A 55,750-nucleotide genomic window follows, 5' to 3' on the forward strand; every position below is an offset into this window, starting at 1 on the left:
ACACCAAGCCCGCCTCAGCCACTACAAACGCCGCGGCTACCCACTTCCTTAACTGCCGTTGCAGTACTAGTACCAGGCACCGCGCTTGCCTCCGGCCACACGGCCGGACCACCCCACCCGCACGGCACCGCCCGCGTCCGCGCGGGCCGTGATGACGGCAGCCCGCCGTCCGAGGAGATCATCATGAACAGCACCGGCAACACCGATTTGTCGTCGCGCTCTACGTCGATCCGGCCAGCCGGCAGGTCCGAGTTTCGATCGATCTCGACGATACCGAGTCGTGGCTGCTGCGCAACGACAGGGACAGCACGGTTCCACTGCGCATCTGCGTCCAGGGCGACGTCACGTTCGGGGGCTGACAAACCGATCGCGCGAGCGTCGGCCCGCGCTCGCGCCATTCGCGCATCGTCGAACGATTCCACTGCTCGTCCAATCAGGACACTCATCGCGTCACGTTGATGAAGAGGTTATTCATGAACTCGTAAACCACCGAAATGCCGGACCTTACTGGTAATCACCGGAATCACGACTTGCCGAATGCCTGAGCTGAAGTAGATGGCCAGCAGGCCTAATCGCCCGCCTCTGCCGCAACTTTCCCCCGTCCTGGACGTCCGGTTCGGCGCGTGCAATGCGCTCCGAGGTGGCGCGCCACGTAGGCCGACACGTGCAGAAGTTGCGCGACCCATGGCCACCCCTGCTGGTGAGTGAGGCGCAATGTTCTCAGTTGCCAGCCGTCGGAAGCATCGTGGACGCTTGCGCGTCCGTGCGGCGGTGGCGGTGCATGAGGATGCCCTTGGCCGTGGCGATCACGTCGCGGGTCCCGAGCGCGGTGCGTAGCTGGGCCTGTTCCTGGGAGCCGATCAGGGCGACGGCGGCGTGAGCGGCGAACAGTTCACCGATGTGCTCGGCATCGGCATCGAACGCGTCGCGCTGTGAGGAGTACAGGTTCAGCGCGCCCAGGGTGGTGCTGGTGGCGAACAATCGGAACCCCAGCACGGACGCCACACCGAGGCTGGCCGCGGTGTCGGCGAACTTGGGCCAGCGGGAGTCGTCGGCGAGGTTGCCGGTGCGGTAGGTGTGGTGCTCGGCGATGGCATCCACGCATGGGCCTTCGCCCAGCTCATGCTGCAACTCGTCCAAGCGGGCCACGAGATCGTCAGACGGCGCGACGGTGCGCAGCTGCCCGGCCTCCAGCAGCGACACCCCGGCGTACTCCGCGCCAGGGATCGTTGCCACCGCGGCAGTCACGATCCCTTTCATGGTCTGGTGCAGATCCGGTTCCGCGGTCAGTGACCGGGCCACCTCGCTGAGAGCGTGCGCTACCTGCCCCAGCGCCTCACTGTTGGCAGCCTGCCGGGATGATCGTTCATCGCCCACCTGCCCCATTCTGTCCGGATATAGACGTCACGGCCAGATGCGGCGCGGTCGGGAGTCGGGGCCGTGGTAGTTAACCGCCACGCTCCCAAGCTCGTGTCCACCGGCGTATCAGGGGTTCAGGCGAGGGCGAGGAACAACTTCTCGAGTTCGGCCTCGGTCAGGGGTTCCTGGTTGTTGTCATCGTTGCCGGTGAGGCATTGGCGCATGCCGGTGGCTACGATCTTGAATCCGGCACGGTCGAGGGCGCGTGAGACGGCGGCGAGCTGAGTGACGACGTCTTTGCAGCCTCGGCCAGCTTCGATCATGGTAATTACACCCGCGAGTTGCCCTTGCGCACGGCGGAGCCGATTGAGTACCTGCGTGATGGTTTCTTCGTCCCCAGTCATACGAACCCTCCTAAAGTAATCCCGACCTGGCACCAGTATACCCCGTGAGGTATCGCCAGTGGGGGGAGTTCGCTTCGCTTCCTGACGGCGCCGGTGGAGTCTCGGGCTGAGGCGACAGGCGGCGGCTGCCTGGTGGACGAAATTCGGCGATTCGTACTGTCGATCGTGTGCGTGGACCAGTGTGGCCGAGGCTGGCCCGCAACGAGACCTGTGAGACGTGCGTACCGCACCACCGGGCCAACTCGTACGAAAATCCAGCAACCTGCACTTGTTGGTCAACAGTTTCGGCTATGGGCAGCAGGCCGAACTCGTGATCGACAGGTTGGGCGTCGATCATTCGATGACGCGCCCGAAAGCGTGCACAGTCCGAGGTGAAGAAGGCTGGTGGGCGTAGGGCCCGCGTGAGAGCGGTGCCTTGACTTGTCGCGCTCTGCCTAGCGGCTGTAGGTGTCCTCGCGGGGCGGTGGTCCGACGTCGGAGTGGCGGCCGGGCAGGATCGCGGCGTGTCGTTGCCCGGGGCCCGGCCGGTGCGACTCGACCTGCTGCATCCTTGGGCGCCAGCGGCCGCGGCGGTCTCTGCCGGTGTGCGCTGTTGGGTGTGGCGGTGATGGCCGCGCTCGATGAGATCGTCTTTCACCAGATCCTGGCCTGGCACCACTTCTACGACCGCTCCACGCGTGCCGTCGGGTTGCTCTCGGACGGTCTGTTGCATACCGCCGAACTGCTTGGGCTGGTCGCCGGCTTCGTGTTGTATGCGGATTTGCGGCGCCACCACACTCTGGCCCCGCCGCAGGCCTGGGCCGGGCTGTTCCTCGGGTTAGGCGCGTTCCAGCTCTTCGACGGCATCGTCGACCACAAGCTGCTGCGCATCCATCAGGTCCGCTACGGCGTCGACATCCTGCCCTACGACCTCGCCTGGAACGGCGCCGGACTCGTCCTGCTGACCGTCGGCGCGGCCCTGGCCGTTCGCGCAGACGCACAGCGTCCGCGGTGCTGTTCCCGCTGTCCGGCGGGCCGTTCACCGCCCACATGGCCCAGCACCTCGTCGTCGCCATGATCGCCCCGTTGCTGCTGGTCCTCGCCCGTCCCCTCACTCTGGCCCAGCGCGCCCTGCCTCCTCAGAGTGCGCGGCGAGTGTTGCTGGCCCTGGCGCACTCCCGGCCCGTCACGTGGCTTGTCTTCCCGCCCCTGGCCGCACTGCTGGACATCGGCGGCCTGTGGCTGCTCTACCGCACCCCATTGCTGGCCGCGACACATCACCAGCCGCTGATACACGCCGCAGTCCAGGTCCACGTCGTGCTGGCCGGATTGCTGTTCACCTTCGCCATCTGCCAGCTCGACCCGCTACGCCACCGCTGGAACCTCGCCTGGCGGGGCCTCACCCTGCTGGCCGCCGGTGCCGGCCACGCCATCCTTGCCAAGACCCTGTACGTCGCCCGCCCGCCCGCCACCACCTACAGTGCGGTCGACCTGCACACGGGTGCGCAGCTGATGTACTACGGCGGCGACCTGGTGGAGATCGCTCTCGCGGCCGTCCTCGCTGTCCAGTGGTACCTCGCCACCGGTCGCGCCCACGCCCGACTCCAGCGCCGCCAGCGGCGACCACCGCTGACAGCTGACTCGCCCCCACACACCTCGCGCGACTTCTGAACCTTCCTTGGCACCCGTCGGCGGGCGGGATAACGAGCGACAGTGGCCGGGGGAGAGACGATGACGGCCCCATTTTTGATTGGCTGATACCCCCTGGGGTATTATAGTAAACCTGGTCGCCATAGGAGGTTCAACGATGTGTCAACGTGCTGTGTGTTCGACCTGCGGGAAGGCCACCTACACCGGGTGTGGGCGCCATGTCGAGCAGGTGCTCGCCGGTGTGCCCGCGTCACGGCGGTGTCAGTGTCAACCAGAGCAGGGCGGATCCGAGCGGAAGTGGTGGAAAATGTTCGGCCGCCGTTGATCACTGCGGCCACAGGGAGCCGGGCGCCACACCGAGGTGCTCGGCTCGCTGTCGAACAGGACCCTCGAACGGTACGAGTTGCACGTTCGTCACCGATGTTTAAGGACCCGCGACACCCTGTCAGGATCTGCGTCGACGCTGATCCTGCCCTTCACTCGCCCTGACTCCAATGGACCGGAAAGCGTGAGAGGGGCGCATTCCTTGAGCCTATGTGTGTCCGTGATGGTTGAAACGGAATAGTCATTGCCGCAACACGGTAAAGTGAATGTCCCCCGGCCCATGGGTCAAAGAACGGCTGTCATGGAGCCCTGAGCGCGGGGGTACTGGAGGAGTCGGCTGTCCGCGTAGAGCGCGGGCGGTGTCATGTCGTGTCTTTGCGAATCGTGGCTTTCTGGTCTATGTCGTGTGTCGGCTCTATGTCGTGTTTCGGCGGTTTCGTGTCGAAGTTGCCGAGGTGCCAGGTCAGCAGTGCGAGGGCGAAGACGAGGATGAACAGTCCAACAAGTGCGAATCCGACGTAGTTGAGGTCGAATTCGGCGATGGTGGTGATGGGGCCGGAATCGGGGTGGAGTGTGTCGGTGAGTAGTGATGCCAGTTGCACCGTGCCGATGAGGAACGCGCTGCCGACGGACAGTGTCGTGACGATGATGTTGTAGAACATTCGGCGAAGGGGTTTGGTGAGGGCCCAGTTGTAGGCGACGTTCATGAGGACACCCTCGGCTGTGTCGAACATGGTCATGCCTGCTGTAAAGAGGGCGGGTAGTACCAGGATGGCGTACCAGGGCAGGGACAGTGCGGCTCCGCCGGCGAGTATGAGTAGACCGATTTCAGTAGCGGTGTCGAATCCGAGGCCGAAGAGCACTCCGACTGGGTAGATGTGCCAGGGTTTGCGGACTGCCTTGGTGGTGCTTTTGAGGAGTCGGTTGAGGAACCCGCGGTTGTTGAGTTGGTTGTCCAGATCTGCTTCTGTGGCCGCCCGGTGGCGCATCTGCCGATACACCTTGATGATCCCGGCCAGCGCGACAAGGTTCATGATCGCGATGGCGTAGAGGAAGGTGCCTGATACCGCCGAGCCGAGGGCACTAGCCGTGTGACGCAGTGCCGATTCCTCGTCCCGGACTGCACCGGCCAGTGCCCGCACGCCCATCGCTAACGCTATGGAGAGCGCGAACACAACTGTGGAGTGGCCGAGGGAGAACCAGAATCCCACGGAGAGTGGGCGTTGTCCCTGAGCGAGCAGGTTGCGCGTGGTGTTGTCGATGGCGGCGATGTGGTCGGCGTCGAAGGCGTGACGGACGCCGAGTGTAAACGCGGTGATACCCAGCCCGATGCCGAACACCTGTGAGCTGTTGAGGGTGTGGTGCTGTGGTATGACAACGAAAAGGAGCATTCCCCAGCCGAGCGCGTTGAGGGCCAGGATGAAACCGGCCATCCCGGCGATCGAGCGTCGTGCCTGTGACGTCGGGATTGCGGCTGCCCGGGCTGGCGGGGGTGTGGTCATGGCTTGATCTTCTCCTCTCGTCGTCGACGATGCGGCCTGTGACCCACACCAGCGCCACACGCGCGGAGCCATCTCACCGAGTCCCACGGGTGATGTGTTTCGGGTCCGAGGGGTGGTCGCGACAGCAGTGGTCACGACCACCCCTCGGGACGTGTCAGTGGGAGAACGTGATGGTCGGCAGTGCTTTACGGAGCCAGCGCGGTGACCACCAGGCGGAGTGGCCGGTGATGCGAAGCAGGACCGGCAGGAGCACGAGCCGGATGAGGGCGGCGTCGAGCAGGACCGCGACGCCGAGGATGATGCCCATTTCCTTCGGGGGTAGCGGGTCGGCGAGGGCGAAGGTGAAGAACACGGCGACCATCACGGCGGCGGCGGCGAAGATCACGCGTCCGGAGTGGGCCAGGCCATCGATCAGGGCGCGCCGCGGGCTGCCGGTGAGTTCGTAGTGTTCTTTGGCGCTGGCGAGCAGGAACACGGTGTAGTCCATGGCGATGGCGAAGATCATCGCGAAGAAGAACACCGGCCCCCAGCCGTCGAGGAACCCCTGTGGAGTGAAGCCGAGGAGCCCGGCGAGGTGACCGTCCTGGAAGATCAGCTTCGCCACGCCGAACGCGGCGCCGGTGGAGAGCAGGCTGACGACGGTACCCAGCAGCGCGATGACCGGGGCTTGCAGGGCGACCAGGAGTAGGACGAACCCGAGGGCCAGGATCACCCCGACGACCAACGGCAGGTAGTCGTTCAGTGCGGTCTGCAGGTCCAGGTTCTCCGCCGGCGCGCCACCGACGAGTGCGCCGTCGGGCAGGGTGTCGCGCAGCCGGTCGAGTGTGTCGCCCAGTTGGGGCGAGGACGGATCGACGGTCGGCATGGCTTGGACCAGGGCGTAGTCGGAGCCGTCGGAGGCGGGTTGCGGCGGGGTGACCAGCGCGATGCCGTCGGTGTCCTCGGCCTGGGCGGCGGTGGCCTGGGCGTCGGCGGCGGGGGTGATGATCTGCAGCATGCCGGGGGCGCCGTCGCCGAAGCTGTCTTGAACGGCTTCGTAGCCCTGCCGGACCGGGGCATCGTTCGGGACGACCTGGATGGAGGGCATCGCGACCTTGAGCCCGAACACCGGCAGGGACAGGGCGATCAACACCAGCAGCGCGCCGAGGGCGAAGGGCCAGGGTTTACGGCTCAGCAACTGCCCCCAGCGGGAGAACCGTGGCGAGTGGGCCTCGGTGCGCTTGGCCCAGGGCAGGGCGAGGGAGTTGACCCGGCCGCCGAGCTTGCCCAGCACGGCCGGGAGCAGGGTGAGGGTGGCGGCGAGGACGAAGACGACGGCGAGCATGATGCCCACGGCCATGGTCCGCACCGCCGGTGCGGGGACGAGCAGCACGGCGGAGAGGCTGACCAGCACGGTGATGCCGGACAACAGGACGGCCTTGCCGGCGGTGTCCATGGTTTCGGCCACCGCGGCCCGCGCGTCCGCCAGCTTGCGCAGAGCGTCGCGGAAGCGAACGACGAGGAAGAGCGCGTAGTCGATGCCCAGGGCGAGGGCGAACATCATGGCGAAGTTCATCGCCCACACCGAGATCGGGGTGATCTCGTTGAGCAGCACCAGCGCACCGGCGGAGGCGCCGAGCCCGGCCAGGGTCAGCAGCAACGGCAGCCCTGCGGCCACGAGCGAGCCGAACGCGAGCACCATGATCGCCAGGGTGACCGGCCACGACACCATTTCGGCCTGAATCATCGCGTCGTGGTTGGCTTCGTTGAAGTCGCTCCACAGTGCCGAGGCCCCGGTCGGGTAGACGTGCACCGACGACGTGGACAGCCCAGTCAAGTCGGCCTTGAGATCATCGACCGCGCGGACCATGTCATCGGTGTTCGCGTTGGCTCCGGCGAGCAGAATGCCGGTGCGGCCGTCCGGGCTGATCGTCATCCCCGGTTTCGGCGGCACGAGCTGCCCAATGCGGTTGTCCTGGGCGAGCACATCCGCCGCCTGGCCGAGGATTTGTTGCACGGCTGGATCACTGATCGGCGCGTCGTCGGACTGCACGACGACCTGGATGGCCGAGGATGCGTTCCCGCCGAAGTGCTGCTGGGCGAGTTCACGGACCTGCACCGACTCGGATCCGTTGGCCTGCCACCCGGCGCCGGCCAGGGAGGTGAACACTGTCGGAGCGAGGGAACCCAGCGCGCCGACGACGAGCACCCACGCCGCGACCACCCACCACGCCCGGGCGGCCATCCGCGTGCCGAGTCTGCCCAACGGGCCGCTTCGCTGCAGGGACAACGCCGCGGTGTCCGGCGGGTGGCTGTCGGTACGGGTTGACGCGGTCATCCGGTTTCCTCCAGATATGGACTAGGGGTATGTCGTCGGGCATGTGCCACCGCGGCCCCGTGCCGGGGACGCTCGATCAGGTGGCGCCTGGAGTGCCAGGTTCTGCTGCGCCGTCGCAACAACGTCGGCGCCGTCGAGGAAGCGGATCCCCGAGCCGCCGGATCTTCCGCATGTGGGTATCTCCTCGAACGACACTACCAAAAAATACCCCATGGGGTATCGTCGTGCGGGCGTGGGTGAAGGGGAGGGCCTGCGCTTGCGTGTCAGACCGCTGCCCGAGCTGCGGTTCGCCAGTAGCGGCAGGGGCGCGTTGCAGCAGTAGGTGAGCGGTGTTTCGCCGGATACCCCCACGGGTAGTCGGGCAGGATGAAGGGAGGACGTGGATGCAGCCGCCCGTCGGAACAGCTGGAGCACGTGTTCCGGTCGCTGGTGGGCTCGGGTGATCCTCGCGGCGGGTTTCGGGCTTGTGATCGGCGTGACGCTGGGTCTGCTCGGCGCGGGTGGGTCCATTTTGGCGGTGCCCGCCCTGGTCTACGGGATGGGCGAGCCGGTGCGCCAGGCGATCCCGGCGTCGTTGGTGATGGTGGGGCTTTCGGCGATGGGTGGGGTCGTCCCCCGGTTACGTCAGGGCATTGTGCGGTGGCCGATTGCGGGGGTGTTCGGTGCGGCAGGCGCGGGAGCGGCCTTCGGTGGAGCAGCCGTGGGCCGGCTGGTGTCCGCGCAGGTGCTGCTGCTGGCGTTTGCCGTCGTGATGGTGGCCGCGGCGGTGCGGATGCTGCTCGGGCCGACCGAACCGCGCGGGGCGTGCACCGTCTCTGGTGGGAGGGTGAACTGGCGCTCGTGTCTGCCCCGGGCACTGGGTGTGGGTGCGGCCGTCGGATTCTTGACCGGCCTGTTCGGCGTCGGCGGCGGCTTCCTCGTAGTGCCCGCCCTGGTCCTGATGCTCGGGCTGGACATGCCGGCCGCGGTTGCCACCTCCCTGCTCATCGTGACGATCAACTCGATCGCCGGACTGGCGGCTCACTGGGACGCGGTGACCGAACTGGACTATCCCGTGGTCGCGGCCTTCACGATCGCCGCCCTCGCGGCGTCGGTGGCCTCGGGCAGGCTTGCCGGCCGCGTGGACGCCGACCGTTTGCGCCGCTGGTTCGCCTACCTGGTGATCGCGGTCGCGGTGTTCGTCGCGGTTCAGGCCCTGATCAACACCAGCGCGCTGACATGAGAAATCAGACGGAAAGAAAGGAGTGGATGATGCAGGTCGAGGAGCTCTACCGGCGACGAAACGAGGTACAGCTGGTGGACGTGCGCGAGCCCGAGGAATGGCAGGCCGGCCGCATCGAGAGCGCCCGGCACATTCCGATGGCCGAGGTGCCCACCCGGCTCACCGAGCTCGACACCACGCGGCCCGTGGTGACCGTGTGCCGCAGCGGTCACCGCAGTGGACAGGCAGCCGAATTCCTGCGGCAACAGGGTTATTCCGCGGAGAACACCGACGGTGGGATGCAGGCATGGCAGGAGGCCGCACTCCCCTTCACCACCCCTGACGGCAAGCCGGGAAGGGTGGCGTGAACCATGTGGTTCCAGCAGTTCTACCTCAACAGTCTCGGACACGCCTCCTACCTGATCGGGGACGAGAAGACCGGTCAGGCGCTGGTGTTCGACCCCCGCCGCGATGTGGAGGTCTATCGACAGACGGCTCGCGACCGGGGGTTTCGAATCACCTACGCGTGTGACTCCCACGGGCACAACGACTACCTGTCCGGGTTAGGCGAACTGGCCGGATCCGCGCACCCGCCGCAGGTATGGGGTTCAGCCGCCGGCGAGCTGAGTTACGCACACCGGCCGATCGCCGACGGCGAGCAGATCGAATTCGGCGACGTCGGCATCGAAGTGATGCACACGCCCGGGCACACCCCCGAGCACATCAGCCTGCTCGTCTACGATCGCTCCGCCAGCGCCGATACCCCGGCATTGTTGCTCTCCGGCGGGGCGCTGCTTGTCGGTGACCTCGCCCGCCCCGACCTGCTCGGTGGCCAGGAGCAGGCCCGCCGCCACGCCGAGGTCTACTGCGACACGATCCAGACCAAGCTGCTCACGCTGCCCGACCACGTCGAAGTGTTCCCCACACACGTGGCCGGATCACTGTGCGGCGGCAACATCGGGTCCCGCCTGTCGACCACACTCGGATACGAGAAACGCACGAACGCGACCCTGGCCGAGGTCGCCGAGAAAGACGAATTCGTGCGGCAATGCATCCGGCTGGACAACCTCCCCGCCGTGCCCCCGTACTGGCGGCGTATGCGCACCCAGAACATGGCCGGCGTCGACCCCCTCGGCGTACTCACCGAGCCGCCGCCGTTACCACCCGATGACGTCGCCGCTGCCCTCGACGGTGGCGCCGTCGTGCTCGACACCCGCTCGTCGGAAGCCTTCGGCGGTGGCCACATCCCCGGCGCCGTCAACGTGGGCCTCGGCTCGTCCTTCGCCACCTGGGCCGGCACCGTGCTCCCCGCCGACGCGGAGATCCTGCTCGTGCTCGACCGCCCTGGGGATCTGTGGGAGACGGTCTGGCAGCTACTTCGGATCGGCTACCGCATGCCCGTCGGGTGGCTGGCCGGGGGCATGAGCGCTTGGCGCACCTCGGCACGGTCGCTCGACCGCACCCCGCAGATCACGGTGGACGAGCTGAAACGCAGGCTTGACGAGGACGCGATCACCCTGCTCGACGTGCGTCAGCCCGCCGAGTGGGCCGCCGGCCACGTCACCGGCGCCACGTTCATCACCGGCGCCGAACTACCCGACCGGCTCGACGAGGTCCCCGCGGACAAACCTGTCGCCGTCACGTGCGGCAGCGGCTACCGCTCGTCGGTCGCCGCCAGCCTGCTCGCGCGAGAACGCGACATCCCGGTGATCAACGTCGCCGGCGGTATGACCGCGTGGCAGCGTGCGAGCTACCCGACCACAACCTGACACAAGCGCTCTCTCATGGAGGACTGCGATGGATTACGCCCGTACTATTACCCTTGACCTGCCGTATGAGCAGGCCGTGCCGACGGTGAAGGAAGCCTTTCAGGAGCAGGGGTTCGGCACGCTCACCGAGATCGACGTGCAGGCCACCCTGAAGAACAAGCTCGACGCGGACATGGAGCAGTACGTCATCCTCGGTGCGTGCAATCCCCAGCTCGCGCACCGCGCCCTCGACATCGACCGGCAAATCGGACTGCTGCTGCCCTGCAACGTCGTGGTCCGCGCCGCTGGCGACAACCAGACCCTGGTGCAGGCCCTCGACCCTCAGGTCATGGTCACCGTGCCCGAACTCGACGAGCTCCAGTCCATCGCCGACGACGCCGGACAACGCATCCACGCCGCCCTGCAGGCACTCGCTGCCTGACCGTAGCGCAGGGGCGCCGGGAAGGACGCGACAGTTGTCCACAAGAGAGGGAACACGATGACGAGTGCGGAGAGGCAGGCTCCCGTAGGCGCGGCGCCGGCAGGCCTCCAACTGCCGGGCATCGTGCTGGGCGTGGGGCTCGGCGGGTTCGTCGACGGCATCCTGTTGCACCAGCTGCTGCAATGGCATCATATGCTGACCAGCACGAACACCGACAATATCGGAGTAGAGTACTACGATCCCGAAACGGTGTCGGGCCTGGAGATGAACACCGTCTGGGATGGCGTCTTCCACACCGTGTGCTGGCTCGCCGTCCTGCTGGGCTTGGCTATCCTGTACTCCCGGGTCACCCACAACCGCCGCCAGGTGTGGACTTCCCGCGTGCTGTGGGGCTGGATCCTGGCGGGCTGGGGCATCTTCAATCTCGTCGAAGGTGTCCTGGACCACCACATCCTGGGGATCCATCACGTTCACGGCGGCCCTCATCAGCTGTGGTGGGACCTCGGCTTCCTCGTCATGGGCGCGTTCCTGCTCGTCGGCGGCTACCTGCTCCAGCGCAGTGGCCGACCCGTCGACCCCCACGCTGTCAGCGGTGGGCAGGCAGGACGACATGACTGATGGGCCACGACCCGCATCCACCTGATTATGGCGCAACCAGCAGTGCCATCCAGCTGCTGCTGGTCACGCTCACGCTCCTCGTCTGTGCCGGGGTCTATCTTTACCTGGCACGGCGTGCCCGCGTGAGCAACCCGGTGCAGGGCTGGAGCCGGTGGCGCACGGCCAGTTTCCTCACCGGGCTCTTCCTGCTGGCCGTGGCGCTGCTGCCGCCGGTCGCGGCATGGGCCCACACTGACTTCCGTGGCCACATGGCGCAGCACCTGCTCATTGGAATGTATGCCCCACTCGCCCTGGTGCTTGGTGCACCTGTCACCGTGCTGCTGCGGGCCCTGCCCACGCTCCGCGGACGCCAACTGACCGCCATCCTGCACAGCCGCCCGGCCCATCTCCTGGCCCACCCGGCAACCGCCCTGATGTTGTCCACCGGCAGCCTCGCGGTGCTGTACTTCACGCCGCTCTACACCGCGATGACGAGTCAGCCGACCGGTCACTGGCTGCTGCACGCCCACTTCCTCTTCGCTGGCTACCTGTTCGCCTACGCCATCGCCGGCCCCGACCCCGCGCCCGCGCGGCCCGGTGTCCGCACCCGGCTGGTCTACCTCGGCTGCGCCATCGCGCTGCACGCCGTGATCTCGCAGTTGATGTACGGGGGCTTCTGGATCAACATTCACGCCCCGATCGTCGAGGTCCGGGGAGGCGCCGAGATCATGTACTACGGCGGCGACATCGCCGAACTCCTCCTCGCCGCTGCCCTCGTCGCCACCTGGCGCCCCGAACGGCACCCCGCCCCACCGCGGACAGGCCCAGGCCGCTTGGTCACCAGCCTGAGTCGTGGCCTCAGTGGTCGTCCGCGCGAGCGCGCGGGGCCGGCCGGTGTGGGCGGAGCAGGCGGAGGTGTTCGGTGTCACCGAGCAGGTCCAGGCGCCGGTGCAGGAGTGGATTGTCGGTGGACTGGCTACGGTGGCAGGCGATGGCTTGATGGTGGCGTGTCCGGGAGACGGGCAGGGTGAGGTCGACCAAGTCAGGCGGTGAGCCAACCAGGGGGCTGCCGAACTCCGGGTTGAGCTGGTCGGCGACCTGGGCCGGTAACGTCCAGCCGAGGACGGGCAGACCCAGATGGTCGGCGGTGGCCAGGGCAGCTTCGGTGGCACGGACGTGGTCGGGGTGGGACGTCACGCCGGTGGTGTCGAACGCCAGCAGGTAGGTCGGTCTCACCTCGGCGGCCAGCGACTCGACGTGACCGGCGAGTTCGTCCACGGACACGTCGGTCAGGCCTCCGTCGGGGTAGTCCAGCAGGACGCTGCGCTTGACACCGAGTACTGTGGCCGCCGCGTCCAGCTCGTCGGCCCGTAATGCGCCCAGATCGGCGTGCTCTCCGCCCAGGGTGGAGGCCTCACCGTGGGTGAAACACAGCACCGTCACCGACGTTCCCGCAGTGGCCAAGTGGTCGAGCACCGCGCCAAGTCCGAACGATTCGTCGTCCGGGTGCGCGACCACCGCGAGCACGGTGTCTGCCGCGTCGAGCAGGTCACGGGCCTGCTCTTCCCTGCTTCTTGCTTGCGCATCCTGTCCCATACCACCGTTGTACGCCCGGGGGTATGTCGCCGCCAGCTGAACGACCGCGCGGTCGATACGTGGAATGCCAGCCACTGCGAGACTGTTATAATACCCAGGGGGGTATGAGAAGGAGGTGCATGATGGCAACAATCGAGCTGGCTAATGACACTTTTGACGAGGTCATCAGCGCGGATGGCATGGTGCTGGTGGATTTCTGGGCGGCGTGGTGCGGGCCGTGCCGACAGTTCGCGCCGGTGTTCGAGCGCGCATCCGAGCGTCACGAGGATGTCCGGTTCGGCAAAGTGGACACTGAGGCGCAGCCGGAACTGGCGGCGCGGTTCGGTATCTCCTCGATTCCCACCTTGATAGTCGCGCGTGATGGCGTGGTGCTGTATGCGCAGCCCGGTGCGCTGCCGGAGAGTGCGCTCGAGGACCTGATCGGGAAGGCCCGCGAGGTCGATATGGGCCAGGTTCGGCAAGAACTCGCCGAACAGTGACCGTGATGATCCGATCGCGATCGTCAGCGCGGACGCCGAGTACCCGAATCCCGTGGAGCGGGGCCTGCGACCAGACAACGTCTGAGCTGAAGATTGTGAGACGAGGAGAAGCAAGATGGTAGACATCATCGCACTCGACACGCCCACGCTGGGCGACCGTAGCTACCTAGTCACCGATGGCGACGTGGCGTTCGTGGTGGACCCGCAGCGCGACATCGACCGATTCCTCACGCTCGCCCAGCAGCGGGGTGTGTGTGTCACCGACGTGTTCGAAACGCACATTCACAACGACTACGTGACCGGAGGGTTGGCACTGGCGCAGGCCACCGGAGCGGCCTACCACGTCAACGCGGCTGACACCGTGTCCTTCGATCGCCAGCCGATCAGTGACGGCGACGAGGTACAGATCGGCCCGGCGATGCGGGTACGCGCCTTGACCACCCCAGGCCATACCTTCACGCATCTGTCCTATGTGCTGGAAACCCCCGGCCGCCCACCGGCGGTGTTCACCGGCGGCTCGCTGCTCTACGGCTCGACCGGGCGGCCGGATCTGCTGGGGACCGTGCACACCGAAGAACTCGCGCACGCGCAGTACGGCTCGGCACGGAGGTTGGCCACCGAACTCCCCGACGATGCGGAAATCTACCCCACCCACGGGTTCGGCAGCTTCTGCTCGGCCACTCAGGCACAGGGCGAGCAATCCACCATCGGCCAGGAAAAGCAGACCAACCCCGCCCTGACACAGGACGAGCAGGACTACGTCCACTCCCTGCTGCAGGGCCTGGACGACTACCCGGCCTACTACACCCACATGATGCCGCTCAACACTGCTGGGCCACAGGCGCCGGATCTGTCCCCGCCGGAGCAGGCCGACGCCCCCGAGTTGCGCCGACGCCTCGAGTCCGGTGAATGGGTGGTGGACCTGCGCACCCGGACCGCGTTCGCGGCCGGCCACGTTCCCGGCACCCTCAACTTCGGCGCCGACGGCAACTTCGTCACCTACCTCGGCTGGCTGATCCCCTGGGGCACCCCGTTGACACTGTTGGGCGACACCGCCGAGCAGGTCGCCGAGGCGCAGCGTGAACTGGTGCGCATCGGCCTCGACCGCATCGAAGCCGCGGCCACCGGCGACCCGCACGAGTGGTCCGGCGACACGCCCCTGGAGTCGTTGGCTGTCGCGGACTTCGCCGACCTGGCCACAGTGCTCCACCACCGTCCGGTCGTGGTCCTCGACGTGCGCCGCAACCAGGAATGGGCCACCGGTCACCTGGACGGCGCCGTCCACATCCCGCTGCACGACCTACTCGACCGGCTTACCGACGTCCCCCCCGGCGAGGTATGGGTGCACTGCCGCTCCGGCTACCGTGCCTCCATCGCCGCCTCCATCCTGGCCGCCGCCGGCCGCCATGTCGTCGTGATTGACGACGACATTGACCAGGCTGCCGCAACCGGCGCCCCTTTCCGTGCCGCTGCCCAGCACAGTGCGGTGACGCGCTAACGGCGTTAGCCACTGGCATTGGCCGTGACCAGCGCGACCGAGTACAGCATGACACCGTTAAAGCAACCCACACGTCAAGGAAGATCATCATGGATTACGCCCGGACGATCACGCTCGATCTACCGTATGAACAGGCCGTGCCGACGGTGAAGGAGGCGTTTCAGGAGCAGGGGTTCGGTATGCTCACCGAGATCGATGTGCAGGCCACGCTGAAGACCAAGCTCGACGCCGATATGGAGCCGTACGTCATCCTCGGCGCGTGCAATCCCCAACTCGCGCACCGCGCCCTCGACATCGACCGGCAAATCGGACTGCTGCTGCCCTGCAACGTCGTGGTCCGCGCCGACGGGGACAACCAGACCGTGGTCCAGGCCCTCGATCCCCAGGTCATGGTCACCGTGCCCGAACTCGACCAACTTCAGCCCATCGCCGACGAAGCCGGACAACGCATCAACACCGCCCTCGACGCTCTGACCCACCGCAGCGTTTAGCGGTGCCTCGGACCGTGAAACCCGCAGAGGCGACGCAAGCACGGGCGACTGGAGTGTGACGACCATGATGGACGGTTCCATGATGGGCTGGTTCTGGCTCTGGCCAGTACTCCTGCTGATCGGACTAGCCCTGCTGGCCTACCTGATCTACCGGCTCATGCAGGACCGACACGGCGGTGCCCAAGAGGGCACCTCCTCCGCGCACCGGATCCTCGACGAGCGATATGCCCGCGGCGAGATCGACGAGCAGGAGTACCGCAGCCGACGAACCGACCTGAACTGAGCCAATCAATCAACCGACACCAGCCATTGTGCTGCCGTCAAGGACAGCCGGAACGTGGAGTATGACCATGAAACCTCCCAGATTTCCGTTGATGCCACTACTGCCCATGGGGATGATTGCTGCCCTCGTCGTCCCCAACGTGCTAGTACTTCGGAGGCTTCGCGCTCTCGAAATCCGCTTGCCCGATCTGGCGCAGTAGCGGTACCGAAACCCAGGCACCCTGTGCTTGTTAACCCGGCGTCACCGTAGCCAAAACCCCGGGCTGAATTACATTGGCTCGCACGCCGTGTCTTGCAGACGACGCTGATGTCCACGAATTACGGCGGCCGGTGTCTCGGACCGGGACCTCCCCCGTCAGCTCGCGCTACGATTGATGGTCGGAACGCCCCAGCAGTGAGGCGCCTACTCGTGCCATCCCTCGTTCGAGCAAGCCGAGTACGGCAATGGTTTGAGCAGGCCTGCGAAGGGAAACCCGGTGGACCAGCAATCAGTAGGCGATAGAGGAGACGTCATGATGCCCCGCACGCTGCGCTCAGCTGCTCTGTCGATCGGCGCCACCGCCCTCGCTGCCGCTCTCACCATAGGGAGTGTCTCCCCAGCAGCCGCTGCGTCGGAGAACCGTGGTGCAGGTGCTGACCGCTGCCCACCGGGATTGGCCCAGGCAATGCAGGAGATGATGGACAGCTCAGCCATGCAGCAGCTCATGCAGAATGCCAAGGACAACCCTGCCTTGGCGCAGGCGATGCGGCAAATGATGAACTCTCCCGGTATGGCGCAGCTCATGCGGGATTGCGGAATGCGCCCCATGTGACCCGCCTGCTGCTGTGCACCGAGACATCCAAGGAGAGGTTGGACCGCCTGCGGTGCGATCGCGATCGCCTTACCAGAAACCGGCTCTCCTGCTGTCGGGCCAGTTCCCCAGCATGGTCTTCGAACACTTGCGGGTCGGACCACGAAGTTCATGCCCGAATCCAGCATCAGATGCGCCACGTCCGGTAGCTCGACCTGTCGCGCGACAACTCCCGTTGCATCTCGAAGCCATCGGCGGGGCCGGGTCAACCGCAACAATTCATCTTCGATGCCGAGGTCGAGTTCGAGTTCGAGCAAGAACGCGATCGGGTAGCCGTCTTCGTGCCGACGCGCCGTAAGCATCGGGGCGGACCATGCCGCCGAAGAGCCGGCCGCAGCGCAGCTCGGACCACCACGCGGTCAGTCGTCCGCGGGCGGCGCCGGGCTGTCGGCTGAGTGCGACGAACCGCTGGAAGCGGTCGACGACGCGCCCCTTGAACAGGTCGAGCAGGCGGTGGTTGGCCGCACGCATGGTCGGGTGGCAGAGCTCGACGACCTGCTGCACGTTGACAAGTAGGAGGTGGACCAGCGCTCACCCCCGGTGCGGGCGAGCCGGCCACGCCGGAAATTCCGTTCGCGTTACGGACCCTGACGGGTTGTGCGGCGGGCTAGGTCGGCGGCGTAGGCGGCGCCAGACCTATTGGCCTGGTGGGCCCAGTATGTGGCGGTGTTGATGTGGATGCCGAGCAGCTTGCTGAGCACGACTGGTGGCAGCTGGCTGGCGAGGTCCATGAGGACAGTGCTGCGTGCGGAGCCGGGCCCCGGATACCCAGTGGGTGAAGTCTGGTCATGAGGCGGGCGGCGCTGATCGGCCGTCCCGGAGCGCCTCCGGGAAACAGCCAACGGATGGTTGGTCGGTGTGGCCGAGGACGGCGTGCCCGCGCCGGTCGTCGGCGAATTGGCACACGAGACCGTCCAGCGGACTGGGCAAGTCCACTGGCTCGGCGCCCAGCACGATCCGAGTTTCGCCATCCTCATGGACGATCTGGTCACGTCTCAGTCGGGCTAGTTTGGACAATGGCTGCCCGAACAGAAGCAGAAGCAGGCCAGGCCCGAAGCGATCTTGCACGGCGACGCTGTTCTCGTGCAAGAGGCGGCGGACCAGAGCCACTTCAGTAGCACCGACCCCATCGCGACGTCGAGCAGGAGGACGGCGAGCCGCCAGACTACGTCGCAACGGTGACCGACCGCACGCTGCATCCGATCGCCGTGCTGTGCCTGCTGGAATGCTACGAGTACCAGGCCAGCGGCACGATCGTCGGGCACCAAGCGAGGCGCACGATTGGACACGTCGCTTACGCGAGACGGTGCTGACCCGGCTGCCCGCCGAGGCCAAAGCGACCGTACGCCATGGCACCGACTATGTCCCGGCCTACCGGCTTCTAGCTGCCTACACCGAGACACCCTGGGGCATCGCGGAACTCGACCAGATCCCCGAAGTCGGCGACGGCGTCATCGAGGTCCCGGTGATCCAGAAAGGACTGCGCGCGGAGGTCCTGACCGGCCCGATCCACTGCCCCAACAAGGGCCTGTCCTACCGCGTCCGCCACGTCACCATCCTCGGTGTTGGGGAAGACCGGACGCTGCCAGCCTTCGCCCCGATCTCCGAACCCTCCGACGACGCGCCGAGCGTCTACCTGTTGTTCCAGTACGGCCGCTACGTCGTGCGCCCGGCAGACGCTCCGCCCGGCAAGTGGTTCATGGCCTCCGGCGCTCACCTCCACACGGGTGATGGGCGCTGGCGCGAGCTGATCGGGCACTGACTGCCCATCCCGCTGCACGACCGCACCGAGCCCTAGCCGGACCAGCGCCAACCGCAGCTGTGGAGTCCACCGACCCGAGCAAGCCCTGCCCATCGAGGAGTTGAACCATGCCTTCACACGACGAACTGCACGCCCGGCTGTTCCTTCTGCGCGCGGCCGAACCACCCGCGCCCGCCCTTCACCACTACGTCGCCGTCCACGGGCCGGTCGACGCCGTCGCGCAGATTCGGCGCGGCACCGCCCCCGCCGCCGTGCTCAGCGAGGTCACCCGGCCTGACGCTCGGATCGACGACGACCTGCGGGCACTCGACAACTGCACGGCCCGCCTGCTCAAGCCCGAAGACGGCGACTGGCCGCTCGGAAGGCGGATCGGCCTAGCCGGCCTCGGCGTTCCGCTCGCGCTTTGGGTGCGCGGCAGCGGTTCGTTGGCCGAGCTCACCAGCCTCGCCGTCACCATCACGGGCGCCCGCGCGTCGACGGAGTGCGGAAACACAGTCGCGGGGGACGTCAGTTACAAACTCGCCCGTGCCGGGGTGACCGTCCTCAGCGGCGGCAGCCTCGGCGTTGACGAAGCAGCGCACCGCGGCGCACTGGCCGCAGACGGCAGGACGGTCGTCGTGCTCGCCAACGGGGTTGACCGGACCCATCCGCACCAGCACGCCCGGCTCTACCAGGCGGTGATCGAGCAGGGCGGGTTGCTGGTCAGCGAGTACCCGATCGGCACACGACCGACCCGCATCCGGTTCCACGCGCGGTGCCGGCTGTTGGCTGCTCTCGCCGCGGCGACCGTCATCGTCGAGGCAGGACAGCGCAGCGGTGCCCTCGCCGTGGCCCGTGCCGCTGGAGAACTCGGCCGCCGGGTCTACGGCGTGCCGGGCTCGATCCACTTCGTGACGTCGAAGGGCGTGAACGAGTTGCTGCGCACCGGCGCCGCCACCGTGGCCAGTTCGGTCGAGCACATCAACTACCAGGAGGGAGTGCGATGACCGGCCCGGACGCCTTCCTGACCGCACTGACCGCCCTCGACCTGCCGCCCGAGTGGCAGGTCGAGGTGGCCATCCGTCCACGACGGCGCAAGACCGGCATTCAGGTCAATCCGGAGGCGGCGCCGTGCTGATCCCACCGACGGCCACCCCGGAGCAGGTTGCGCGGTTTGTCGGCAGCCATCGTCGATGGATCCGCCGAGAAGGTCGAGAGAGCCACGCGGTTGGCCCCGGATCACGCGGTAAAGGAGCTCGTCGACGGCGAGGAGTTCGACCTGCTCGGCCAGCGTTACCGGCTCCAGCTCGTCGACGCCTCGCCCGCGGGCACCGCACAGCTGCCTCTGACCACGTCCGACGGCGTCTTGTCCGCGCGGAGGCAGCGGCCAGAGCTGGTCCGCCGGGCAGTGATCGGGCTGTACCAGCAGGTCGGGCTCGCTTGGTTGCGCCGCGAAGGGCGCCACTACGAACTGGACGGCCACATCGCCGGCCTGAGCTACGCCGTGCGCGACCTCGGACGGCGCCCGTTAGGGCATCTACGAGGGGCCGCCGAAGCAAACGACGACGCTGCACTGGGCCGTGTTCGGCCTGCCGATGCGGCTCATCGAGTACGTGCTCGTCCACGAACAGGCGCACGCCACCCAGCCAAACGGACGCGCGCCCACGGCCGCGCATGACAACGGCGGATGTACCTCTGGATGCCGGACTGGCAGCAGCGCCGAACGGAACTCGCCGAGGTCGGCCGTCACGCTTGGCTCGGCGATTGAAACCGCAGGGCAAGAGGGGCGCATTGGCACAATCTGGTGGGTCCCGCGCCGGACGCAGTGCGAACAGCCAGGTCCGGCGCGAAACCCACCAGATGTCGAACTGGAGTGTTGTCCTCTACAGCGTGATACAACATGGAGTGCGGGTCGACACGATCTGCACCACGAGCGACCTGGAAGGAGGCAGGAAGTGGACAAGGAACAGCACTTCGAGCTGCTTCGGGAAAGTGCTGCCGAGGTCAAGGAACTCCAGGATCGGCTCCAGAGCGTCCGTGATCAAGAAGCAGCGCTTCAGGCCCAGCGGGTCACGACACTCGACGAGCTCAAGAAGGCCCGTGACGTGCGGTTCGATCGCATGACCGCGGCCATCGAGGACAAGGTCCCGAAAGCGCAGGTCGCCCGCGCCCTGGGCATGGACCGGACCAACCTGTACAAGCTGCTCGAAGGCAAGGAAACCGAACAAGACACCACGGCCGGCTGACGTCCGCGCTATCGCCGAACCGCTGGCGACCACGCTCAGGCGCCGGCCCCAACGCATGGAGGATGGGTGTATCTACAGCGGGTGGCTGTGCGCGGGTTCCGAGCTGCCGGCGACGAGGAGATCGTCTGCGAGTTTCCCGGACGCTTCTCGCTGTTGGTCGGAGCGAATAACGCTGGCAAGAGCACGGTGGCGGACGCGTTGTACCTGGCGCACCCGCACAGCTTCCCGCAGATCTCTCGACCCACTGTCGCCACCCTCGCCACCGCCCCGCCCCGCCAGATCGACATCTCGTACGCATTCAGCGCCGAGGCGGACGAGGGCCCGGTCGGGCAGATGTTGCAGAACCTCGCGATGCCGGCACCGACTTGGACCCGTCAGCTCGAACGGAACCTTGGCCGCGTCCGCGCGAAGACCGTTGGTTCGGAACCTGAAGAGTTCGACGCGCTGCGGCTCATCTACCTGCCGGCGTACCGCAACCCGCTCGACGAGTTGGCCCGCCGGGAGGCGCAGGTCCTGATCGAGTTGTTCCGCGCGGAGCAACAAGCCCGCAGCGGCCATCGAAACTTGGCTGACCTCCGCTCCCGCGCGAGGAGACTGCTCGATGCCCTCACTAAGACCGGCCTCATCGAGGCCGTCGAGCAGCGCGTCCGCGGTCACCTCACCGCGCTGTCGTCCGGAGTCAGCCACCAGTTCGCATTCGTCGGGGGGCAGGTTGTCGACGACGCGTACCTCGCCAGGGTGCTGGAGTTGCTCCTGGGCGCTATCGACGACCGAGCTTTCGCCCAGCGACTCGAAGTATCTGGCCTGGGATATGTCAACCTGCTGCACATCGCCGTCACCCTCGCCGCCATTCCGGACATGACCAAGTCCGCCGAGGCTCCAGAGGGAGGGGACGCGGGAGCTGACGAGGACGGAGCCGATGCGGGCGCTCAGGAAGGAGCAGATGAACTCACTGAAGCAGAACGGGACGCCCAACGCGAAGCTGAGGCGGAATCGCGAGAAGACGCGTTCTTCCCTGATCGGTTTCACGTCACGGTCGTTATCGAGGAGCCCGAGGCGCACCTGCACCCGCAACTGCAACACGGCCTGACCCGGTACCTGCGGCAAATCACCTCCGCACGGCCGGAGCTTCAGACGATCATCAGCAGTCACGCAGGCGACATCATCTCGGCGTGCAAGCCGGATGAACTGGTCGTGCTGCGGCGGCTGCAGGACGGACGACGCGCCTCGCGCGTCATGGCCACCATGCCCATTCACGACAAGAAGCGAACCTTGCGGATGGCACGGCTGCACCTTGACACGACCCGGTCGTCCGCGCTCTTCGCGGAGCGCATGATCATCACCGAAGGCGTCACCGAGGGGGCGGTACTACGGCAGTTCGGCCGCTTCTGGGCCGGACCCGACGACCTCAAGCGCCGGTTCATCGAGGCGCTCACGATCACCGTGATGGGCTGCAAGCCAGGCCGCTGGCCAGTCGACCTTCTGGCGGCACCTGGGCACGAGATTGCCAGCCGCATCGCCATATTCACCGACACCGATAAGCGGCCTCCCGAGACCTTCACCCAACCCCAATGGCTCAGCAAAAGCGATCCCCAGAACGTGCAGGGCTTCTACAACCAGCCGACGCTCGAACCAGCCTTCACCCCCGGCAACGAGGAAGCCGTGCGCGAAGCCCTGACACAGATCAGCGTCACGCCACCTGAACCCTTCACTCCCGACGCCATCGACACCCTTTTCGCCACCACAGGCAAGAAGCGCAAGGCCGAGTTCGCGCTCGCCTTCGCAGACGAACTCATGCGCCGCAGCGAAGACGGCGAACATGTCACGGTGCCTGAACACGTGGCAAAGATGTTCGATTTCCTCTACGCCGCCGCAAAGGACGACGATGCCGACCCGATCGCCGCTGACCTCTGAACAGCGCGCCGCCGCGACGACCACGGCGAACCGCGCGTTCATCGTGGCAGCACCAGGATCAGGGAAAACCACCGTTGCCGCAGAGCGATTTGGCGTGATCCGGTACGACACTCCCACCGATCTTCGCAGGATCCTGGCGCTCAGCTTCACCAGATCGGCGCGCGGTGAACTCGCTGCTCGAATCCGTCGCCGCTGGGGTAGCGGAGCGCTCTCCTGGCCCCACCAAGCCCTCACGCTCGACACACTGCACTGCGAAATCCTGGCGTTTCTCCTGCGACGGCAGGTCATCTCCTGGATGGGCGACCATACGGAACTAACCGTTCTGGACACGTGGAGAGGGCAGACCGGGGCCCGCTGGATGTCGAAAGAGATGGACTACCGGCGGATCGCCGTGCTGCACGGGACCACGGTCGGATCGCATGGCGTCAAGATCACGAGGCCCGACTACAACATCGGCGCCAAGAGACACTTCGAGGAGCACCTGGCGGCTGGACGATGTACGCACACCGAAGTGCGTCAGATCATCGCCGCTGTTCTTCGACGCGCCGAACTGCGCATGGAGGTAGCCAAGTACCTTACCGCTACCACGAAAGCGATCATCGTCGACGAGGTGTTCGATGCAAACGAGCTCGATCTCGAACTCGTTCGTCTCGCGGCGTCCGCCAGAATCAGTACCACTGTGATCGGTGATCCTTGGCAGGCGCTGTACGACTTCCGTGGTGCCCGTCCAGAGCTCGTTCCCCAACTTGTGGAACACGAGGGGTTCGAATCTTTCCCCGTCTCGGCGTCTTTCCGCTTCGAGACACCGGCGATGATCGGCATCGCCGAGTTGGCGCGAGCACACCGACCGATCGCTCTCGACGTGACCAACGACGCCACCGAATGCAACGTAGTTCTCGCGCACAGGTGGGACAACCTCTGGACAGGCCCCGACTGCATCCTGCCTTTGTCATTCGGCCGATTGGACAACCAAACTGATGCCGCGATCGCGCTTCTGCTGGACCGGCTCGTGCAGGGACACTTCGGACACGCTGCAATCTACGCCGACGAAGCAGCAGCGCTGCTCGGTCTTGAGCCAGACATAGTCCGCGCTGAAGGAGCCCTCCTTGGAGCAGTACTTGAAACACTCCGACCGGCAACCACGCAAGCGGCTACGGCAGCGATCACAGCACTCAGGGCGGTACTTCGCCTACTTGGAAGCCCTCGCCAACTCCGTCGCATGCCAGAAGCCGGGGAGGCTGTCCAACTAGACCGGCTACTCGCCTTGGCACGCCGCATGAACCAGCCACATGTGGTCGCCGGAATGACAGTGCACCAAGCAAAGGGACGTGAATGGCCAGTTGTCGGCCTGCGACTCGCTGATGTCGAGGTGGCCAGGCTGACGGCAGGGCTGAAACAGGAACGTTTTGACGATCGCGTCCTGTACGTTGCTCTAACCCGTGCTGCAAAGAAAGTCGTCCGCTGCTGACGAGCACCGATTCTTCTGCTACAAGCGCGAATCGACCGTGGGCCGCGAGGCCGCCAGATAGTCATCCCCGTTCCAGCGGTAGTTGCTGACCTGGACCGGCTCGCCGAACGTCGGGGCGTGCACCATCTTCCCTGCACCGATGTACAGGCCGACGTGGTGGACGTTGCCGGTTGTGCCGTAGAAGACCAGGTCGCCGGGAAGCAGCGGTTGGCCGGCGGGCACCAGTGGACCCGCGTTGTACTGAGTCTGCGCGGTACGAGGCAGGTTGATGCCGGCGGCGTTGTAGGCAGCTTTGGTGAGGCCAGAGCAGTCGAAGCCGGCATGGCCGCCGGCTGGTCCGTTGCCACCCCATACGTAGGGCAGGCCGAGTTGGCCGCAGGCGAAGTTGATTGCCATGATCGCGGCGGGGTTGGGTGCCTGGATCTTGTTGCAGTCGCCGGTTCCGACGGTGGCGGTGCCGTACCGTTTTGCCTGAGCCAGAACGCCGTTGACGTACTCCTCGTCATGGTTGTAGGCGAAGAGCGCCTTGCGGATGTCTTTCTGTGCGCCGGAATCGCACAGGTAAAACGCGGCGGCGTAGATGGCGTCGTGCGGGTTGTAGCGGGAGGGCGGATTCGAGCCACCGGGCGGGATCGTGTGGCGTGCAATCACACCGTCGAAGGTGGGCTTGAGGAACTGCATGGGGCCGCCGGCCCCCATGTAGTTCTCGCCTTCCGTGATGCCGTCGCCGGATCCGCGGCCGTGCTTGGATTCGGCGTCGCCGATCGCGGCGAGGATCGTCCAGTCCAGCCCTGGGCACACGGAGGCTGCGGCTCGGTAGAGCGACAGGTAGTCGTTGGGGATCTCGGCGACCGCGGCCTGGCTCGGCTCGGTGCCACCGGTACCGAACAGCGCACTGACGATGGCTTTGCCGACACCCCCGATGAGGATGGGGATAGCGATGATGGCCGCGACAGCGGCAACGGCGATCTTCATGGAGTCACCTTCCGGAAGTGGCTGGTGGGTAGGGGTGGTGGGTGCGGGTCCGGCGCGGCCAGGTCCGCGGGCGCCTGCTGCGCTTGAGCCGATGTCGAGGACTGGACAGCGGTGGGCGGTGCGACGTGGGGCCAGAACCGCGCGAGCTCGACGAGCCGCAGTCGACCCGGCCGTCGCGACGCCGGACCGGAGATCGGCAACCACCGCGCGACGGCGGGGTTGTCCTCGCCAGCCACGCCAGCGACATCTGCGGCGCTGGTGGCTACGGGCACGAGCGCTGGCCGGTCCAACTGGGACAGGGCGTCGGCGAGCGCCGTGAGCACGTTGGTCTCGCGGCGGTTGGTGGGCAGCCACACCAGGACGGGTGTGGTGATTCCTGTTGCGATGGCGAGCTTTTCGTAACCGTGGAGCTTGCGGGCGAGCTTGCCGAGGTCCTCGGTGCCGAAGTCGAATTCGAGGAAGAACTCGATCTGGTGGCCGTCTTCGCGCCAACGGCCGTAGGCGTCGGGGCGGACCATGTCGCCGAAGAGCCGGCCGCAGCGAAGCTCGGACCACCACGCGGTCAGGCGGCCGCGGGCACCTGGCCGTCGGCTGAGTGCAACGAGGCTGGTGAAAACGCCGTTGACGCCCACGGTGTGTGCGAGGCGCAGGGAGTGGGCGATGCCGATGGCGTCTTCGTGGCGGTAGCCCAGTTGCTTGGGGTCGAGACCATCCTCGTAGGCGAGGGCGACCGAGCCGGCGATGTCGAGCACGTAGTGCATCGGTGCGGTGCCGGAGCTGACGAACGGCTGAAAGCGGTCGACGACGCGCCACTTGAACAGGTTGAGCAGGCGGTGGTTGGCCGCGCGCATGGTCGGGTAGCAGAGTTCGACGATCTGCTGGGTGGTGAAGACCTTGTGCTCGTGCAGCATCCGAGCAAGCCAGCGGTCCCGGAGGGTGAGCCGTCCGGCGAGCTGGGCGTGGTGCTCCCCGGTGGTGGCCGCCCGTGGCGTGGGGCGTTGGGGCATGTGCCCGCGCAATGCCCTCTGAGGCGTGGGATTCGAAATCATGGGTCGGCACCTCCCAGTCGTTGGGCCGGAATGGGGGAAGGTGAAGGCAACGCATGCGGGATCACCGGAGCGGAACGGGCGCGATAGGTGAGCCCACATGCGTTGCGGGAGAACAAGGCCCGACAGGTCAGACCGCGCGGCGGGGGTCTACAGTGGGCTGACCGGGGCGGCCCGTTGCGTTGTCGGCGTTGGTGACGGGCGGGCGGGTATTGACCCTGGCTGCTTTGCGGATTGCCTTGGCGCGTCCGGGAATCGCGGGCGGGAGCTTCTCGGTAACCGCGGTGAACGGCGGCGCTTCCTCGCCGCCCAGGACTAGCCGAGCGGCGACGTGGTACACGCCGAGATTGGACAGGTCGTGATCGCTCAGCCGCGGCATGGTGTGCCGGGCCAGCCGCTTGGCGTCCTCGGGCGAGGCGTTGAAGAAGATCTTGCTGCGCGCGTTGGTGCTGACGCCCTCTTCGAGCTCCTTCGGTAGCTGTCCGAGGTACTGGTGTGCCAACGCCATGGAGAGTCGGTAGCCGCGGGCCTCGGCGAGCATGTCCTCCAATGGATAGGCCAGGTTCAGGAAGTTGTGGCACTCGTCCACGTACAGCCCGCAGTCGCGGCGTTGGCGCTGCGGGACGCGAGCTCGGCGAGTCGCGGCCTGCCAGGTGCGGGCCACGACGATGGAACCGACCAGCCGCGCGGTTTCCATCCCTAGCGCGTCGCGAGCGATGCGCACCAGGCAGATCCCACCGGTGTTGAGCACCTCATCCATGTCCATAGTGGACGTTCCACCGGCGATGGCGGCGCGGACGAACGGGCGCAGCAGGAAGCCGCGGATTTTGTTCATCAGCGGCGCGATCACTTGTGCGCGGCTGGCTTCGGACAGGTCGTCGTACCAGGACCAGAAGCCCTTGAGGACCTCGTCATCGATCTGGTCGCAGGCCCGTTGCCGGAACGCCGGCACGGTCAACAGCTTGGGCAGGTCGACCAGCGTCGGGGTACCGGGCATCGCGGTCAGGGTGAGCAGCCCGGCGCGCAGGATGTCGTCGGTGCGCGGCCCCCACGACGAGGCGTAGATCCGGGAGAAGATCGAGACCAGGTTGTCGACCGCGCGGGCCTTATCCGCTCCCTCCAACGGGTTGAGCACCGGCGGGCGGGCGCGGGAGTCGGCGTCGAACAGCACGACCTTCTCGCCGAGCTCCTCGGGCAGGCGCATCAGGATGTCCGACACGAGGTCGCCCTTCGGATCGACCACGACGACACCTCGGCCGGCCTCGGCGTCGGCCAGGATCATCCGGGCCATCAGCTCCGACTTGCCGCTACCGGTGGCGCCGAGGATGTGCAGGTGGTGGCGGGCGTCGGCGACGTGCAGGCCGACCGGGCGGGAGTGCCCGGAGTCCGACAGCCCCAGGGGCTTGATCTGCTCCCCGGCCGTGGCGATACCCGGCGGGGGCGGCACGGCCTTCGCGCCGGCCCGCTGCAGGCCGGGGGTGGACTCGTCGATCGGCAGGTGCGCGATTGCGGCCAGCTCGAGGATCGAGAGCAGGTCGCCCTTGCCCAGGCGGCGTTCGGCCAGCACGGCGACCGGATCTCGACGGATCCGAACCCGGCGGTAGTAGTTGTGCTCGGAGTAGGCGGCGAACGCCGAGGCGATCGCGTGCCCGCGACCCCGCAGCACCTCCCGCACCGCCTGAACCTCGCCCGACGTGGCGTCCTCGGGCACGGTGGTGGCCACGGCGTAGCAAATACGGGTCTCGAATTGGTTCGCCCGCAGCTTCTCGACCACAGCACGGTCCTGGGCGGCGTACTCCAGGCTGGTCTGCCGATCCAGGCCCGGCGTCCGCGTGCTGGTCGACGACTTCGGGGTCTTGCCCGGCGTGATGACGTCGAGCAGCCGGCCGACCAGATGAACCGACCCGCCCGCGTGCACCCGCCGGGCGGCGCGGCGGGCTTTGGTCACTCGGTGGCCGGCGACCGGGCGGGCGAGGATCTGCACGCATGCCCGCTCGTGCGGGCCGAGCCCGACCGGTGCGCCGAGCATCGCGCGAATCGGGTCGGCCGGGTGCTCGGTGCGGATCGGCAGTGCTTCCGAGCGCGCCAGCCGCAGCTCGCCACCGACCGCCTCGACCCGCCGACCCGCTGCCGTCGTGGTCGGGATCGGGGGCTTGGCGGGGGTGGTGCGGGTGTGCGCGCCGGGCCAGGCGGCCTCGATCGCGCGCTCGACCATGCCGGGCGGCACCAGGCCCGGCACCCACAGCCGGATCTGCACGCCGTCGTCGGTGAATGTCAGCTCGAAGCTCAGGTGCGGCTGCCCGCCGAAGCGACGCCGCCACCCCGGCCGCAGCAATCCGACGAGGTTGGACCACACCGTGATCGCCCCGGACGGGTCGACCGTCGGCGGCGCGAGCACGGTGATCAGGCGAGCATCGATCATCAGGCGCTGGTGGTAGCGGCGGCGCCACCGACGGCGCGCGACGACCGCGGCGGTGACAGCGACCGCGAGCACCGGCCCGACGATCGGGCCCCAGGTCAGGGCGAGGTCGCGCAGGTGCGCCAGCACGTTCTGGAACGCGCCGAGCGGGTCACGCAGGTAGTCGCCGACCGGTGAGGCGAGCACGTCCGCGGTCTGCTCAATATGCGGTGGGATGAGGGCGGACAGGGGTGTGGCGGTGATTGGCCAGGACATCGGGGACCTCCCCACGCAAAGCGGTCGACGGGACGGATGCGAGCTGCGGTCAAGCCGCCCACGGCTGGTCAGCCGGCTCGGCCGTGGGCTGCTGGCTGTGGTCGGGGCGGGTGTTGTCGACGACGAGCCGCAGGTGCCGGCGGCCTCGGCGGGCGGCGCGGTCGGCGTCGACCTCGGCTTGCCACGCGGAGAACCGGCGCCCGGCCAGCCGCTTGAGGTAGGCGGGAATGCGGTTGGCCGGCACCCCGACCAGCCGCGGGCCCAGGACCGCGAGCAGGTCGCTGGCTTCCTGCGAGGCCCAGCCCGCCTCGGCGATCGCAGGCTCGTCGGGAAACACATCTGCGATCCGGTCGACGGCGGGATTCAACGCGGCATCCTGTGTCCCGCCATACGAGTAGACCCACAGAAAATTCGGCGGCGGGCCAGGCTCGACGAGCGTCCGGAATCGGGACACCTCTTTGGTGTAGGCGTAGAAATTCGTGTCGGGTCGAGTCCGGCAAATATCCAGCCATGCCTGAAGGTAGGCGTCGGAGAAGAAATCGCCGCTGTCGTGAATTCTGATCCAGGCGCCCCGGAACTTGGCCGCGCCGAGTTCCGCGACCATGGCGGCCTGCCAGCCGGCCAGGTCGTCCAGGACGTACATCAGGTTCGCCTGGTGCTTGGCGCGGACGACCGGCCAGGTGTAGGTGCCGTGCCGGGCGTAGCACGCCTGCGCGCAGATTCCGGCCGACGGACAGGTGTTGTAAGTGCGACCGTCAGCCAAGCGGCCGGCCCAGGCCGGCAGCGACCAGTTCCACACGCCAATCTGGCGCATCTCGCTGTTTTGCGTGAGCAGCCGCGTGGGCCGGTTAACGGTGGCGGAAATGGGCAATGACGTAGACATGGGTATCCCCTGGGTGCGATTCGGTGTATACGGATTGATTCCTGCGATTAGGCGGCGTCGAGTTCGATCTGCGACGCGTTGCCATCGTCGAACGAGTCCGCGATTCCCGCGGTGTCGTCCGCGCCGAGTTCGACGAAGGAGTTCTCGATTCCCGACGAGGTGTCGGAATACCCGGCGATTTCGGCGGGGTCAGTCGTGACCAATTGATGCTCGACCGGTGAGGCGATGGACTGGAATGCCACGCGCTGCGTCCCGGTCGACAGGAGGCCCTGGCCACGGTCCGCGGAGAGCAGGAACTGGCGCTCACCCATAGACAGGTCGAAGGTGCGGGTGATCTCGTCGATCGCCTGGGAGGCTTGCCGCAGCAGGATCTGCGTCGCGGCGTTGGCCACCACTGCCTTACCCAGATCCGAGCCCAGGACGTCCGCGGTGTCCTGGGTGGCCACCGTGAGACCGGCCCACTGTTTCCGGGACGCCTTAGCCATCCGGAACAAGAACTCCGCGCCCGCGGGCTCCTTCATCAACAGCCACGCCTCGTCGACCACGACCAGCCTGGGCTTGCGGATGGCCGGGTTAGAGACCTGCCGCCACACCGCGTCGAGCGTCAGCAACGTGCCGATCGGCTTGAGCTCGTCGGCGAGATCCCGCAGCGAGAACACCACCAGGTGTCCCTCCGGACGGGTCGACGTCGGGCCGGAGAACAGCCCCGAGAACGCGCCGGTGACATACGGGTGCAGCCGCGCCGCGAGTTCCACCCCGGCGGGGTCACCGGTCCCGGCGAGGACCTCGGCGAGGTCGGCCAGCAGCGGCGCCGGGCGGGTCCAGGTCCGCGGATCCGAGGTGATCCCCACGCGCTGGTAGGTCGCGGTGATAGCCCGGTCCAGTGCCGCACGTTCGGTCGCTTCGAGCTCACTGCCCAGCAGCACCGAGATCACCGTGTGCAGGAACAACGACCGGCGGATCAGCGCGTTGCGCGGTGCAGTGCGGCGCCCGTCCGGGCGGGTGTGGATCGGCAAGTCCATCGGGTTCAACCGGACCTGCTCGGCACCGAGGTGCACATACGTTCCGCCGACCGCGGCGGCCAGCCGGGCGTACTCGTCCTCCGGGTCGATGACGTGGATCTCGATCCCGCGATACAACGACCGCAACAACTCCAGCTTCACCAGGTAGCTCTTGCCCGCGCCGGAGCGGCCGAGGATCACCGAGTTGTGGTTGTCCAGGGCGAACCGGTCATGGTGGACCAACCCCTGGCTTCCGACGTTGAAGCCGTAGAGCACGCCGCTCGGTGCGCCGACCGAGGTCGGGTCGGGCGGTGGCAGGTCCGGTGAGGTGAACGGGAACGCCGCAGACAGCGCGCTGGTGTCGAACGTGCGGCGCATGCCGACGAGGTCCAGACCCATGGGCAGGCTGGTGATCCAGCCCTGCATGCTGCGGTACGTGGTCGGTTTGCAGTCCAGCAGCAGCGACGCCGCCAACGACCGGATCGCGGCGACCTCGTCGCTGAGGGCCTCCTCGGTGGGAGCGTGCACGGTCAGGTACAGCCCGAGCCGGTAAAGCTTGCCCTCGCCACGGGCGACCCGTGCGGACAAGTCGTAGGCATCCTCGGTGGCGGCTTCGACGTGCGGGTCGACCAGCCGGCCCTTCTCACTGGTGTGCCGGCGACCGCTTTCGAGCTTCGACAGCTGCTTCTTGAGACGGTTGGCCGCGGTGACCGGGTCGATCGGCTCGATGTGCAGCGAGACGTCGACCCGTCCGGGGTAAGTCAGCAGCGGCTGAAGCCACCCGTTGTGCACTTCGCGCGGGTAGCCGACGACGGCGAAGCTCGCGACCCATTCGCCACCGACTTCCAGCGCACGAGGACGGACGGAGATGGCGTCCGGAGTGAACGCGCTGGCCCGCCCGAGCGGCGGCTGCACGCTCTGGGCCTTCCGGCCGCGGCGCTTGTCCTTGGTCTTCATCAGCGGTACCTCCCCGCGGAGTTGACGTAGTCGTCGGGGTCCTCGGCGGTGTCGTCGAAGCCGTCATCCCAGGCGTCCTCGGCCTCGCCGAACTCGTCGTCGGTGGGGAACGCGGCGCGGCCGAACGCGCCTGCGTCCCAGCCGTCGTCCGGGGCGGTGGTGATGACCTCGTCCGAGGCGGCGAGACCGGAGTTCGGCGGGATCACGCTGTCGGGGTTGCAGGCCGCGGCGAGCACCGCGGTGGCCTGTCCGGCGTCCAGCGGGGTGACCACGATCCCCGAGGGGGACAGCAGCTCGACCGCCTCGCTGAGCCGGCGGACCAGCCGGGCTTCGGCGGCCCGCCGGGTGGCGTCGTCGACCAGGGCGGCCTGCTTGGCGGCCCTGCGTTTCGCGGTCAACGCGGCCAGTGGCGAGGCGCTGCCGAGTCCGTCGGTCGGGCCCGTGGTGAGCAGCGGTTCGCGCAGGATCAGCAGCACTTGGCGGCGCAGCAGGTCGGTGGCGCGGCCGAGTTGGTCGAGGTACTCGGCGTGCTCGCGCGCCGCCTGTTCCAGCGCCGGGTGCGGCAGGCCGCCGGCCTGTTCGCGGAGCTCGGCGATCTGCCCGGACAGGTCCAGTCGTTCCGCGCGGATGAGCACCTGCACGGGTGCGGTCAGCGAGTGCAGATACCGCCCGAAGGAGGCGACGAGGGACTCCTGCTCGCCCGGGGTGCGCAGCCCGAAGTTGATCGTCGAGCAGACCGCGACGACGGCGACCCCGTCCTTGCAGAGGTCGATGACGCCGGTATCGGTGACCGCTTCGGCGGGCAGCCGCAGCGCGGCCGGCGAGACCGTCGACGCCGCGGCGTCCCCGCCGTCCTTCCCCTGGGCGCGGCTCTTGCTGCTGGTATTCGTGACCTGTCTGCCCAGCCACTCGGGGGCCGGGCGGATGCCTTCCGGCGCGGCCACTCGGTGCTGCGGGCTCATCCGCTGCCGCAGCGCCGCCAGCACCAACCGGTCGAGGGTGATGCCGTCGCGCTGGCCGAGCGCGAGGAACGCGGCGGTCACCCCGATCGGGATGGCGACGATGAGGAACGCCACCAGCGGCACGAACTCGCGGGTGATCGTGTACGTCCCGTACAGCACAATCCCAGTGATGGCGAGGATGAGCAGCTGCCGCGCCGTCAGCGGACCGATCACCCGGTCCTCGCGATCGACGTCGGCAGGAATCCGGACGGGCTGACTCATTTCCCTTCACCTCTTGGAGCGGGTTTCGGCGTGCGGAACAGCGCCGGCGGAACGGACTGGGTGCGCCGGTAGGCGTCGCCGATGCGCGGCTCGGGCTGTGCCTGCCGGAACACCGGCGCGGCAGGCGCGGACGCCGACGTGGGTGGCGACGACGGCTGCGGTGCCGGCGGCGTGGCGGGTCGGAACTGCAACTGCGGGGGCACAGACGCGGTGCGGATCGGGCGGGCCGGCGGCGGGGTGGCGCCGCGTCGACGCGGCCCACCGGCTGCTTGGAACTGGGGCGCCGATCCCGGCCGCTGCCCTCGCCGCGGCGGTGAGATCGGCGTGGCGGGCCTGGGTGCGGAACTGAACTCAGGAGGCATGGCTGGTCCCTGGTTTGCCGGGGTGACGGCGGGGTCGTGGGTGGTGTCTTGGGGTGAGGGCTGCAGGAACTGCGGCGTCTGCGAGGGCAGCCGCGACCGGCGGGCCGCGCGGACGCGCTCGGCGTCCTGGGCCGCCTTGAGCCGCTTGTTGACCATCTCCGGGGTGGGCGCAAGGCGCGCCTGAGCAGGCCACGGCGAATTTGCCGACCCGCCACCGCGACCCCCACCACCTCCGCCGCCGCTCTTCGCCCCGACCGCGCCGCCGACCTTGCCCAGTGCGCCGGTCTTCCCGGCGACCATGCCGAAGGTCTTCGCCGCGATGTAGGCCTTCGCCAGCCCTCCGAGGAACGACCGGCCAGAGCTGACTTTGGCGGCCGATAACAACCAGAACGGGATCTTGAACAGGATGAAGAACAAGGCGATCGCGGCGACCAGCGTGCCGAGCGCGGACAGCGTCGAGCCGAACAGATGCACGCCGCCGGACAGGAACGTGCGCACTGCGGTGATCAGCACCAGCGCTTGAGCGACCTGGATCGCCAGCGTCGCGGTGATCGCCTTCCACCACCAGCGGGCCAGCGGGTCGGTGTGCGGCAGGGCGTGGAACATCAGGAACAAGGGGCCCGAGATGATCAAGACGAGGGTGATGACGATCCGGACCACGTAGACGACCAGCAGGCCCAGGCCCACCACGACGAGCACCAGGCCGACCAGGATGATGAACAGTCCGCCGGTCTGGATGCCGGCGACGGCGTCCTTGAGGGTGTTGCCCAGCGAGGGCGCGTTGACCCCGTCGCCGAGGATGCCCAGGGTCAGGCCGTTGGCCAGTCGGATGAGCTTGTCGGCGAAAAACAAGCTCAATGCCGAGGCCATGAACGCGATCGGGATCCGGGGCCCGATCTCCTTGATCGAGTAGCGCGCCTGGACGCTCTCGTGGCCCATCACGACGATGCCGCCGAGGAGGATGAGCAGGCCGTAGGCAGCGACCACGAGCTCCCACGAGTTGTTCCAGAGTTCGCCGATGCCGGGTAGGTCGCTGATCGTCGGTGTGGACAGCGCGGTGTGCCCGATCAGTTCCAGGATCGGCGAGAGCGCAGCTTCGACGATGCTGCGGAACGCCGAGTTGATGGCCTCGGTGATGCAGGCACCGATGTCGGTGATCCCGCAGTCCGAGTCGCTGACACCGTTGCCGCTGCCGGGCTGCTGCGGGCCACTTGTCGGTGGCGGCGTGGTCGGCTGCGGGATGCAGTCCTCACCCGTGCACGGCGTGCTTGGCGGCGCCGTCGATGGGCTGGGCGCGCTCGGCATTGGGAGTGTGGGCTGTGTCGGTGTGGGAGGCGGGGCACAGGGGATCGGCCGCGGCTCAGGCCCCAAGCAAGGATCCGGGTTCGGTGTGGTCGGCTGCGCCGAGGCGCTGACCGCGAGGACCCCGACCAGGAGCACGACGACGCTCAGCGCCAGCATCCAGCCCGCGTACCAGCGCCAGTGCCGACCAGCCGGCGGCCGGTCGGCGCTGGCGTCGGAGACCGGGGAGAGCATCGCTCGGTCCCCGTCGATTCGTCCGGCGGCAGCGGTCGCGACCGGTCCGCCGGACCGGCGGTACGGGCGAACCGTGGGCGGGGTGCCGGCCATCGGTCAGGCCCCCACGATCCCTTTGAGGATCTCCACGACCAGCGGCGCGAGCGCTGCCAGGCCGTAGCCCCACCCGGCGGACTTGAAGGCGGTCTTGGCCTTCTCGACCTCGCCGGGGTCGCCACCGCCCATCACGTATCGGACACCGCCGATGGACAGGAACACCGTGGCCAAGCCGGCCAAGATGCCCATGATCCAGTTGCGGACGTTGTTCAGGACCGTGGTCACCGAATCTGCCAGAGCGACGACCATCGTGTCGGCGTGCGCCGCCGACGCCGACGCCAGCAGCGCGAGGACCGCCAGCTCGACAATCAACGCCACGTGCGACCAGCGGCGGGGACGGACCGGAACCCAGGCCTCCGGCCTAGTGACCGGAGCACTGGTCGGCTCGCTGCCGGTGATCTCGGCCGGCGTGCTCGACGCTGGGGCCTCGGCCGGCGGCTGCGGAGTGCCATCGAGGCGGGCGCTGCGCGGTCCGCTCGCGGCGGGGAAGAATCGATCGATCAGGCGCATTGGGGCACCTCCGAAGGTCGGGCTGAGCGCGGGGATGTCCCGCAGCCCTGAACTCCGGATTTCGCATCCGTTTTGGACACGCGACCCTGAACTTTCTGCCCCGACTCGACCTCACTAACCGACACGGACAGTGACGACCGCGGCAAGTCGCGGGCCGGTGCGACCGGTCGCGCCAGGGCCACTGCGGTGGCTACCTGGTCGGTCAACGGGTCGGTCGGATCGGTCTCGGCGACGCCCTCGCGCAGGTACGCGGCGAGCCGGAGCTCGGCGCGTTTGCGCGCCTTGTAGACCGCCCACTCGCCGGTCTGGTGCCGCGCAGCCCAGTCCGCGACGGGCACCTCTTCCAACCGAGTCGCACCAATCAGCGCGGCCTCGGTCTGAGTCAGGACTCCGTCCGCGACCGCGCGGGCAAGGACCAGATCCGGGTGACCCCACGGCGCGTGCGGCGGGGTGGATCGGAACCCTGGCGCGACCGGAGTCGGACCCGCCAGCGCCTCGGCGAGCGCGTAGTAGCCGGACCGGTAGGCGGCCCACCGCAGCCGCAGCATGATTCGCGGCGGACGCAGATCGATGGTCGACAACGCGGTCAGGAAGCCGCGCAGAACCTCGGCGTGCACGTCGGCCGGATCGTTGGCGAACCGGTTGGTCAAGGTCGCCGCGACAGAAGTCAGCGCGGGCAGTGCGACCCCGACCGCGGCGATCGTCCAGGTCGCTCCTTCAGTACGGGAGCGCAGCACCAGATGCGCCCACACCGCGTCCCGCGTCGCCTGCGGGCACCGGCGCGCCAGCAGTCGGTCGCGGACCTCGTCCAGCGCAATGTGCCGGTCCGGCAGACCGGGAAAGAGCCGGCCGTTCAGCGATATCGGGTGCGGCCCGGTCACTAGCCAGGTAAACGTGTCCCGCGCGATATCCAATGAGTTCGGGACGGCCTCGTCGCCAGCGCGACGGAAAACGGATTGTGCTGCCATGTCGTGACTCCCACGGCGTCGATGTGAACAACAACGACGTCAGGAAGCCACGACCGATACCACGGAAATACCACATCATTACTAGGCGCCAACTAGCGAACCGCGCCGAGGCTACTAGCGAACTACTATTTCATCCCACGAACACCATGAAGCAAGATCAACAAAGCGCCCTCGTGGCCCGCGTAACCCGATCGACGCTAGTAGCCGACGAACTGCAGTTATAGTTGGTCACTAGTACGACGCTAGTAGCCGAACTGCGCCCGGATACAGTCGGCACTCAAGCTCAACCTGGCACCGCCGAAAAATCTTGAAAAATCTGACCACAGAGTGGCCCAGAAGACGGTGGGCGCCGACCTGGGTCGACGGAACGAGCGGCTCAGCGTCGAGGCTTTGGCAGAACTGTTCGAATCACGCCAAGTCGCCATTAACATGCACCTTTGCCATCTCAAATAAGTTTGGCGAGGCGTGTCCAAAACGGGGTCGAAATACAGAGTTAAGGGGCGTCAGAACGCACAGCCCCACCTCGTCGGAGGAGACCCGCGATGACCCCGACACACGGCAACGGCTCCCCAGGAGACGGCTCCCAGGAGCACGGCCCGACCGACCCCCCGACCGTCCCGATCCCGCTACCGCAGAGGCGGCGAACACCACGCCTACGCACCCTGCGCCTCACGCTGCACCATCCTCGTCCCGCCCAGCCGAGCACCGTCTGGCCGTGCGCTCAAGACGAACTCCGTGAGGGCACCGGGCTGCTCGCCAACTGGTTGCTGACTGCGGTCATCAAGATCGTCACCACCTACACCCAGCCCGGCCAGCGAATGCTCCTGCTTGCCCCCGCGCCCTACCTCGCGCCGCCCGCATCGTGGTCACCAACGGCGGGCCGTAACCAGTCCCGGCCCGGCCCGTACGCCGGACTACACGAAGCGGGCTGGACCGTGGTACGACTCGGCCGCAGCATCCGGACTCAGACGGCCGTCGCGCACCCCAACCTGGCCGGCGAACACTCCGGCGACGCGTCGGCCGAGGCCGAGTCCGGACCCCGACCCCGCACCGCCAGTCCGACCACCGACCAGCCCGCCGAGCCGTGGGCACACCGTCGTCCCGGACCGCACTCGACCGCGACCGGCGTCGGTCCGGACCGCTACGACCTCGTCATCACCACGGCCGAACCGCGCACCCTCGACGGGGTCCGTCCGGCCGACTGGGCCGGTCTGCTCACCCCGACCGGCACCCTTGCCGTCATCACACACGGTGAGCGAGCCCGTGGTCGGCTCACCGACCCCGCAAGCTCGCTCGTGCGCGCCGCGCACCATGCCGGACTGCGCTATATCGATCGCATCGCCCTGCTGCGCGTGCCCGTCCGCGACGGCGCACTCGCCGTCGCGACCCCGGCCACGCACTCCCGTTCCCAGGCTCCGGCACGACCGCTCGCGACGCCCGCTCGGCACATCCAGGTGCACGACGACCTCTTCGTGTTCACCCGCCAGCCGGCCCCGACCGACACCGCCGACGGGGAGGAGACCTCCAATGGCTGACCGTCCCACGTCGCCCTGGCCACTCCCCCTGCCACCGGGGGAGGAGCCCTCAATGCCGTCCCTATCGGTCTGGCCGACCGGGCAGCGCGACACTCTCGCGCAGCTGCGCGACACCGGCTGTGTGCCCGGCACCGAGACCGACACCGAGCGGATTCCACCCGCCGTCGCCGCCCATGCGATCGCCACCTACACCCGTCCCGGCGACCTCGTTCTCGACCCGGATTGCGGGGCCGGCACCGTGCTGACCGAGGCGCTGCGCGCCGACCGTCGCGCGCTCGGACTGACCGCCCGCACCCAGTGGTGGACGCTCGCTCGCGCCAACGTCACCGCCGCCAAGACCACAGGCGCGTGGCGCGACGGCTCGGTCCTCGACGCCCGCCCCAAGGTGCTCGCGACCATCCGGGCCGCAGGGTTGATCGGACGAGTCGGACTCATCCTGACCAGCTTGCGCACCGCGCCTGACCGCGCGACCGGTCCGGGCCGCGACCCGGTCGAGTCCGCCCTCGCCGACCTTGCCACAACACTGCTCTACTGCGAGCCGCTGCTGCGATCCGGCGGACACGTCGCCGTCGTCGCGCGGCCCCTCCGGTGTCCGGACGGCTCGCTGGTCGACCTGGCCACACCGGTGCTCGCCGCCGGAACTTCGGCCGGGCTGGCACCGGTCGAGCGGTGCATCGCACTGACCGCCGGACTGCGCGGCAGCCGGCTGGTCACCCGCGCTTCGCTTGCCGAACGCCGCGCTGCCGCCCGAGCACTCGCTGCCGGCGCGCCGACCGCGCTCTCCGCGCACCACGAAGTGCTTGTCTTCCAGCTCGCCCACGACGCCGAACTCGCCGCCGCCGCGGCAGTCGGCATCCCGTGGCCGACCGAGGACGAGGTGATCCGGCCCGCCGTCAACCGCGTCACCTACCCCGGCTGGGGACGAGCAGCATGACGACGCGCCTGTACTGCCGTGAATGCGGCTGGCATCCCGAGTTCCGCGGCAAGCGCGCTGCACTTCGCGCCGCCGCCCGCCACCAGTGCACCGGCACACCTGTGCCCGAGACGCGTCCACCCTGGTGGTCCCACCTGTGGACAAACCTGTGGACAAGGCAGTCGGATACCTCCGCCGTCGACACCGAAGCAGGTGCGGACGACCCGACCAGTAACAGCGAATTGGTCGACGCCCGCGGCAACCACATCCAGTGGGCCGCGCCCGCCGCGCACCACGCCGAGACCACCCGACGCGCCCGCCAGGCGATGGTCGAACTCGTCCGCGCCGGCTACCAGATCGGGCCCCCGCCCTACGGCTACCGCGCCCTGCGCATCCGGGTCACCGACCCCAGCGGACACAGCAAACTGCGGGCGGTCCTCGTCCCAGACTGGCAGACCGCCGCCGCCGTCAAGCAGATCTTCATCTGGCGGGCCGACCACGGCCTGACGTTCGCCGTCATCGCCGCACGACTCAACAGCGACCCGAGCCAGTACGCAGCCCCGGTGCCCAACGGGCGGTGGACCCCCAAGGCCGTCCGGCGGATCGTCACCAACGTCAAGTACACCGGCCGCCAGGTCTGGGCCCGCACCATCGCCGGCCGCCCGGCACCCATCGAGCAGTGGGTCACCTCGGCGCCAAAGGTGCACGAGCCACTCGTCGACGAGCGCACCTTCCACCGCGCCCAGCCCGGCCCCACTGAACTCCCGCCCAGTGCGACAGACCCGGCCGACTCCCCGCCGAGCGCGGCATGAACATCCGCCGGTGGACCGTCGCCGCCGTGGTCCTGTTCGCCGGGTACGCGGCGACGATCGCCGGCGCGAACTGGGCCACCTCACTCTGGCCAGCGGTCGCTATCGCGGGCCTGCACGTTCCCGCAGGCGCGTTCTTCGCCGGGCTCGCATTCACCGTCCGGGACCTCTTGCAGGACGCTGTCGGCACCCGGACAACGCTGCTCGCGATCGCCCTCGGCGCGGCGTTGTCCGGACTGGTCGCCGAGCCGCGCATCGCGCTCGCCAGCGCGGCGGCCTTCGCCGTCTCCGAACTTGTCGACCTCGCCATCTACACCCCGCTGCGCGACTGGAGTCACCTCGCCGCCGTGAGTGCGTCGAACACGGTTGGACTGCTCGTCGACAGCCTGCTGTTCCTGCCGCTGGCCTTCGGCTCGCTGACCTACCTCACCGGCCAACTCGTCGGGAAGACCACCACCACGGCCCTGGCGGTCGCTGTGCTTGCTGGTGTCCGCGCTCGCCGGAGGGCGATGCCAGCGTGAGGTTCTACCTCGGCGTCCACCAACCCATCTGGCTGACCCGCGTGCCCGACATCCCGCTGCTGGTGTCGCACCGGCGGCTCGGCCACCGCCGCACCCTGCCCCGCGCCATCACGGAATGGGCGCTCGACTCCGGCGGCTTCACAGAGCTGCAGCTTCACGGACGCTGGCAGATCGACGAGAAGGATTACGTCCAGACGGTCCGGCGCTACGCCGACGAGATCGGCAACCTCGCCTGGGCGGCGCCGCAGGACTGGATGTGCGAACAGCGCATCCTGAAACGCACCGGCTTGACGATCCGCGAGCATCAACGGCGGACCGTGCGCAACCTCGTCCGCCTGCGGGAACTCGCGCCTGAGCTCCCTTGGGTGCCGACGCTGCAAGGCTGGACTCTGTCGGACTACGAACGCTGCGCCGACTTCTACGAGCAGGCCGGGATCGATCTGGCCGCCGAGCCGCTCGTCGGGATCGGCACGGTGTGCCGGCGCCAGAGCAGCGCCGACGTGGAGCGCATCATGCGCGCCTTCGCCACGCGCGAGTTGAACCTCCACGGTTTCGGCATCAAGATCACCGGCCTCAACCGGTACGCCGAAGCTCTCGCCAGTTCGGACTCGATGTCCTGGAGCATGCGCGGTCGATACGTATCCGGATGCGGTCCGAGCCATCGCACCGAGTCGAACTGTCTGCGCTTCGCGCTCAGCTGGTATCGGCAGATCCGAACCACGCTGGGTTCGGCAGGGCTGTCTGCGGACACCGTGTCCCCGCAGGTATTGGGGAGGGCCGCGTGATGGCCGTCGCCGCGTTCGCCGCCGCGGGCTCACTGCTCGCCGCGGGACTCCGTGGTGTCCGGTTCGACGAGCGAGACATCGCGTGGAGTGTCGATTCCGAACAGCTCGTTGGGCGTGCACCGCAGCGTCGTGCACAGCGCCTGCAAGGTCGCCACTTTCACCTGGACCGGCTGCTTCTTGATCAGCACGTCAACCGACTGGAGAGACAGTTCGAACCCGGCGCGCTGGATGAGGATTTCGCGCAACTGGGTCGCGGTCCAGACGTCGCGGGAGGCCATGACCTTCCGCAGCCGCCACTCGATCTGCACCCGCTGCCGTCCCGTGTTCGTCGCTCCGAGGCGCTTCGCGCCGTCGCCAACCGACTCTCAGTGTCCCCGACGGCGACCGAAGCTGGCCGCCGCACGTTCGGCGTGTTTAGCAGACACACACCCACGAACAGATAGAACTTGAGATACACAGGCTGTACTAGATCTATTCAGGTGTTACCTTAATTGAATGGCGCATCTGTCCCCGGTTCAACAGAGAGGAGGTGCTTCGGCACCCATCACGTTCATCGCCATGCCGACGCGCCGCGGTTCGCGGTCAGCGCCGGTAGCGCTCTTCTGGACTCGCGTCGACCGCCCACCCCGAGCTGACGAGGTGACCCAGCACCAGTTCGGCAAGGCACACAGTCCTACCGAACGGCAAGAGTCCAGCACGGCCACGAGCGCCGGCCCCACACGGACGCATGCGGGGAGCAGAGGCCCGTTGGTCGTGACAGCTTTGGCGGTCCCAGCTCATTTAACGCACGTCATGGTGCGTGCCCGCATCGCCGCGAAACCCGCTTCGCGCGGATCGGCGACCGCAGGTGTCGGCAGCTGGGAGTGCCCGCTGTGTCGACGGTTCCTGTCGCCGACCAGCAGCCCCGTGAACCTCCGCCAGCCGCGGGCCTCACGGGCACGAAGGGGGCGCTCATGTGCGCTCAACCTCGCAACCCCGATCAGGCCGACAACAACTGCGCCGACGTTCCTGCTCCGGCCGACCAAGAGCAGCAGGGAAGCCCCGTCAGCGCGCCGAGCAGGCAACCCCGACGGCGCGTTGGCGCGAGCAGAGCTGTGCGCAACGTGGTGGTGCGCGGCGTTCGCCGCGATCCCCCCGACATGCGCAAGCTCGCGCGGGTGGTCGCCAGCCTCGCGGCAGACCTGGCGCAGACCGAAGCCAGCGAGCAAACGCTGCCCGCCGAGCCAGGCACCGCGGACGCCAGCCACCCCGATCACTGCCGCGACGCGGCATGACGTCGCGCGTTCGCGCTTGCGCAACGAACCCAGCGGATCGAAGCCGCTCGCCAATGACTCGAAAGGAAGGTTCACCACAATGCCGCCTGCCACTTGCGATCCCCGCAGCCGCCGAGCCGCACACCCACGGGCTCGACGGCCGGTACGCGTCGGCCTCTACCAGCGGTGGCCCACCCTCCGCGAAAGCGACCACCTGCAGACCTACGTCGCGTCCCAACCCGGTTGGCACATCGCTCTCCGCAGCAGCGACTACGCATCAGGCGGCACGCTGAAGCGTCCTGGGCTGCAACGGGTATTGGCGGCAGCCCGATCCGGAGTCATCGACGTGCTCGTCGTCAACCACCTGTACAGCCTTTCCCGCAAGACACAGCACCTCGCCTTCGTGCTCGACGAGTTAACGTCCCGAGGCGTGCGGGTCGTCTCGGCCACTGATCCCGCCCTCGACACGGAGACCGCGCACGGCCTCTTCCACGTACGCGTGTTGAGTGCCGTCGCGGAGATCGAGCAGACCGGCGCACTCGCAGATCGTCGCGACCGGCGTCGCCACGACCAGCAATCCGCCGACGAATCGCCGCTCGCCGGCTAACTGCAAATCCCGCCGGAGCCCACTGCGCCGACCAAAACATCCCCATCCAGACCGACTCATAACGAGGTGTCATGACCACCGCCTACGCCAACTCGGACAACGAACTCCAGCCGTCGGATGCCCCTGCGCCCACCACCCGCGCGGTGATCTACACGCGCGTGGCCTCGCCCGGACGGGCCGAGACCGACCACAGCGTCACGGCCCAGCGTGAGGCATGTCTGCGCAAGGCGCGGGAACTGGGTTTCTCGCTCATCGACGAGTACGTCGACCCAAACGCTCGACTCTGGCGACGGCCGAAACGCCAGCTGTTCCGACGCATGCTCGCGCGGTTCCGCAGCCGTTGAGAAACAGCAACCCGGCCACGAATTCGCCGCTCGCCGGGAGCGCGCGATCCAGCCGCCCGGACCCACTCGCCGGCTGCACGGTCCTCCGTCCAGGCCGCCCTCAGAAGGAGGTGTCATGACCAGCGCTTATGCCGACTTCATCGATGAACTGCAGCAGGACGTCACCATCCCTATCCAGCCGCCAATGGACGACCTTGCCCACGGCACTCGCGCAGTGATCTATCTGCGCGTGTCCTCGACCGGGCAAGTCCGGACCGACTACAACCCGGAAGGCATCTCCATTCCGGCCCAACGGGAAGCGTGCTTGCGCAAGGCGCGGGACCTGGGCGTCACGGTCATCGACGAGTACGTCGAGCCCGGACGCTCAGCCATGGAGATGACCAAACGCGAAGCATTCCAACAGATGCTCGCGCGGGTGCGCAGCCAGGGCGACGTTGACGTCATCATCATCTACCAACTCTCGCGCATGGCGCGGAACCGCTACGACGACGCGATCGTCATGGCAGACCTGCGCAAGCGCGGCGTCACCCTGGTCTCGGCCACCGAGGCCATCGACGACACCCCGGTCGGCCAGCTGATGCACGGCATCCTGGCCACGTTCAACGAGTACCAATCCCGCCAGTCCGGTGCCGACATCGCCTACAAGATGGGCCAGAAAGCCCGCAACGGCGGCACGCTCGGACGCGCGAAGCTCGGCTACCTCAACCACATCGACCACTCCGACGGCCGCGTCATCCGCACGATCATCGTCGATCCCGAACGGGCGCCCTTTGTTCAGCTGGGTTTTGAGCTCTTCGCCAGCGGCGACTACACGCAAGAAGAGCTGGCTGACGAGCTCTACGACCGCGGCCTACGCACCAGGGCCACCCGGCGACACCCCGCCAAGAAGGTGTCCGAGAACAAGATTTCGCAAATGCTGCGTGATCGCTACTACCTCGGATACGTCGAGTACGACGGCGAAGAAATCCAAGGGCGGCACGAACCGCTCATCGACGAGGACCTCTTCGAGACAGTTCAGGAGATCCTTGAATCGCGAATGACGGCACAAGAACGCCGTCGCGTCCACCACCACTACCTCAAAGGATCGCTCTTCTGTGGACGCTGCCAATGCGACGGCATCAAGCGGCGGATGATCATCCAACGGACCATCAACTCGAAGGGCGCCGAGTACCTGTACTTCTTCTGCCGCGGCCGGCAAAAGGGGCTGTGCCAAGCACCCCACGTCAACGTCACGCTCGTCGAGGACGCTGTCGAGCGCCACTACTCCGCGATTCGCTTCAGCCAGCCGTTCATCACTGACATGCGCGACCAGATCGATGCCGTGCTCGGCGAGCAGGAAAAGTCCGCACGCCTGCTACGCAAGCAGATCACCGCACAACTCAAGGAACTCGACACCAAGGAGGAGAACTTGATCGACCTCGCAGCCGACAGCACGCTGCCGCAGACCAAAGTCAAGGAGAAGCTGCGCGACATCGCCCGCGAGCGCCGCCGGCTGGAGGATCGCCTGCACACAGCCAACGCCGACCTCACCGACAGCGCCCAGCTCGTCAACGCCGGCCTTGCTCTCCTCGAACAGCCCGACCAGCTGTACCGACGCTGCAACGACCAACAGCGCCGCCTACTCAACCAAGCTATCTTCCACACCCTCTACATCGAGGACGACAAGATCACAGAGGGTGAGCTCCGTGAGCCCTTCGCCGAGCTCCACGCCATCCAAGGTCAGCGGACCGCAGCAACCAGCGCGGAGGGCACAATCAAAAGGACCACCCGCAATGCGGGTGGTCCTTGCTCGCCTTCAGGCGTCGCGGTCCTACTTCGTGGCCTTCATTCAGGCACTTGTTCTAGTAAGACCCCTAGGGTGGAGCTGAGGGGAATCGAACCCCTGACCTTCTCGATGCGAACGAGACGCGCTACCAACTGCGCTACAGCCCCTTGAGGAAGCTCGATGAGCATAACAGTGGCACTATGCCCATCGAGCGAGGGGGTCCTATTCCCCGGCGGCCCTCCGATACGGCAGCTGACCGGGGTCGTCGAGCTCGTGGAAGGCGGGATCCTCGTCCTCCAGGTCCACGACCACGGCCTGCCTGCGGATCCGCGACGTCGGCACCGGCTTGCGTTCGAGGCCCACCAGTTCGCGGCGCGGGGGGTCGACGACCTCCACGTAAGCGGACTCCTCCAGCGGCTCCGGCCGCCTCGGGACACGCCTCGCGGCGTTGTTGTACCGCGCGAGCCTGCGCTGACGGATCTCGTCCTCGATCCGCACCTGCCTGCGCAGGTAGACGAGGTAGCCGACGAGCACCACGTCGGCGAGGCCGTTGAACCACCACACGACCGGCAGCACGAAGCCCGCAACCACCGCGGTCACCACGACCACGAAGATGAGGCCGAGCACGACCCGCTGGCGGAACGCGTACTTGGCGCGGGCAGCGATCTCCGCGGCCTCGGGATCGAAGCCGCCCCGGCCCGGCCGGTAACGGCGGCCCGACTCGTCCTCAGCGACGGGTCTGCGGACCGGTTGGGGTTCGGGCTCCGGCTCGTCGAAGTCCTCGTCCAGGTCTTCGTCGAGATCCTGGTCGAGGTCGTCGTACTCGGAGTCGACTAGGTCCTCGTCGTCGGCCCGCTTGGCTTCTCCGGACATGGCGAACCTCCTCCGCCATTGGTTGTGTGCACTCCCGCTCCGCACGACCCGCGCAGCCAACGCGGAATCGTTGGTCTGCGTGATCTCCTGGCGCTTGCGCGCGACCATGGGAACGAGAACGACAAGCCACGCCGCCGCGAGCGCGACAATGATCAACGAGCTTGGCATCTCCCGTCACCTCCCCCGACCGTTACCGCTGTCGTCGTGGATCGCGCGACCAGTCGGGTGGTCGCCCCACTCCCGTCACCACGCTGACCTTCGTCACGCTAGTCACAGGAGTAACAGAAAACCCGGCGACTCGCCGGTCGTATCACGCAAAGGTATAGCTAAACCGGGTGAAAATCTCACAAAGTGTTAACGCGGTTCAGGCGGCTGTGCCTTGCCGTCGGCAATGAGTCGCGCGACGAAACCCGCGCCCATCTCCTCGGCGGTGACGGCGAAAGAGATGTGGTCCCGCCAATCACCGGCCACATCGAGATAGCGCAGGAATAGCCCTTCCTGCCGGTAACCCGCCTTACCAAGTACCCGCAGGCTGGCCACGTTCTCCGGGCGCACGGTCGCCTCGAGCCGGTGCAGCCCGGCCGCCCGGAACGCGTGGTCGGTCGCCAGCGCGACCGCCGCCGTGGCCACCCCGCCGCCTGCCAGCTCGGACGACACCCAGTAGCCCACCCACGCCGACCGCAGCGAGGCCCTGATCACGTTGCCGAGCGTGATCTGCCCGGCGAAAGCGCCGTCCACGGTGATCGCGAAGGGCAGGCACTGGCCGCGTCTGGCGAGCGCCCGCAACGAGAGCCACTGCGGAGGCCAGGCCCCGAAACCGTTGCGGTCCGTCCACGATCCCGGCGAGGTGGGCTCCCATTTCTCCAGGTACTCGCGGTCGCGCAGGCGGATGCGGCTCCACTCCCGCCCGTCCCGCAGGTGCACCGGCCGCAGCGCGACGCTGCCGGCACGCACCACCAGTGGACCGAGCTTGGCAGGCCAGCCGGGGTGGCGGGGCTCGGTGCCGTAGGGACCTGCGTACACCTGCGACGTCATCGCCCGTGATCAGGCCCGCTGGGCGAGGAACGTGACCTTGACCTGCTCCCCTGCCGCGACCTCGGTGAGGTCCTCGTCGATGTTGATGAGGCAGTTCGCCTCCGCGAGCGACGCGAGCAGGTGCGCACCCGACGTGCCGAGCGGCTGCACCAGGTACTCGCCGTTGCTCTCGTCGCGCAGCAGCTGCCCGCGCAGGAAGCCCTTGCGGCCCTTCGTCGAGGTGACGGGCGAGAGCAGGCGGGCGTCGACGATCCTGCGGTGCGGGTTGCGCGTGCCACGAGCCACGCGGATGAGGGGCCGGATCATCACCTCGAACACCACGAGCGCGCTCATCGGGTTCGCGGGAATGAGGAACGTGGGCACGGAGTCGGGGCCGAGCCTGCCGAAGCCCTGCGCGGAACCGGGGTGCATGGCCACCCGGTGCAGGTCGATGTCGCCGAGGTCGGACAGCGCGGCGTGCACCTCCTCCCCGGTGCTGCCACCCGCTCCGCCCGCGACCACGACGACCTCGGACATCAGCAGCCTGCCCTCGACGGTCTCGCGGAGGCGCTTCGGGTCGAGCGGGACGATGCCGACGCGGCTCACCTCGGCGCCCGCGTCGCGCGCGGCTGCGGCCAGCGCGTAGGAGTTGACGTCGTAGACCTGGCCCACCGACGGGGTGCGATCCACGTCCACGAGCTCGTCGCCGACCGAGATGATCGAGACCCTCGGCCGCGGGTAGACCAGCACCTTCGACCTGCCGACGGCTGCCAGCAGGCCGACCTGCGCGGAGCCGATGGTGTCGCCGCTGCGCACGGCGACGTCGCCGATCTGCACGTCCTCACCGGTCCGCCGCACGTATCCGGCCGAGGGCACCGCACGCTGCACGGTGACCTTCGCCTGGTGGCCGTCGGTGAACGCCGTGGGCACCACCGCATCGGCGAGCGTCGGCAACGGAGCTCCCGTCGCCACCCGCACCGCCTGGCCCGGCTGAAGCCTGCGCGGCTGCCGGGACCCGGCCGGGATCTCGCCGACGACCGGCAGCTGCACCGGCTCCTGACCGGCAGTGCGCACGTCGACGCTGCGGACCGCGTAGCCGTCCACCGCGGCCTGGTCGAAGCCGGGCAGCGCGTGCTCGGCGACGACCTCCTCCGCGCAGAGCAGGCCCTGCGCCTCGGAGATCGCCACGCGCACAGGGCGCGGCCGCACGGCGGCGCCCAGGGTGAGCGTGAGCTGCTCGTCGACCGACCGGAAGCCCGCGGCCTCCGGCTCGTCAGCGGTGATCGGCTCGGGTTCGGTCATGACTCGGCGTTCTCGATTCGTTCTTTCAGCCAGGCACGCAGCGAGGGCCCGTACTCGGGGTCCTCCAGCGCGAAATCCACCGCGGCACGCAGGAAGCCACCCGGATTGCCGAGGTCGTGCCTGCCGCCGCGATGCACAACGATATGCACGGGATGGTCTTCGGCAATGAGCAACGCCACCGCGTCGGTGAGCTGAAGCTCACCACCGCTGCCGGGCTCGATGCGCTTGAGCGCGTCGAAGATGGCCCGGTCCAGCAGGTATCGGCCGGCCGCCGCGTACGTCGAGGGCGCGTCCTCCGGCTTCGGCTTCTCCACCATGCCGTGCACGCGCTTGACGTCGGCGTCGCCCGTGTCGGAGACGTCGAACACGCCGTAGGGCGAGATGTGCTCCTTGGGGATGTCGAAGGCACACAGCACACTGCCGCCGTGCACGGCCCGCACCTCGGCCATCTTGTCGAGCACCCCGATAGGCAGCACCAGGTCGTCGGGCAGCAGCACGGCCACCGCGGAGTCCTCGTCGGTCAGGTTCGGCTCGGCCTGCGCAACCGCGTGCCCGAGACCGAGTGCCTGCTCCTGGATCGCCACCTCGACGTCCAGCAGCCCCGGCCCCCTGCGGACCTTCCCGAGCAGCTCGGTCTTGCCCTTGCGCTCCAGCGTGTCCTCCAGTTCCGGCTGGCGCTGGAAGTAGTTGACGACCGACTCCTTGCCCGGCGATGTGACGATCACCATACGCTTCGCACCGGCCTGCGCCGCCTCGTTCGCGACGAGCTCGATGCCGGGGGTATCGACGACGGGCAGCAGTTCCTTGGGCACGGCCTTCGTGGTCGGCAGGAATCTCGTGCCCAGTCCTGCGGCCGGCACGATGGCGGTTCGGAACGTGGTGTGACTCGTGGCGCCCGTCATGGCCGCAAAGCCTAGCCTGATCTGCTGTGTCTGACTGAGAATGACAGTCCGGCGACGACGACTCGCTGACCTGGTGAGTCTCGGACCCACCGGGAAGGAGCCAGCGTGGACGTGCCCGACCGCGTGCTGCCGGAGGCTTCCAAGAGCGAGTGGCGGGCCTTGCTGGCGAAGGGCAGGGCCGCGGTCTCCACCCAGCAACGGGTCGCCGAGGCCACCGCGCTGGCCGACGCGGTCGCCGGGCTGTCCGCGACCACCGCGTGCTGCTACGTCCCGTTCGGCTCCGAACCCGGCTCGATCGCGCTGCTGGACGTGCTGCGCAAGGCCGGCACCCGCGTGCTCCTGCCCGTCGTCCCGCCCGCACCGGGGCCACTCGACTGGGCCGAGTACACCGGCACGTCCTCGCTGGTCGCCGGGCGTTTTCGCGGGGTGCTGGAGCCCGACGGACCCCGGTTGGGCCCGAGCGGCGTCGGCGAGGCCGACCTCGTGCTGCTGCCCGCGCTCGCGGTCGATCGCCGGGGCGTGCGCCTCGGCCGGGGCGCCGGCTACTACGACCGCTCTCTGGGCTTCGCCGCGCCCGGCGCGGACCTGGTGGCAGTGATTCGCGACACGGAGCTGGTCGAGCGCCTTCCTGCCGAACCGCACGACGTGCGGATGACTGCCGTGCTCACCCCTGGCCTTGGGCTGGTCGAGCTGCCCGCGAGTGATCGAGTGTGATCTGGGCCTCGATTGCGCTGGCGGAATGTCATCAAGCAAAATTGGGTTAGCACTCTTAGGAGTCGAGTGCCAACGCCGAAGGAGCCCCAGTGCCGACCTACCAGTACGCCTGCAAGGAGTGCGGCCACCAGTTCGAGGTGGTCCAGTCGTTCTCCGACGCCAGCCTCAGCGAGTGCCCGAAGTGCGACGGAGCGCTGCGCAAGCTGTTCGGTTCGGTCGGCGTGATCTTCAAGGGCAGCGGCTTCTACCGCAACGACTCGCGCTCCGAGTCCCGCTCGTCGAGCTCCGCGGGCAGCACGTCGAACGGCTCGGCCAAGAGCTCGGACGGCTCCGGCAAGTCCGAGTCGAGCACGTCCAGCTCGTCGAGCTCGGACTCGAGCACGAGCTCGGCATCCTCCTCCTCGGCCACGACAACGGCGAGCTCCGCGGCCTCCTGACAGGACTGGTTGTCCACATCACCCCTGTTGTCCACAGGCTGGTGAATCGCCGCTTCCCCGCGCTCGGCGGGCACTCCTAGCGTCGAACGGGTCGAGGGCGGAACGGGCCGCCCTCCGCCCTGACGATGGGGGACGGCGATGAAGGATTCGCCCACGGCACGCCGGTGGCACCACCGGCTTCCGGCGTTCGCCCGTGGCCATCCGGCCACGCTCATCCGGCGCGCGCTCGCCGCCGTGCTGTTTCTGCTTGCGGCCGCACTTGCGGCTCGACCAGCCACCGCGGATGGCGACGCGGGCGGCCCCGTTCTCGTCGCCGCCCGCGATCTGCCGCTGGGCACCACCCTGCGTCCCGCCGATGTGCGGGTGGTCCAGATGCCCGACTCCCTGCGCCCCGCCGGGGCGCTCGCCGACGCTGCCCGGATCGCCGGGAAACGACTCATGGGTGTCGCCCGGGCGGGTGAACCTCTGACGGACGCTCGGCTCGTCGGCGCGCACAGCACCCCGCCCGGCACGGCGACCGTGCCCGTCCGGCTCGCCGACGCGGGCGTCGCGCAGCTGCTCCGGCCGGGCACCCGGGTCGACGTGGTCACGCTTGGCGCCGCCGAGCAGCACGAGAAGGTCCTGGCCAGCGGCGCGACGGTGCTGACCGTGCTCACCGAGGCGAGCCGGCCGAGAGACGGCCCGCTCGGCGAGGACGAGGCTCCGCTGGTGCTCCTGGCGGCTCCCACGGCCGTCGCCGCACACCTGGCGGCGGTTTCACTTGGACAACCCGTGACGGTTACCCTCCGGTAGCTGGTGTCCTAAGTGGAAGGGAGTGCACGCGTGCTGAAGGGCTTCAAGGATTTCCTGATGCGCGGCAACGTCGTGGAGCTCGCCGTGGCGGTGGTCATCGGCACCGCGTTCACGGCGATCGTCACGGCGTTCACCACGGGCCTGATCAAGCCGCTGATCAACGCGATCGGGGGCAGCGACGCGGCCCAGGGGCTCGGCTTCAACGTGCTGAGCGGCAACGACTCGACGTTCCTCGACTTCGGATCGGTCATCAACGCGGCGATCAACTTCCTGATCATCGCGGCGGTGGTCTACTTCATCCTGGTGCTGCCGATGCAGAAGATCCAGCAGCGGCGCAAGCGCGGGCAGGAGCCGGGTCCGGCCGAACCGACCGATGTCGAGTTGCTCAGCGAGATCAGGGACCTGCTGCGGGAGCAGCGGGTCCGCGACTGACGACAGCCGCACCACGGCCGGGCTACCGGTCGTGGTGAGGTGGCCGGTTCTCGAGGTACCAGTCGTCGGGAGCCGAGCGATCGGGCTTCGGCTCCCGCTCGTCCGAGGTGGTCTCGGGAAGGACTTCGCCGAACACCTCGTCGATCCTGCGACGGCGGGATCGACGAGGTGTCTCGGGAGGCTGCCTGGCCTCGTCACCGGTCACGGCGGGTCCGGGTCAGTTCTCGTCGAGGCCGGACAGCTCGTCGATCACGTAGGGCACGAGTGCGGACAGGGTCGCCATGCCGTCGCGCACGGCCGCGCGGGAACCGGCGAGGTTCACCACGAGGGTGCTGCCCGAGACCCCGACCAGGCCACGGGAGATCCCGGCGTCGATGGCGCCGGCGGCGAGCCCCGAGGAGCGCAGCGCCTCCCCGATGCCCGGGATGGGCCGGTCGAGCACACCGGCGGTCGCGTCGGGGGTGACGTCGCGCGGGGACACACCTGTCGCGCCGACCGTGATCACGAGGTCGACGCCTCCGATCACCGCGGTGTTGAGCGCGTTGCGGATCTCCACGGGGTCCGCACGCACGACGACGGTGCCGTCGACGATGAACCCGGCCTCCTCGAGCAACTCGGTGACCAGTGGCCCGGCGGTCTCCTCGTTCTCACCCTGGGCAGCGCGGTCGTCCACGATCACCACGAGAGCGCGGCCGAGCCGCTGTGCACTGCGTTCCATGTGCACCACCGTAGTAGAGCGCGAACCCCACGCGCTGACGCACTCGCCCACGATCCCAACGCTCAGGAAGGTGGACCGACATGTGACCGAAGGCTTACGTCCTCGCCACGGATGCTGCGACCCCGCCGGGGCGCACCTAGCGTCGCCTGCGTGCGTGTTCTCGTCACCGGCGGAGCCGGCTTCATCGGCTCCCACGTAGCCGACCTGCTGTCCGAATCGGGCGCCGAGCCCGTGGTCCTCGACCGGCTGCTGCCCACCGCGCACGGCGGCGAGGAGCCGCCGGACTACACCGGCGCTCACCGGTTCGTGCGCGGCGACGTCGCGGACGGCGCACTGCTCGACGATCTGCTGGACGGTGTCGACGCGGTGTGCCACCAGGCGGCGGTGGTGGGGCACGGGGTCGACCCCTCGGACACGCCGTCCTATGCCCTGCACAACGACTACGGCACGGCGGTGCTGCTCGCCGCGATGTACCGGGCCGGACTGCGCAAGCTCGTGCTCGCGTCGTCGATGGTCGTCTACGGGGAGGGCAGGTACGCGTGCGCCGAGCACGGCGTGGTCGTGCCACCCGGACGCAGGCGGTCCGATGTGGACTCGGGACGGTTCGAGCCCCGGTGCCCGGTTTGTGGTGACGAGCTGGCGTCGTTGCTCGTGCCGGAAGGCGCACCGCTCGCACCGCGCAGCACCTATGCGGCCACCAAGCTCGCCCAGGAGCTGTTCGCGGCGGCGTGGGCGAGACAGACGGGCGCGACGGTGTGGGCGCTGCGCTACCACAACGTGTACGGCCCGAGGATGCCCCAGAACACGCCGTACGCGGGCGTGGCGTCACTGTTCCGCTCGGCGCTGCGGCGCGGGGAGGCCCCGACGGTGCTGGAGGACGGGCGGCAGCGCCGCGACTTCGTGCACGTCCGTGACGTGGCACGCGCCAACGTGCTCGCGCTGCGCGCGGACGGTGTACCCGGCGAGCTGACGGCCGTCAACGTCTGCTCGGGCGAGCCGCACACCGTCGGCGAGCTCGCGGCCGAGCTGGCGGCGGCGTGCGGAGGGCCCGCTCCGAGGACGGTCGGCGGAGCGCGGCCCGCCGATGTGCGGCACGTCGTCGCGGACCCAGCGCGGGCACGGGCGCTGCTGGGCTTCACGGCGCGAACCTCATTCGCCGAGGGGATCGCCGAGTTCGCCACCGCGGCGCTGCGCGAGCCGGTCAGGACCTGGCCAGGCACCACGGCGAGGCCGGTGTCGGGGGCCCAGCCAGGCGTCACCACGCAGCCAGGCACCACGGCGAGGCCGGTGTCGGGGGCCCAGCCAGGCGTCACCACGCAGCCAGGCACCACGGCGAGGCCAACGTCGGGAACCCAGCCAGGCGTCACGGCGAGGCCAGTGTCACGGCGCAGCCAGCGGTAGGCGCACCTCGAAGCGGCAGCCGCCGTCGCGGTTGTGCACGCCGATCCGCCCGCGGTGCGCCTCGACGAGGCCCTTCACGATGGCCAGGCCGAGGCCGCCGCCCGCCGTGGGCCCCGCGGGCTCGGGCGTGCGCGCCCGCGTGCCGCGGAAGGCGACGTCGAACACGCGGGCGAGCTCCTCCTCGGGGATGCCGCCGCACGCGTCGTCGACGGCGAGCAGTGCCTCCTGCCCGTCGACGCCTACGCGCACGGCCACCGTGCCGTCGGGCGGGGTGTGCCGGATCGCGTTGGCGACGAGGTTGCGCACGATCCGAGCCAGCTCGGGGTCGCTGCCGATCACCACCGGCCACGTCTGCGCGCTCGCGAGCACCCGCACGCGCTTGCGATCGGCCACGGGGGTCTGCGCGGCGAGCGCGTCGCTCACCACCTCGCGCAGGGGGACGGCGGTGAGCTCCAGCCGCAGCGCGCCCGCCGTGATCCTGGACAGCTCGAACAGGTCGTCGACCATCGCCGAGAGGCGAGCCGTCTCGCTGTTGATGCGCTGGGCGTACCCGGCGACCTCGCCCGGCTCGGCCACGACGCCGTCGGCGAGCGCCTCCGCCATGGCCCTGATCCCGGCTAGCGGGCTGCGCAGGTCGTGACTGATCCACGCCACCAGCTCCCGCCGCGACGCCTCGGCCGTGCGTTCCCGCTCGCGGGCCTCCCGCTCCCACACGCTGCGCCGCGCGATCACCCGGCCCAGCACGATGGCCGCCGGCACGGTCACCACCGCCACCAGCACGCACACGAGCAGCATCGTGGTCAGCGCGGTGCTGAACATGAACCCGCTGACCCCGAGCACGCCGGTCAGCGTCGCCGCGAGGGGAACGAGCACGAGCACGGTCATCGTGCTCGCCAGCGACCCCCGCCGGAGCCAGTAGAGCACCAGCCCGCCCAGCGCGGCGACCGGCAGGGCGAACAACAGCGCCACCGGCAGGATGTGCCAGGCGTGCAGGAGCATGTCGGCGAAGGATTCGCCGGACTCGATCATGATGCTCGCTCCGCCTGGTACCGGTAGCCGACGCCCCAGACCGTCACCACGCGGCTCGGGTTCGCCGGGTCACGCTCGATCTTCTCCCGCAGCCGCCGCACGTGGACGGTCACCGTGGACTGGTCCCCGAAGTCCCAGCCCCACACCTTCTCCAGCAGGTCGGTGCGAGAGAACGCCTCGCCGGGGTGGTGCAGGAAGAACGCCAGGAGGTCGAACTCGCGGGCCGTCAGCGACAGCTCCAGGCCGTCGAGCGTCGCCTGCCGCGCCGCGGGCACCAGCCGCAGGTCCCCGTCGACGAGATCCGGCGCGGGCGAGCTCGGCGCCGTCATCCGCGCTCTGCGCAGCACCGACGCAACCCGCAACGCCAGCTCCCTGGGGCTGAACGGCTTGGTGACGTAGTCGTCGGCGCCGAGCTGGAGACCGGCGATCCGGTTCTCCTCCTCGCCGAGGGCGGTGAGCATCACCACCGGCACCTCGCTGCTCTCCCGCAGGCGCCTGCACACCTCCAGCCCGCTGATCCCTGGCATCATCACGTCGAGCACGACCAGATCCGGCCGATGCCAGGCGAACAGCTCCAGCGCCCGCTCGCCGTCACCGGCCAGCTCCACGCGGAACCCCGCGATCTCCAGATAGCGGCGCACGACGTCGCGGACGTTCTCGTCGTCGTCGACCACGAGCACCAGCCCGTCCTGCTCACCCATCACGCCTCACCAGACCGTCAGCACCAGGTGGTTCACCGCGAGCGCCAGCGCGGCCTGTCCGGCGAGCCACCACCGGCGCGTCTCCTGCGGCAGCAGCGCCGTCGCAGGCAGCAACCATACGGCGAACGGTAACCAGATCCGCTCCACCTCGGCCTTGGAAAGACCCGACAGGTCCGCGGCGGTCACCGCGAGCAGCGCCGCCCCGGTCAGTACCACCACAGGCCCCCAGCCCCGGAGCCTCCGCACGCCCGCGACCACTGCCGGGCCGGTCGCTAGCACCAGACACGCGATGTTGGCCCACACCCAGTACTCGTACGGCCTGCGCGAGGCAATGCCCTGGTAGTAGCGCTCCACCACGAGGTGGTAGCCGTCGAGCCACCAGAACCCGGCGACCGCGAACACCGCCGCGACGCCCGCCGCACCTGCCGCCACGGCCAGTAGGGCCTTGCCGCTGCGCCCGCACAGCACCACTGCGAGCGCGACCAGGCCGAGCAGCAGCAGTCCGTAGGACAGGAAGATGCCGAAACCCAGGAGCATCCCCGCGCCGAGCGCCGCCCAGGGCGCGGAGGTCCGGCGCTCGCGG

At 68.3% G+C, this 55,750-nt stretch carries 59 protein-coding genes, 1 tRNA gene and 3 pseudogenes (1 of these 63 cut by a window edge); 36 read left to right on the forward strand and 27 right to left on the reverse strand.

What is annotated here, in order from left to right:
* Positions 1-14 precede the first annotated feature (14 nt).
* From FCN18_RS21155 to FCN18_RS21165, 3 genes are all read right to left on the reverse strand, one after another.
* Positions 15-446 carry a hypothetical protein gene (locus tag FCN18_RS21155; RefSeq protein ID WP_137095936.1) on the reverse strand — a complete coding sequence of 144 codons (432 nt, stop codon included), beginning with the start codon at positions 444-446 and terminating at the stop codon, positions 15-17.
* Positions 447-720: 274 nt separating this feature from the next.
* A complete protein-coding gene (locus FCN18_RS21160) occupies positions 721-1,386 on the reverse strand; it encodes a GAF and ANTAR domain-containing protein (RefSeq protein ID WP_112276657.1) in 666 nt (221 codons plus the stop codon).
* 107 nt (positions 1,387-1,493) lie between these two features.
* The gene (locus FCN18_RS21165; protein ID WP_043830840.1) at positions 1,494-1,763 is read right to left on the reverse strand and encodes a metal-sensitive transcriptional regulator; all 270 of its coding nucleotides are present in this window, start codon (positions 1,761-1,763) and stop codon (positions 1,494-1,496) included.
* Between the two features lie 598 nt (positions 1,764-2,361).
* Here FCN18_RS21165 and FCN18_RS21170 point away from each other — a divergent pair.
* Entirely contained in the window at positions 2,362-2,820 is a 459-nt protein-coding gene (locus FCN18_RS21170; RefSeq protein WP_228708117.1) for a DUF2243 domain-containing protein, read from the forward strand.
* Positions 2,754-3,413, forward strand: a complete 660-nt coding sequence (locus tag FCN18_RS21175; protein WP_197684734.1) for a cytochrome c oxidase assembly protein — start codon at positions 2,754-2,756, stop codon at positions 3,411-3,413. The genes FCN18_RS21170 and FCN18_RS21175 overlap by 67 nt, the downstream gene beginning before the upstream one ends.
* Before the next feature lie 665 nt (positions 3,414-4,078).
* Here FCN18_RS21175 and nicT read toward each other — a convergent pair.
* Positions 4,079-5,218 (reverse strand): Nickel transporter NicT, encoded by a 1,140-nt coding sequence (gene nicT / locus FCN18_RS21180; RefSeq protein WP_081684794.1) that lies wholly within the window; start codon positions 5,216-5,218, stop codon positions 4,079-4,081.
* 154 nt (positions 5,219-5,372) lie between these two features.
* Entirely contained in the window at positions 5,373-7,535 is a 2,163-nt protein-coding gene (locus FCN18_RS21185; protein WP_043830838.1) for an MMPL family transporter, read from the reverse strand.
* Positions 7,536-7,974: 439 nt separating this feature from the next.
* On the opposite strand from FCN18_RS21185, the gene FCN18_RS21190 reads away from it, so the two are divergent.
* From FCN18_RS21190 to FCN18_RS40220, 6 genes and pseudogenes are all read left to right on the forward strand, one after another.
* Positions 7,975-8,757 (forward strand): sulfite exporter TauE/SafE family protein, encoded by a 783-nt coding sequence (locus tag FCN18_RS21190; RefSeq protein ID WP_043830836.1) that lies wholly within the window; start codon positions 7,975-7,977, stop codon positions 8,755-8,757.
* Between the two features lie 29 nt (positions 8,758-8,786).
* Positions 8,787-9,104, forward strand: a complete 318-nt coding sequence (locus FCN18_RS21195; protein ID WP_043830916.1) for a rhodanese-like domain-containing protein — start codon at positions 8,787-8,789, stop codon at positions 9,102-9,104.
* A 3-nt stretch (positions 9,105-9,107) separates the two neighbouring features.
* Positions 9,108-10,505, forward strand: coding sequence for an MBL fold metallo-hydrolase (locus FCN18_RS21200; protein WP_043830835.1), 1,398 nt, complete (start codon positions 9,108-9,110; stop codon positions 10,503-10,505).
* A 28-nt stretch (positions 10,506-10,533) separates the two neighbouring features.
* The gene (locus FCN18_RS21205; protein WP_043830833.1) at positions 10,534-10,926 is read left to right on the forward strand and encodes a DUF302 domain-containing protein; all 393 of its coding nucleotides are present in this window, start codon (positions 10,534-10,536) and stop codon (positions 10,924-10,926) included.
* Positions 10,927-10,983: 57 nt separating this feature from the next.
* Complete coding sequence (locus FCN18_RS21210; protein WP_043830831.1) at positions 10,984-11,544, forward strand: DUF2243 domain-containing protein; 561 nt, start codon at positions 10,984-10,986, stop codon at positions 11,542-11,544.
* Positions 11,544-12,302: pseudogene (locus FCN18_RS40220) on the forward strand (cytochrome c oxidase assembly protein); the annotation flags it as partial. The gene FCN18_RS21210 and the pseudogene FCN18_RS40220, both read left to right, overlap by 1 nt.
* Positions 12,303-12,381: 79 nt before the next feature.
* Here the strand turns inward: FCN18_RS40220 and FCN18_RS39815 are convergent.
* Entirely contained in the window at positions 12,382-13,119 is a 738-nt protein-coding gene (locus FCN18_RS39815; RefSeq protein ID WP_051171991.1) for a PIG-L deacetylase family protein, read from the reverse strand.
* Between the two features lie 122 nt (positions 13,120-13,241).
* On the opposite strand from FCN18_RS39815, the gene trxA reads away from it, so the two are divergent.
* From trxA to FCN18_RS21270, 14 genes are all read left to right on the forward strand, one after another.
* Positions 13,242-13,598, forward strand: a complete 357-nt coding sequence (trxA, locus tag FCN18_RS21225; protein WP_043830913.1) for a thioredoxin — start codon at positions 13,242-13,244, stop codon at positions 13,596-13,598.
* A gap of 115 nt (positions 13,599-13,713) precedes the next feature.
* The gene (locus FCN18_RS21230; RefSeq protein ID WP_043830829.1) at positions 13,714-15,096 is read left to right on the forward strand and encodes an MBL fold metallo-hydrolase; all 1,383 of its coding nucleotides are present in this window, start codon (positions 13,714-13,716) and stop codon (positions 15,094-15,096) included.
* A gap of 89 nt (positions 15,097-15,185) precedes the next feature.
* Positions 15,186-15,587, forward strand: a complete 402-nt coding sequence (locus tag FCN18_RS21235; RefSeq protein WP_043830827.1) for a DUF302 domain-containing protein — start codon at positions 15,186-15,188, stop codon at positions 15,585-15,587.
* A 64-nt stretch (positions 15,588-15,651) separates the two neighbouring features.
* A complete protein-coding gene (locus tag FCN18_RS21240; protein WP_043830825.1) occupies positions 15,652-15,870 on the forward strand; it encodes an SHOCT domain-containing protein in 219 nt (72 codons plus the stop codon).
* A gap of 511 nt (positions 15,871-16,381) precedes the next feature.
* Positions 16,382-16,681, forward strand: coding sequence for a hypothetical protein (locus tag FCN18_RS21245; RefSeq protein ID WP_137095937.1), 300 nt, complete (start codon positions 16,382-16,384; stop codon positions 16,679-16,681).
* Positions 16,682-17,578: 897 nt separating this feature from the next.
* Positions 17,579-17,728 (forward strand): hypothetical protein, encoded by a 150-nt coding sequence (locus FCN18_RS39135; protein WP_157376277.1) that lies wholly within the window; start codon positions 17,579-17,581, stop codon positions 17,726-17,728.
* Positions 17,729-17,898: 170 nt separating this feature from the next.
* Positions 17,899-18,033: a hypothetical protein gene (locus FCN18_RS40590; protein ID WP_267284186.1), complete on the forward strand. Its 135-nt coding sequence runs from the start codon at positions 17,899-17,901 to the stop codon at positions 18,031-18,033.
* Positions 18,027-18,482 (forward strand): hypothetical protein, encoded by a 456-nt coding sequence (locus tag FCN18_RS21250; RefSeq protein ID WP_043830822.1) that lies wholly within the window; start codon positions 18,027-18,029, stop codon positions 18,480-18,482. Before FCN18_RS40590 ends, FCN18_RS21250 begins: the two co-directional genes overlap by 7 nt.
* A 107-nt stretch (positions 18,483-18,589) precedes the next feature.
* Positions 18,590-19,468, forward strand: coding sequence for a DNA-processing protein DprA (locus FCN18_RS21255; RefSeq protein WP_051171989.1), 879 nt, complete (start codon positions 18,590-18,592; stop codon positions 19,466-19,468).
* Positions 19,465-19,599, forward strand: coding sequence for a hypothetical protein (locus tag FCN18_RS40595; RefSeq protein ID WP_264082894.1), 135 nt, complete (start codon positions 19,465-19,467; stop codon positions 19,597-19,599). Before FCN18_RS21255 ends, FCN18_RS40595 begins: the two co-directional genes overlap by 4 nt.
* 36 nt (positions 19,600-19,635) lie before the next feature.
* A complete protein-coding gene (locus tag FCN18_RS39530; RefSeq protein ID WP_072029960.1) occupies positions 19,636-20,139 on the forward strand; it encodes a SprT family zinc-dependent metalloprotease in 504 nt (167 codons plus the stop codon).
* A gap of 277 nt (positions 20,140-20,416) precedes the next feature.
* A complete protein-coding gene (locus FCN18_RS40225) occupies positions 20,417-20,707 on the forward strand; it encodes a hypothetical protein (RefSeq protein ID WP_043830820.1) in 291 nt (96 codons plus the stop codon).
* Positions 20,708-20,773: 66 nt separating this feature from the next.
* Positions 20,774-22,621, forward strand: coding sequence for an ATP-dependent nuclease (locus FCN18_RS21265; RefSeq protein ID WP_076153525.1), 1,848 nt, complete (start codon positions 20,774-20,776; stop codon positions 22,619-22,621).
* Positions 22,593-24,089, forward strand: coding sequence for a UvrD-helicase domain-containing protein (locus FCN18_RS21270; protein WP_076153523.1), 1,497 nt, complete (start codon positions 22,593-22,595; stop codon positions 24,087-24,089). The genes FCN18_RS21265 and FCN18_RS21270 overlap by 29 nt, the downstream gene beginning before the upstream one ends.
* An 18-nt stretch (positions 24,090-24,107) precedes the next feature.
* On the opposite strand, the gene FCN18_RS21275 is transcribed toward FCN18_RS21270, so the two are convergent.
* The 9 genes from FCN18_RS21275 to FCN18_RS21315 all read right to left on the reverse strand — a co-directional run bounded on the left by FCN18_RS21275 (position 24,108) and on the right by FCN18_RS21315 (position 36,320).
* Complete coding sequence (locus tag FCN18_RS21275; RefSeq protein ID WP_043830815.1) at positions 24,108-25,064, reverse strand: C40 family peptidase; 957 nt, start codon at positions 25,062-25,064, stop codon at positions 24,108-24,110.
* On the reverse strand, positions 25,061-26,071 hold the full coding sequence (locus FCN18_RS21280; RefSeq protein ID WP_323807863.1) for a replication-relaxation family protein: 1,011 nt from the start codon (positions 26,069-26,071) through the stop codon (positions 25,061-25,063). Before FCN18_RS21280 ends, FCN18_RS21275 begins: the two co-directional genes overlap by 4 nt.
* Before the next feature lie 169 nt (positions 26,072-26,240).
* Entirely contained in the window at positions 26,241-28,784 is a 2,544-nt protein-coding gene (locus tag FCN18_RS21285; protein WP_112285675.1) for a helicase HerA domain-containing protein, read from the reverse strand.
* Between the two features lie 49 nt (positions 28,785-28,833).
* Entirely contained in the window at positions 28,834-29,667 is an 834-nt protein-coding gene (locus FCN18_RS21290; protein WP_043830811.1) for a GP88 family protein, read from the reverse strand.
* A 47-nt stretch (positions 29,668-29,714) separates the two neighbouring features.
* The gene (locus tag FCN18_RS21295; protein ID WP_043830809.1) at positions 29,715-31,625 is read right to left on the reverse strand and encodes a VirB4 family type IV secretion system protein; all 1,911 of its coding nucleotides are present in this window, start codon (positions 31,623-31,625) and stop codon (positions 29,715-29,717) included.
* Positions 31,625-32,848: a PrgI family protein gene (locus tag FCN18_RS21300; protein ID WP_043830806.1), complete on the reverse strand. Its 1,224-nt coding sequence runs from the start codon at positions 32,846-32,848 to the stop codon at positions 31,625-31,627. The genes FCN18_RS21295 and FCN18_RS21300 overlap by 1 nt, the downstream gene beginning before the upstream one ends.
* A complete protein-coding gene (locus FCN18_RS21305; protein ID WP_228714066.1) occupies positions 32,845-34,515 on the reverse strand; it encodes a hypothetical protein in 1,671 nt (556 codons plus the stop codon). The genes FCN18_RS21300 and FCN18_RS21305 overlap by 4 nt, the downstream gene beginning before the upstream one ends.
* Before the next feature lie 327 nt (positions 34,516-34,842).
* Positions 34,843-35,091, reverse strand: coding sequence for a pilin (locus FCN18_RS21310; protein WP_225950548.1), 249 nt, complete (start codon positions 35,089-35,091; stop codon positions 34,843-34,845).
* A gap of 251 nt (positions 35,092-35,342) precedes the next feature.
* Entirely contained in the window at positions 35,343-36,320 is a 978-nt protein-coding gene (locus FCN18_RS21315) for a hypothetical protein (protein ID WP_137095938.1), read from the reverse strand.
* Between the two features lie 542 nt (positions 36,321-36,862).
* Here FCN18_RS21315 and FCN18_RS39140 point away from each other — a divergent pair.
* Genes FCN18_RS39140 through FCN18_RS21335 form a run of 5 tightly spaced genes read left to right on the forward strand, consistent with a single transcriptional unit; the run spans position 36,863 to position 40,883 of the window.
* Positions 36,863-37,855 (forward strand): hypothetical protein, encoded by a 993-nt coding sequence (locus tag FCN18_RS39140; protein ID WP_072029967.1) that lies wholly within the window; start codon positions 36,863-36,865, stop codon positions 37,853-37,855.
* 52 nt (positions 37,856-37,907) lie between these two features.
* Positions 37,908-38,789, forward strand: coding sequence for a DNA methyltransferase (locus tag FCN18_RS21320; protein ID WP_051171987.1), 882 nt, complete (start codon positions 37,908-37,910; stop codon positions 38,787-38,789).
* A complete protein-coding gene (locus tag FCN18_RS21325; RefSeq protein WP_081684792.1) occupies positions 38,786-39,580 on the forward strand; it encodes a recombinase family protein in 795 nt (264 codons plus the stop codon). The genes FCN18_RS21320 and FCN18_RS21325 overlap by 4 nt, the downstream gene beginning before the upstream one ends.
* On the forward strand, positions 39,577-40,098 hold the full coding sequence (locus tag FCN18_RS21330) for a VUT family protein (RefSeq protein WP_043830797.1): 522 nt from the start codon (positions 39,577-39,579) through the stop codon (positions 40,096-40,098). Before FCN18_RS21325 ends, FCN18_RS21330 begins: the two co-directional genes overlap by 4 nt.
* A complete protein-coding gene (locus tag FCN18_RS21335; RefSeq protein WP_043830795.1) occupies positions 40,095-40,883 on the forward strand; it encodes a deazapurine DNA modification protein DpdA family protein in 789 nt (262 codons plus the stop codon). The genes FCN18_RS21330 and FCN18_RS21335 overlap by 4 nt, the downstream gene beginning before the upstream one ends.
* A 29-nt stretch (positions 40,884-40,912) precedes the next feature.
* Here FCN18_RS21335 and FCN18_RS21340 read toward each other — a convergent pair whose 3' ends face one another.
* Positions 40,913-41,191, reverse strand: coding sequence for a helix-turn-helix domain-containing protein (locus FCN18_RS21340; protein WP_043830792.1), 279 nt, complete (start codon positions 41,189-41,191; stop codon positions 40,913-40,915).
* 786 nt (positions 41,192-41,977) lie between these two features.
* Here FCN18_RS21340 and FCN18_RS21345 point away from each other — a divergent pair.
* From FCN18_RS21345 to FCN18_RS40230, 4 genes and pseudogenes are all read left to right on the forward strand, one after another.
* The gene (locus FCN18_RS21345) at positions 41,978-42,157 is read left to right on the forward strand and encodes a hypothetical protein (protein ID WP_043830790.1); all 180 of its coding nucleotides are present in this window, start codon (positions 41,978-41,980) and stop codon (positions 42,155-42,157) included.
* A 79-nt stretch (positions 42,158-42,236) separates the two neighbouring features.
* Positions 42,237-42,743 carry a recombinase family protein gene (locus tag FCN18_RS21350; protein WP_076153521.1) on the forward strand — a complete coding sequence of 169 codons (507 nt, stop codon included), beginning with the start codon at positions 42,237-42,239 and terminating at the stop codon, positions 42,741-42,743.
* A 71-nt stretch (positions 42,744-42,814) separates the two neighbouring features.
* Positions 42,815-43,087: a recombinase family protein gene (locus FCN18_RS21355; RefSeq protein WP_043830785.1), complete on the forward strand. Its 273-nt coding sequence runs from the start codon at positions 42,815-42,817 to the stop codon at positions 43,085-43,087.
* 184 nt (positions 43,088-43,271) lie between these two features.
* Positions 43,272-44,063, forward strand: a pseudogene (locus FCN18_RS40230) (recombinase family protein); the annotation flags it as partial.
* Between the two features lie 378 nt (positions 44,064-44,441).
* On the opposite strand, the gene FCN18_RS40235 reads toward FCN18_RS40230, so the two are convergent.
* From FCN18_RS40235 to FCN18_RS21385, 6 genes are all read right to left on the reverse strand, one after another.
* A complete protein-coding gene (locus FCN18_RS40235; protein WP_051171979.1) occupies positions 44,442-44,696 on the reverse strand; it encodes a hypothetical protein in 255 nt (84 codons plus the stop codon).
* 250 nt (positions 44,697-44,946) lie between these two features.
* Positions 44,947-45,019, reverse strand: a tRNA-Ala gene (locus FCN18_RS21365).
* A 55-nt stretch (positions 45,020-45,074) separates the two neighbouring features.
* Complete coding sequence (gene sepX / locus FCN18_RS21370; protein ID WP_137095940.1) at positions 45,075-45,893, reverse strand: divisome protein SepX/GlpR; 819 nt, start codon at positions 45,891-45,893, stop codon at positions 45,075-45,077.
* A gap of 186 nt (positions 45,894-46,079) precedes the next feature.
* Positions 46,080-46,760 (reverse strand): GNAT family N-acetyltransferase, encoded by a 681-nt coding sequence (locus FCN18_RS21375; RefSeq protein ID WP_112276487.1) that lies wholly within the window; start codon positions 46,758-46,760, stop codon positions 46,080-46,082.
* Positions 46,761-46,769: 9 nt separating this feature from the next.
* Positions 46,770-48,041 (reverse strand): molybdotransferase-like divisome protein Glp, encoded by a 1,272-nt coding sequence (glp, locus tag FCN18_RS21380; RefSeq protein ID WP_112276486.1) that lies wholly within the window; start codon positions 48,039-48,041, stop codon positions 46,770-46,772.
* Positions 48,038-48,943, reverse strand: coding sequence for a UTP--glucose-1-phosphate uridylyltransferase (locus FCN18_RS21385; protein WP_137095941.1), 906 nt, complete (start codon positions 48,941-48,943; stop codon positions 48,038-48,040). Before FCN18_RS21385 ends, glp begins: the two co-directional genes overlap by 4 nt.
* A gap of 111 nt (positions 48,944-49,054) precedes the next feature.
* Between FCN18_RS21385 and FCN18_RS21390 the strand changes: the two genes are divergently transcribed.
* The 4 genes from FCN18_RS21390 (at position 49,055) to mscL (ending at position 51,318) form a co-directional block, all read left to right on the forward strand.
* Positions 49,055-49,657 (forward strand): 5-formyltetrahydrofolate cyclo-ligase, encoded by a 603-nt coding sequence (locus tag FCN18_RS21390; RefSeq protein ID WP_199543090.1) that lies wholly within the window; start codon positions 49,055-49,057, stop codon positions 49,655-49,657.
* An 89-nt stretch (positions 49,658-49,746) separates the two neighbouring features.
* Positions 49,747-50,094, forward strand: coding sequence for an FmdB family zinc ribbon protein (locus FCN18_RS21395; RefSeq protein ID WP_112276481.1), 348 nt, complete (start codon positions 49,747-49,749; stop codon positions 50,092-50,094).
* Between the two features lie 138 nt (positions 50,095-50,232).
* Positions 50,233-50,886 (forward strand): SAF domain-containing protein, encoded by a 654-nt coding sequence (locus tag FCN18_RS21400; protein ID WP_112276479.1) that lies wholly within the window; start codon positions 50,233-50,235, stop codon positions 50,884-50,886.
* Between the two features lie 30 nt (positions 50,887-50,916).
* The gene (gene mscL / locus FCN18_RS21405) at positions 50,917-51,318 is read left to right on the forward strand and encodes a large-conductance mechanosensitive channel protein MscL (protein ID WP_112276477.1); all 402 of its coding nucleotides are present in this window, start codon (positions 50,917-50,919) and stop codon (positions 51,316-51,318) included.
* A gap of 22 nt (positions 51,319-51,340) precedes the next feature.
* Here the strand turns inward: mscL and FCN18_RS21410 are convergent, their stop codons facing one another.
* Both FCN18_RS21410 and FCN18_RS21415 read right to left on the reverse strand, forming a co-directional pair.
* Positions 51,341-51,523, reverse strand: a complete 183-nt coding sequence (locus tag FCN18_RS21410; RefSeq protein WP_112276475.1) for a hypothetical protein — start codon at positions 51,521-51,523, stop codon at positions 51,341-51,343.
* 12 nt (positions 51,524-51,535) lie between these two features.
* Entirely contained in the window at positions 51,536-52,036 is a 501-nt protein-coding gene (locus FCN18_RS21415; RefSeq protein WP_199543086.1) for a MogA/MoaB family molybdenum cofactor biosynthesis protein, read from the reverse strand.
* A 150-nt stretch (positions 52,037-52,186) separates the two neighbouring features.
* On the opposite strand from FCN18_RS21415, the pseudogene FCN18_RS21420 reads away from it, so the two are divergent.
* A pseudogene (locus tag FCN18_RS21420) lies at positions 52,187-53,239 on the forward strand (NAD-dependent epimerase/dehydratase family protein); the annotation flags it as partial.
* Between the two features lie 177 nt (positions 53,240-53,416).
* Here the strand turns inward: FCN18_RS21420 and FCN18_RS21425 are convergent.
* The 3 genes in view from FCN18_RS21425 to FCN18_RS21435 are tightly spaced (at most 6 nt apart) and all read right to left on the reverse strand, a layout consistent with a single transcriptional unit that may run on beyond the window.
* A complete protein-coding gene (locus tag FCN18_RS21425) occupies positions 53,417-54,466 on the reverse strand; it encodes a sensor histidine kinase (RefSeq protein ID WP_112276471.1) in 1,050 nt (349 codons plus the stop codon).
* The gene (locus FCN18_RS21430; RefSeq protein WP_137095943.1) at positions 54,463-55,167 is read right to left on the reverse strand and encodes a response regulator transcription factor; all 705 of its coding nucleotides are present in this window, start codon (positions 55,165-55,167) and stop codon (positions 54,463-54,465) included. Before FCN18_RS21430 ends, FCN18_RS21425 begins: the two co-directional genes overlap by 4 nt.
* Before the next feature lie 6 nt (positions 55,168-55,173).
* Positions 55,174-55,750: the 3' end of a hypothetical protein gene (locus tag FCN18_RS21435; protein WP_170200581.1), read on the reverse strand. The gene runs 773 nt beyond the window's last position; only the last 577 of its 1,350 coding nucleotides appear in the window; its start codon lies beyond the right edge, outside the window — the gene reads right to left on this strand; its stop codon occupies positions 55,174-55,176.

Source organism: Prauserella endophytica, from assembly GCF_005146945.1.
Classification (GTDB): Bacteria; Actinomycetota; Actinomycetes; order Mycobacteriales; family Pseudonocardiaceae; genus Prauserella_A; species Prauserella_A endophytica.

Bases quoted from the DNA above. Each gene is read 5' to 3' on its own strand.
- FCN18_RS21155 (WP_137095936.1), bottom strand. From the start codon at position 446: ATGAGTGTCCTGATTGGACGAGCAGTGGAATCGTTCGACGATGCGCGA.
- FCN18_RS21160 (WP_112276657.1), bottom strand. From the start codon at position 1,386: ATGGGGCAGGTGGGCGATGAACGATCATCCCGGCAGGCTGCCAACAGT.
- FCN18_RS21165 (WP_043830840.1), bottom strand. From the start codon at position 1,763: ATGACTGGGGACGAAGAAACCATCACGCAGGTACTCAATCGGCTCCGC.
- nicT (WP_081684794.1), bottom strand. From the start codon at position 5,218: ATGACCACACCCCCGCCAGCCCGGGCAGCCGCAATCCCGACGTCACAG.
- FCN18_RS21185 (WP_043830838.1), bottom strand. From the start codon at position 7,535: ATGACCGCGTCAACCCGTACCGACAGCCACCCGCCGGACACCGCGGCG.
- FCN18_RS21195 (WP_043830916.1), top strand. From the start codon at position 8,787: ATGCAGGTCGAGGAGCTCTACCGGCGACGAAACGAGGTACAGCTGGTG.
- FCN18_RS21200 (WP_043830835.1), top strand. From the start codon at position 9,108: ATGTGGTTCCAGCAGTTCTACCTCAACAGTCTCGGACACGCCTCCTAC.
- FCN18_RS21205 (WP_043830833.1), top strand. From the start codon at position 10,534: ATGGATTACGCCCGTACTATTACCCTTGACCTGCCGTATGAGCAGGCC.
- FCN18_RS21210 (WP_043830831.1), top strand. From the start codon at position 10,984: ATGACGAGTGCGGAGAGGCAGGCTCCCGTAGGCGCGGCGCCGGCAGGC.
- FCN18_RS39815 (WP_051171991.1), bottom strand. From the start codon at position 13,119: ATGGGACAGGATGCGCAAGCAAGAAGCAGGGAAGAGCAGGCCCGTGAC.
- trxA (WP_043830913.1), top strand. From the start codon at position 13,242: ATGGCAACAATCGAGCTGGCTAATGACACTTTTGACGAGGTCATCAGC.
- FCN18_RS21230 (WP_043830829.1), top strand. From the start codon at position 13,714: ATGGTAGACATCATCGCACTCGACACGCCCACGCTGGGCGACCGTAGC.
- FCN18_RS21235 (WP_043830827.1), top strand. From the start codon at position 15,186: ATGGATTACGCCCGGACGATCACGCTCGATCTACCGTATGAACAGGCC.
- FCN18_RS21240 (WP_043830825.1), top strand. From the start codon at position 15,652: ATGATGGACGGTTCCATGATGGGCTGGTTCTGGCTCTGGCCAGTACTC.
- FCN18_RS21245 (WP_137095937.1), top strand. From the start codon at position 16,382: ATGATGCCCCGCACGCTGCGCTCAGCTGCTCTGTCGATCGGCGCCACC.
- FCN18_RS21255 (WP_051171989.1), top strand. From the start codon at position 18,590: ATGCCTTCACACGACGAACTGCACGCCCGGCTGTTCCTTCTGCGCGCG.
- FCN18_RS40595 (WP_264082894.1), top strand. From the start codon at position 19,465: ATGACCGGCCCGGACGCCTTCCTGACCGCACTGACCGCCCTCGACCTG.
- FCN18_RS21270 (WP_076153523.1), top strand. From the start codon at position 22,593: ATGCCGACCCGATCGCCGCTGACCTCTGAACAGCGCGCCGCCGCGACG.
- FCN18_RS21275 (WP_043830815.1), bottom strand. From the start codon at position 25,064: ATGAAGATCGCCGTTGCCGCTGTCGCGGCCATCATCGCTATCCCCATC.
- FCN18_RS21280 (WP_323807863.1), bottom strand. From the start codon at position 26,071: ATGCCCCAACGCCCCACGCCACGGGCGGCCACCACCGGGGAGCACCAC.
- FCN18_RS21285 (WP_112285675.1), bottom strand. From the start codon at position 28,784: ATGTCCTGGCCAATCACCGCCACACCCCTGTCCGCCCTCATCCCACCG.
- FCN18_RS21290 (WP_043830811.1), bottom strand. From the start codon at position 29,667: ATGTCTACGTCATTGCCCATTTCCGCCACCGTTAACCGGCCCACGCGG.
- FCN18_RS21295 (WP_043830809.1), bottom strand. From the start codon at position 31,625: ATGAAGACCAAGGACAAGCGCCGCGGCCGGAAGGCCCAGAGCGTGCAG.
- FCN18_RS21300 (WP_043830806.1), bottom strand. From the start codon at position 32,848: ATGAGTCAGCCCGTCCGGATTCCTGCCGACGTCGATCGCGAGGACCGG.
- FCN18_RS21305 (WP_228714066.1), bottom strand. From the start codon at position 34,515: ATGCCGAGCGCGCCCAGCCCATCGACGGCGCCGCCAAGCACGCCGTGC.
- FCN18_RS21310 (WP_225950548.1), bottom strand. From the start codon at position 35,091: ATGGTCGTCGCTCTGGCAGATTCGGTGACCACGGTCCTGAACAACGTC.
- FCN18_RS21315 (WP_137095938.1), bottom strand. From the start codon at position 36,320: ATGGCAGCACAATCCGTTTTCCGTCGCGCTGGCGACGAGGCCGTCCCG.
- FCN18_RS39140 (WP_072029967.1), top strand. From the start codon at position 36,863: ATGACCCCGACACACGGCAACGGCTCCCCAGGAGACGGCTCCCAGGAG.
- FCN18_RS21320 (WP_051171987.1), top strand. From the start codon at position 37,908: ATGCCGTCCCTATCGGTCTGGCCGACCGGGCAGCGCGACACTCTCGCG.
- FCN18_RS21325 (WP_081684792.1), top strand. From the start codon at position 38,786: ATGACGACGCGCCTGTACTGCCGTGAATGCGGCTGGCATCCCGAGTTC.
- FCN18_RS21330 (WP_043830797.1), top strand. From the start codon at position 39,577: ATGAACATCCGCCGGTGGACCGTCGCCGCCGTGGTCCTGTTCGCCGGG.
- FCN18_RS21350 (WP_076153521.1), top strand. From the start codon at position 42,237: ATGCCGCCTGCCACTTGCGATCCCCGCAGCCGCCGAGCCGCACACCCA.
- FCN18_RS21355 (WP_043830785.1), top strand. From the start codon at position 42,815: ATGACCACCGCCTACGCCAACTCGGACAACGAACTCCAGCCGTCGGAT.
- sepX (WP_137095940.1), bottom strand. From the start codon at position 45,893: ATGCCAAGCTCGTTGATCATTGTCGCGCTCGCGGCGGCGTGGCTTGTC.
- FCN18_RS21375 (WP_112276487.1), bottom strand. From the start codon at position 46,760: ATGACGTCGCAGGTGTACGCAGGTCCCTACGGCACCGAGCCCCGCCAC.
- glp (WP_112276486.1), bottom strand. From the start codon at position 48,041: ATGACCGAACCCGAGCCGATCACCGCTGACGAGCCGGAGGCCGCGGGC.
- FCN18_RS21385 (WP_137095941.1), bottom strand. From the start codon at position 48,943: ATGACGGGCGCCACGAGTCACACCACGTTCCGAACCGCCATCGTGCCG.
- FCN18_RS21400 (WP_112276479.1), top strand. From the start codon at position 50,233: ATGAAGGATTCGCCCACGGCACGCCGGTGGCACCACCGGCTTCCGGCG.
- FCN18_RS21415 (WP_199543086.1), bottom strand. From the start codon at position 52,036: ATGGAACGCAGTGCACAGCGGCTCGGCCGCGCTCTCGTGGTGATCGTG.
- FCN18_RS21425 (WP_112276471.1), bottom strand. From the start codon at position 54,466: ATGATCGAGTCCGGCGAATCCTTCGCCGACATGCTCCTGCACGCCTGG.
- FCN18_RS21430 (WP_137095943.1), bottom strand. From the start codon at position 55,167: ATGGGTGAGCAGGACGGGCTGGTGCTCGTGGTCGACGACGACGAGAAC.